This window comes from Achromobacter xylosoxidans A8, assembly GCF_000165835.1.
Classification (GTDB): Bacteria; Pseudomonadota; Gammaproteobacteria; order Burkholderiales; family Burkholderiaceae_B; genus Achromobacter; species Achromobacter xylosoxidans_B.
Map to the genome: position 1 here is coordinate 3,258,489 of NC_014640.1, position 56,896 is coordinate 3,315,384.

The following is a 56,896-nucleotide window of genomic DNA, read 5'->3' on the forward strand; positions in this document are numbered from 1 at the left end:
CTGATCGAGATGGCGCTGTAGGCGCCGCTATATATAAGGAGCTTCAAAGCATGGACTTGCAACTCAAGGGGAAAGTCGCCGTGGTCACGGGCGGCAGCCTGGGCATCGGGCGCGCGGTGACGGAAGCGCTGGCGGCCGAGGGCGTGCGCGTGGCCATCGTGGCGCGCCGCCAGGCGCAGCTGGACGAAGTGGCGGCTGAAATCACCAAGGCCACCGGCGTGGAGGTGCTGGGCGTGGCGGCCGACGTGTCGGACACGGCCCAGGTCAACGCCATGATGCAGCGCGTGGCCGAACACTTCGGCCGCATCGACATTCTGGTCAACGGCGCGGCCCACCCCGGCGGCCTGGTACGCAGCGAGATCGACGAGGCCGATCCCGAAGGCCTGCTGGAAGACATCAACATCAAGGTGGTGGGCTATATGCGTTGCGCCAAGGCTGCGGCGCCGCACATGCGCCAGGGCGGCTTCGGCCGCATCGTCAACATCGGCGGCTTGACGGGACGCGGCAGCAAGCAGCTGTCGGGCATGCGCAATGTGGCCATCTGCCACATGACCAAGACCCTGTCCGACCAGTTGGGGCCGCACGGCATCACGGTCAACGTGATCCATCCGGGCGTGGTCGAAACGCCCCACATCCATGAGCTGTACGAAAAGGAAGCCGCCAAGCAGGGGCTGACCGCCGCCCAGGTCGAGGCCAACTACGCCCGCGCTACGCCCATACGCCGGGTGCTGCAGCCGGCCGAGATCGCCGACGCGGTGCTGTTCCTGGCATCTCCGCGCGCGGGGGCCATTACCGGCGAATCGCTGGGGGTGGACGGCGGCATCACGCGCGGCATCTTTCTTTGAACCGCTGATTCTTGTTCGGGAGTCTGGATATGCAAGGCACGATACTGGTCGGCACGGCTGGCCAAGGAATACTGCGCAGCGTGGACGACGGCGCCACCTGGCATCGTCTGGGGCTGAAGGAAGCGATCGAGTTCGACGGCACCGTGCGCAGCCTGGCCGTGGACCCGGCCGACCCGCGCCGCGTGTTTGCCGGCGCGGACGTCGGTATGTGCGTCAGCACCGACGGCGGCGCGCATTTCACCCGGGTCGACAGCCCCATGGACGGCATGACCGTCTGGGCCATCGCCATCGACCCCAAGAATCCGCGGCGCATGTACGCGGGCACCGGCGCGCCGTCGCGCGCCGCCATGTTCCGTTCGGTGGACGGCGGCGCGAGTTGGCAGCGGCTGTCGCCGGAACTGCCCGAGTTCTGCCGTGGCGTGAACCGCCCGCGCATCCTGTCGGTCTGCGTCGATCCGGACGACGGCCGCGAAGTCTGGTTCGGGGTCGAGGAAGGGGGCCTTTGGCACAGCCGCGATGGCGGCGATAGCTGGTCGCGCCAGGACGAGGAGGGCAATGCGGATGCCATTGCCAACCCCGACATCCATTGCGTCGCGGTGCTGCCGGCCACGGCCAGCGCGCCCAAGACCGCCATGGTGCTGACCGTGAACTCCGTCTACCTCAGCGAGGACGGCCGGCGCTGGGACGGCGTGGCGTCGAAGTCGCGCTTCGATGGCATGTACTACACCCGTACCGTGCAGGCGCTGCCCGACGATCCCGACGCGCTGCTGTTGGCCATCGGCGACGGCACGCCCGGCACGCGCAGCAAGATCTACCGCTCGTCCGACCGGGGCCGCAACTGGCAGCCGGCATTGCTGCACACCGCGCCCAATTCCACCTTCTGGGCCTTCGGCGTGCACGCCGCCGATCCGCGGCTGGCCTTTGCCGGCACCAAGTACGGCCATCTGTTCCGCTCTACCGACGGCGGCCGCAGCTGGTTCAAGGAATGGCGCGATTTCAGCGAAATCACCGCCGTGGCCTGGACGCCGTACGCCGCGCCCGTGACCGCGCATCCCCAGTCCATCAACTGATATCCAAGCCCGAGACCGCCATGTCCACGAATACCACGCTTGCGCCGGCAGACCGCCGGCCGCGCATCGCGCGCACCCACCTGGCCCTGTTCGTGCGGGACCCCTTCGCTTCGGCGCCCTGGTACGAATCCGTGCTGGGCATGCAGGAGACGGCGCGCGGCGAGCAATGGGTGTTCCTGTCCTTCGGGCGCAAGCACCACGACATCGCCCTGATCCGCGCGGCCGAAGGCGAGCCCGCCCGCGGCCCGGTCAACATGCAGCACTACGGCCTGGAGATCGAGGGCGACGTGGACGAACTGCGCCGCCTGTACGGCATGTTGCTGGCCAAGGGCGTGGAGGTGGTGAAGATCACCGACCACAAGGTGGGCTACGGGCTGTATTTCACCGACCCCGACGGCCACCGCTTCGAATTCTTCTGCGAGACCGTGCACGGCGACGAAGAGGGCAAGCAGGTCCTGCACGACCACAACGCGCCCAGCGTCCCGATGACGCTGGAACCCCTTTGATCACCCGCGCGGCGCATCCATTCCCGACCCGACATTTTCTGGAGCATCCATGAGCAACACCAACTTCGGCCCTTACCACATCCGCAAATGGTATTTGCAGATCGAAGACACCCTGGCCACCGAGACCGGCGAACCGGCTGACGGCGAACCGCTGCGCAAGATTGTCATCGCGGCGGCGCTGCACAACCCCTATGCGGGCCGGTTCGAGCGCGACCTGTCGGCCTACGTCGAACCCTCGGGCATGCTGGGCGAGGAATTCGGCCGGCGCGTCATCGCAGCGGCCGGCGGCCAGCCGCTGGAAAGCTACGGCAAGGCTTGCGTGGTGGGCACGGACGGCGAGTACGAGCACGGCAATGCGCTGCTGACCACCATCTTCGCCGAACCCGTGCGTGCGGCGCTTGGTGGCGGCAAGGCCTGGGTCCCGTCCACCGGCAAGCGCGGCGGCCCTGGCACCGTCATCGACATTCCGCTGGCGCATAAGGACGCGCTTTATGTCCGTTCGCACTACGACAGCGTGACCGCGCTGTTCGGCGACGCGCCCAACCGCGACGAAGTGCTGATCGCCTTCGCCTTCGCCACCCGCGGCCGCCTGCATGCGCGCCTGGGCGGGATTCCCGCCAGCGAAATCCAGGGCAAAGACGGACTCTGCTGAAGGAACCCGACATGCAACGCCGCGACACCGACATCGCCGTCAACGGCATGACCCTGCATCTGACCGAGTGGGGCCCGCAGGACGGGCGTCCGCTATTCATGCTGCATGGCATCCGCGGCTACGCCGAGACCTTTGCCGGCATCGCGCAGGCCTTGCAGCCGGACTTCCGCGTGCTGGCCTATGACCAGCGCGGCCGCGGCGCCAGCAGCTGGGATCCGGGGCGCAACTACTACACCGACGCCTACGTGGACGACCTGGCGGGCGTGGCCGACGCCCTGGGCCTGGAAAGTTTCGACCTGTTGGGCCATTCGATGGGCGGCATTGCCGCCATCGTCTTCGCCGCCCGCTATCCGCAGCGCGTGCGGCGCCTGATCGTCGAGGACGCCGGACCCGCCGCGTTCGAAGGCAGCGCGGGGGCGGCGCGCATCCAGCGCGAACTGCGCGAGACGCCCGCGTCCTTTCCGGACATCGACGCGGCCCGCGAGTACCTGCGCGCCTTGCGGCCCAGCGTGACCGAAGCCGCCCGCGAGGAACGGCTGCGCCACATGCTGAAGGAGGATGGATCGGGCGGCTGGACCTGGCGTCATGACCACGCCGGCATCGCCGCCACCCGGCTGGATCCCGATCCGGCGCGCGTGGTGGACCTGTGGCCGCAGGTCCAGGCGCTGGCCTGTCCGACGCTGGTGGTGCGCGGCGGGCGCTCGGACTACCTGCAAGCCCAGACCGCCTGCGACATGGCGGCGCGCAACCCGAACCTGGAGTGGATCGAGATCGCCGGCGCCGGCCATTACATCCACGACGACCAGCCCGAGGTCTTCAATCAGGCCGTGGGCGGGTTCCTGCGGCGCGCCTGACCCGCCGCCCGCAAGGCCAACAACAAGAATCCAAGGGAGAGCCAATATGGCGCATATCGTAGAAGTGCCGGTGCTGGTGGTGGGCGCCGGGCCGGTCGGCGTGACGCTGGCCAACCTGCTGGGCAGCTATGGCGTGGAAACGCTGGTGCTGGAGCGCAACCAGGACGTGCTGGACTTTCCGCGCGCGGTGGGCCTGGACGACGAGGCCATGCGCACTTTCCAGAGTGCGGGCCTGGCCGACGAGATGCTGCGCGACATGATCCAGAACGTGCCCATGCGCATGTACACGCGCACCAAGCGCTGCTTCGCCGAGATCCTGCCGGCCACGCGCGAGTTCGGCTGGTATCGCCGAAACCTGTTTTCGCAGCCGCTGGGAGAACGCACCTTGCGCGCCGGGCTGCGGCGTTTTCCGCATGTGACGCTGGAGCTGGGCAGCGAGCTGCTGTCGCTGCAGCAGGACGAGCGCGGCGTCACGGTGCGGGTGCGCCAGGCCGACGGCGCCGAGCGCGAGATCCGCGCGCAGTACCTGCTGGCCGCCGACGGCGGGCGCAGCACGGTGCGCGAACGCCTCTTGCAGCTGCCGTTCGACGGCAACACGCATCCGCGCAAGTGGGTGGTCATCGAATGCGACCAGGATCCGCTGGACGCGCCTTACACCGCGCTGCATTGCGAGCCACGCCGCCCCTATGTCTGCCTGCGCCTGCCTTACGGCCTGCGGCGCTGGGAATTCATGCTGTTCCCGGGCGAGGACGGCGAGCAGATGCTGCAGCCGGAAAAAGTGCGGGAACTGCTGCGCCACCACGTGGCCGACCCCAGTAAGCTCAACGTCATCCGTGCCCGCGTCTATACCCACAATTCCCGCGTGGCGCGCAGCTTCGTCTCGGGCCGCGTCTGCCTAGCGGGCGACGCCGCGCACCTGACCCCTCCCTGGATCGGCCAGGGTCTGAACGCCGGCCTGCGCGACGCCTTCAACCTGGCCTGGAAGGTGGCCTGGATCGTGCAAGGCCGCCTGGATCCGGCCGCCTTGCAGAGCTACCACGACGAACGCCACAGCCACGCGCGCGCCATGATCTCGCTAGCTGACATGTTCGGCGCCATGCTGTCGCAGACCAACCCCGTGCTGGCGGCGTTGCGCGACACGTTCTTCATGTCGATCCGGAACATTCCGAAGATTCGGGACTATGTGCTGCAGATGAAATTCAAGCCCATGCCGCGCTATAGCCGTGGCGTGGTGGGCGACAGCGCCGACAAGACGCAGCGCGAGTGCATCGGCCGCATGTTCATCCAGCCGCTGGTCGAATGCGAGAACGGCGCCACGCAGCGCCTGGACGAAGCGCTGGGCGCGGGATTCGCCCTGATAGGCTGGCGCCGCGATCCGCGCGCCGGGCTGCCGCCGGCCCTGCGGGCGCAACTGGACAAGCTGGGCTGCCGTTACGTGGCGGCGCAGCGCGCGCGCAGCGGTTGCGATCCCGACGAGCTGCAGGCTGGAGCCTTGCCCGTGCTGCAGGACACGGAAAATGCGCTGCATTTCTGGTTCCAGCGCACACGCGCCGACTGGGTGCTGGTGCGTCCCGACCGCTACGTGGCGGCGCTGGGCCGTAGCGAGGACGCGGCCGACGCCCTGGGCCGCTTTGCGGCCCGCTTCGTGCCTGGGGCAACCCAGGCAGCCGCCCGGCTGGCGGACAGCGCCGTACACGCGCCCGGGGCCATCCTGAACGGAGCGCAGCCATGAACGCGTCCGCCCCGGCCGCGACCCCCAAGGTACGCAACGTGCTGTTCATTATGTGCGACCAGCTGCGCGCCGATCACCTGTCCTGTTACGGCGGCGCCGGCGCTTTGCGCACGCCCAATATCGACCGGCTGGCGCGCTTGGGGGTGCAGTACGACCGGGCTTACGTGACGTCCGCGGTCTGCGGCCCGTCGCGCGCGTCCTACTACACCGGCCGCTATCCGCTGTCGCACCGCGTCACCTGGAACCGCGTGCCGCATCCGGTGGATGAATGGTGCCTGGGCGAGTACCTGGCCCAGGCCGGCTTGCCGCTGCACTTGCTGGGCAAGACGCACTTCGTGCCGGACCGCGCCGGATTGCGCGCCAAGGGCTACGCCGCCGAAGACGAGCAACGCTTCCTGCAGGGCGGATTCGTGCCAATCGAACGCTACGACGGCCATTTCGAACTGGCCAAGGACAGCGCGTACCGCCGCTACCTGCGCGAACGCGGCTACGACAGCGAGCGGCCCTGGGAAGACTACGTGGTAGGCAGCCAGGCGGCCGACGGCAGCCTCGCCAGCGGCTGGCTGATGCGCAACGCGCCGCTGCCGGCCAGGGTGGACGCGGCCGATTCCGAGACGGCCTACCTTACCGACCGGGCCCTGGGTTTCATGCAGGAGCAGGGCGACCAGCCGTGGGCGCTGCATCTGTCATACATCAAACCGCACTGGCCCTACAAGGCGCCGGCGCCGTACCACGCCCTGTTTGGCGCGGAAGATTGCGAGCCGCCGGTGCGTTCGCAGGCGGAACGGGAACGTCCGCATCCGGTGCACGGCGCCTACCAGCGGCTGGAGGAGTCGGAGTCCTTCGCCCGCGACGAGGTCTGGCGCAGCATCCGGCCGGTCTACATGGGGCTGGTCAAGCAGATCGACGACCAGATCGGCCGCGTGCTGGACTTCCTGGAGCGCAGCGGCCGGCTGAAGGACACCTTGATCCTGTTCACCTCGGACCACGGCGACCACCTGGGCGACCACTGGCTGGGCGAAAAGGAATATTTCTACGACAGCGCCATGCGCGTGCCTTGCCTGGTCTATGACCCCGCGGCCGCGGCGGATGCGACCCGCGGCACTCGCAGCGACGCTTTTGTCGAGTGCATAGACATCGTCCCCACGGTGCTGGACGCGCTCGACCTGCCACCCCAGGCGCACCGCATCGAGGGCCGGTCGCTGCTGCCCGGGATTCGCGGGGAGTCCGGTTCGGCGCCGCCCGCGCGCGAGTACGTGATCGGCAGCCTGGACTACGCCTACCGCGAGGCCCGATTGTTCCTGGGGCGCGGCGAGCGGGAATGCACCGGCCTGATGGTGCGCGACGAGCGCTACAAGTACCTGCACTGGCAAGGCTATCGCAGCCAATTGTTCGATCTGCGCGACGACCCGGGCGAACTGCATGATCTGGGCGCCGATCCGGGCATGGCGCCGGTCGCGGCCCGGATGCGCTCGGCGCTGCTGGACTGGCACCAGGGTTTGAAGCGCCGCGCCAGCGAAACCGACGAGGAGGTGCGCGAGCGCACGCATGCGCACGAACGGATGATGGGCATTCTGATCGGCCGCTGGTGAAGCGCGCCGGTCCTGATCTGGGTTTCCAGCCGTCCAGGGCCGTTCTGGCCCCGGGCGGCAATTCAGTCGCCGGCTTCGACCGGAACGACGCATACAAGGGGAAGTACCATGGGATCGCCGTACCGTTGTTGTTTTCAACCTGTATTGTGGGCCGCGCTTGCGCTGCTGCCGGCCGGGCAGGCCGCGGCCCAGGTCTGGCCGTCGGACACCGTGAAGATTGTGGTGCCGTATCCGCCCGGCACCGAGCCCGACGTGCTGGCGCGCGACCTGGGTAACCGCCTCTTCAAGGAAAATGGCAAGACCGTGGTGGTGGAGAACCGGCCCGGCGCCAACGCCATCATCGGCAGCGACTACGTCGCCAAGGCGGCGGGCGACGGCAACACCCTGCTGATGGTGGACCGGCTGGCGCTGGAGACCAATCCCTTTCTGTACGCCAAGGTGCCATACCGTTGGCAAGAGGACTTCAAACCCGTCACCGACCTGGGCCAGGTGCAGTTGTACGTCGCGGTCAGCAATGCGTTTCCGGCCAAGACCTACAAGGAATTCATCGATTACGCCCGCGCCAATCCGCAGCGCATCAATGTCGGCACCGGCGGCCAGGGCCACGTGAACCACCTGGGCATGGCCATGCTGGCCAGCGCCGAAGGGGTGCAGTTCACCTATGTGCCGTTCAAGGGCGTGGCGCCGGCGATGACCGCGACCATGGCCGGCGACGTGGACAGTGTCATGGCCGGCGGTCTGGCCGTGTCGGAACAGTACAAGGCCGGCAAGATCCGGGTGCTGGTGGCCGGCGCCACCCAGCGCGCCGCCATGTTGCCTGACGTGCCGACCCTGCAGGAGGCCGGCGGCAAGGCCGGCAGCATTCCGTCCACGGTCTTCACGCTGTTGGCTCCGGGCAAGACGCCCGACGCCCTGGTGGCGCGGATCAACCAGGCGGTGACGGCGGTCACGGCGGATCCTTCCTTCCGCCAGACCTATGAGGCGCGCGGCCTGCTGGTGCGCGGTTCGACGCCCGAGGCCACCCTGGCCGCCATGAAGGAGGAGGCCGGCCGCTATGAAATTCTGATCAAGGCCGCGGGCATCAAGCAGGATTGAGGCGGGTTCCGGGCGGCGGCGGCCCGGGCTTTCCTGCGGTATCTGTCAGGGGGGACGGATCGCGCCCCCGCAAGAGGATAAAATACCGGCTCGCGGCTTTTTGACTGGCCATTCCGGCATTCTTCATTCTTGCGCCCGGCGCATCCATAACGATGAAAAAACTGACAGCTGTACTCCTCGCTTCCGCCACCGCGCTGCTGACCGCTTGCGGTCCCAGCGACAATGCGCCCGCCGCCGGCGCGCAGGCGCCTGCCGCCGCCAAGAAGGTCGTGGTTGGCCTGGATGACAACTTCCCGCCCATGGGTTTCCGCGACTCGAACAACCAGATCGTCGGTTTCGACATCGACATGGCCAAGGAAGCCAGCAAGCGCCTGGGCCTGGAAGTGGAATTCAAGCCCATCGACTGGAGCGCCAAGGAAGCCGAACTCAACGGCAAGCGCGTCGACGTGCTGTGGAACGGCCTGACCATCACCGAAGAGCGCAAGAAGAACATCAGCTTCACCGCGCCCTACATGGCCAACCACCAGATCATCATCGTCGGCAACGCGTCGCCCGTGAAGCTCAAGGCTGACCTGGCCGGCAAGGTCGTGGGCGCCCAGGATGGCAGCAGCGCCACCGACGCCATCGCCAAGGACCCGGTCGCCGCGCAAATCAAGGAAGTCAAGAAGTTCGGCGACAACGTCACCGCACTGATGGACCTGGCCGCCGGCCGCCTGGACGCCATCGTGGTGGACGAAGTGGTGGGCCGCTACCTGATCAGCAAGCGCGCCGGCGAGTACCGCGTGCTGGACGAGAACTTCGGCACCGAAGACTACGGCGTCGGCGTGCGCAAGGACGACACCGAACTGCTGGGCAAACTGGACAAGACCCTGGATTCGATGAAGCAGGACGGCACCGCCGGCCGCATCGCCACCCAGTGGTTCGGCGCCAACATCATCAAGTAAAGGGCCAGCGGCGCCCGCGGCCATCGCGCCCGGGCGTCCAGACCCAAGTTCCACAGCCCGCCGCGGCGCCGACGCGCCAGGCGGGCTGATTCATGAATCGATCCAACCTTGGCGTCCACGGACGCTGACGGCGCGAACCCACTGCATGGACTACGTACTCTCCCTATTGGGACCATTGGCGCAAGGCGCGAAAGTCACCTTGACGCTGTTTTTCATCACGCTGGCGCTGGCCGTCCCCCTGGGACTGGTGCTGGCGCTGGTGCGGATCTCGAAATGGCGGCTGGCCAGCAACCTGGTCAATGGCTATATCTGGCTCATGCGCGGCACGCCGCTGATGCTGCAGATGCTGTTCATCTACTTCGCGCTGCCGTTCGTGCCCGTGATCGGCATCCGCCTGCCGGACTTTCCCGCCGCCGTGGTGGCCTTCGCGCTGAACTACGCGGCCTATTTCGCCGAGATCTTCCGCGCCGGCATCCAGTCGGTGGACCGCGGCCAGTACGAGGGCAGCAAGGTCCTGGGCATGACCTATCTGCAGACCCTGCGCCGCATCGTGCTGCCGCAGATGGTGCAGCGGGTGCTGCCGCCCATGAGCAACGAGACCATCACCCTGGTCAAAGACACCTCGCTCATCTACGTGCTGGCGCTCAACGACATCCTGCGCACGGCGCGCGGCATCGTGCAGCGCGATTTCACGACCACGCCGTTCCTGGTCGCCGCCGCCTTCTATCTCATCATGACGCTGATCCTGACGTGGTTCTTCCAGCACATGGAAAAGCGCTATGCCAAATATGACCAGTAATTCTCCGTCCGCGCGTCCCGTCATGATCGAGGCCCGCGAGATCATCAAGTCGTTCGGCTCCAATCGCGTGTTGGATCGGGTTTCGCTCAGCCTGGGCCAGGGCGAGGTCGTCGCGGTGATCGGGCCGTCGGGCTCGGGCAAGAGCACCTTCCTGCGCTGCCTGAACCACCTTGAAACCATCGACGAGGGCAGCATCGAGGTCGAAGGCGAGGCCATGGCCCGCGCCGTGCCGGGTGGGCGCAGCCAGTACGCCAGCGACGCCGACGTGCGCCGCATCTGCCGCAAGATGGGCATGGTGTTCCAGTCGTTCAACCTGTTCCCGCACATGACCGTGCTGCAGAACATCATCGAGGCGCCCATCACCGTCAAGGGCATGACGCGCGCCCAGATCGTTCCCAAGGCGGAAGAGCTGCTGCGCAAGGTCGGCCTGCTGAACAAGCGCGACAATTATCCGACGCGCCTGTCCGGCGGCCAGAAGCAGCGCGTGGCGATCGCCCGGGCGCTGGCCATGGAGCCGGACATCATGCTGTTCGATGAACCCACCTCGGCGCTGGATCCGGAACTGACCGGCGAAGTCCTGCGCACCATGAAGCAGCTGGCCGACGAACGCATGACCATGCTGGTCGTGACCCATGAAATGGGCTTCGCGCGCGAAGTCGCGCACCGGGTCATCTTCATGGACGAAGGCCGCATCGTCGAGGAAGCGCCTTCGGCCGACTTCTTCCGCGCTCCGCGCGAGGCGCGCAGCCGCGAGTTCCTGGCGCATATGCTCTGAGGATGCGCCGCCGTCGCATGAACAAAGCCCGCTATGGCGGGCTTTGTTCATTTCTCGTAGGCTGCATTTGCCGTCAGGCGCTGGCGAAAAACACGTAGTCGGTAATGCGGCCGCCGATCCATAACTCGACATCGACGGTCCGCAAGCCGGCGATTGACAGGTCCGCCAATGCAGACTTGAGCTTCGGCCGGAGCAGGACGATGCCGGCCAGGTAGGCCACTCCCGCCTCGGGGCCGCCCATTCTTCCGCTCAGGGAAACCTCCATTGATACTCCTGAAAAGCTAGCGCGCGCGCCGGGGCACGACCATGGGGCTGCCGGTCTCGGGGTCGGGCATGACGCGGCAATCCAGATCGAAGACCTGGCGCATCATGTCCTCGGTCACGACCGGACGGACATCGCCGTGCGCCGCGATCCGCCCATCGCGCATCATCACGATCCTTTCAGCGTAGCGCAAGGCCAGGTTGAGATCGTGCAGCACCACCACCAAGGTGCGTCCGGCGCGGTGCAACCGGGCGCACAGCTCAAGCAAGTCGAGCTGGTGGCGGATGTCGAGGAAAGTGGTGGGTTCGTCGAGCAGCATGATGCCGGCTTCCTGAGCCAGCACCAGCGCCAGCCAGGCGCGCTGGCGTTGGCCGCCGGAGAGCGTGTGCACGGGTTCATCGGCGATTGCGTCCAGATCCGTGGCCGCCAGGGCGGCGTCGACGGCGCTGGCGTCCGCCGCCGACCATTGCCGCAACAGGGACTGATGCGGATAGCGGCCGCGGGCGACAAGGTCGCGGACGGTGATCATCTCGGGCGCAATCGGCTGCTGCGGCAGGTAGGCCAGGCGGCGCGCCAGCGTCTTTCGGCGCAGGCTGGCGAGGTCGGCGCCGTCGAGCAGGGCGCGGCCCCGGCTGGGAGTCAAGGCGCCGCCCAACACGCGCAGGAGCGTGGATTTGCCGCAGCCGTTGGGGCCCAGGATTACGGTGAACGAGGCCGGCGCGATCTCCAGCGTCAAACTGTCCAGTACGCGGCGGGCGCCGTAGGACAGGCTGACGTCCCGGAGTTGGAGGACGGGTGTGGGCGTTGTGGCAGTCACGTTGAAACCTTGCGCCATTCGAGCATGAGCAGAAATGCGAGATAGAGGCCGCCGATGCCTGCGGTAAGCACGCCCACCGGCAAGCCGTTGGCGCCAGCCGAACGCGACAGCAGGTCGGCGCCTGCCAGCAGCACGGCGCCGGTCAACGCGGCTAGCAGGGGCTGCGGGCCGTCGGCAGGGACGCAGCGCCGCGCAATCTGCGGGGCCGCAAGCGCAATGAAGGCGATGGGGCCGGCGACGCTGACGGCGGCGGCCGCGGCCAGCACGGCCAGCAGCGTCGCCGCCAATCGGTTGGACCCAGGGGCGACGCCCAAGGCGTGCGCGACGTCGTCGCCCATTTCCAGCAGCCGCAGGCGCGCGCTCAGCCCGAGTGCCAAGGGCAGCAGCAGCGCGCAGGCCGTGGCGATCAGCGCAACATCGTTCCAGGTCTTGCCGGCCAGATTGCCGTTGAGCCAGGTCGCGGCCAGATGCGCCTGTTCGCGGCGCAGATTGGAGAGACCGTACTGCACGAAGGCGAAGGCGATGGCGGCCACCGCGATGCCCGCGACCACCATGCGTTGGGGCGCGGAGAAACCCGCGCCGGATCCAAACCAGACCCCCGCCGTCGCCAGCAGCGCCCCGCCTGCGGCGCCCCACGCCAGCGGCATCGCTCCCGGCCAGACCATTGTCACCGCCACCGCGCCTGCCGACGCGCCTGCGGTGAGGCCGATGATGTCGGGGCTGCCCAGCGGGTTGCGGGTAATGCTCTGGAACAGCGCGCCGGACAGGGCCAGCGCGGCGCCGGCGCCCAACGCGGCCAGGGCGCGGGGCAGTCTGACCGTATAGATCAGCCAGTGCTCGATTGCGGTACCGCCGCCCGCCAGGATCCGTCCAAGACGGGGCCAGCCTGGTCCTTGCTCTCCCGTCAACAGGGCGCCCGCAATCGAGGCAAGGGCCAGCGCGGCCAGCAGCAAGGCGTAGGCCAGCGCGCGTGGCGTGTAGGGGAGCGACAGCCAGGCGCCGACGCGCAGCATGCGCCGCCGGCCGCTCAAGGAGGGCTCCCGGGCTGGCGGCGCAAGGCCGCCAGCAGGAACGGCGCGCCGAGGAACGCGGCTACCACGCCGGTCAGCAGTTCTGCCGGCGCCCGCAGCAGGCGCGCCAGGATGTCGGCCGCGAGCATCAGCAGAGGACCCAGCAGCAGGCAGTAGGCGAGTTGCCAGCGCAGGTCGGGACCGCCGATGCGGCGGGCGATATGCGGAACCGCCAGACCGACGAAGGCGATAGGGCCCGCGGCTGCGGTGGCGGCAGCGGCCAGGACAGCGACGCCGAGCAGGCCCAGCGCGCGGTACAGCCCGGCGCGCACCCCGAGCGCCTGGGCCAGCGCCTGTCCCAGCGCCAGGACGTTCAAGGGCCGGGCCAGTGCAAGCGCCAGCAGCAGGCCGGCACCGATATAGGGAGCGGCCCGGGCCACTTCGGTGAGGGATCGTCCTGCCAGCGAGCCGACGGCCCAGAATCGATAGGCGTCGAAGATGTCCTCATGCAGCAGGGCCACAGCCTGCACGTAAGCAAACAGCACCGCGTTGACCGCCGCGCCGGCCAGGATCAGGCGCACGGGCTGCAGGCCGCGGCCGCCGGCACCGATCATGTACACGGCCACGGCCGCGGCCAGCGCGCCGGGCAGGGCCGCCCAGAACGGATGGGCGGGCAGGCCGCCGAGCACGAGGGTGGTGGTCACGATGGAGGCAGCGGCGCCGGCGTTGACGCCCAACAGTCCGGGTTCCGCCAGCGGATTGCGGGTCAGGGCCTGGATCAGCGCGCCAGCGACGGCCAGCGCCGCGCCGGTCAGCAAGGCCAGCAAGGTGCGTGGCACACGCGAGGCAACCACCAGCGCGGCGTAACTGTCATCGGCTTGGAACAGGGCATGCCAGACCGAGGCGGGAGACAGATTACGTGAACCGAGCCAGAGGCTGCCCAGGGTGGCGGCGGCGAGCAACAGACAGGTTGCGCCCAGGCCGGCGGCACGGGCGGACTTATTCATTTCGCACGCCGGGCCCGGCTTCGGAGCGCTGGGCAGCAGCGGCCAACGCCGGCGCCAGCCTGCCTAGCATCCAGTCCACGGCCAGCGGCGTGCCCGAGGACGAGGCCATGATCAGCGCCGGGTCGCTCAGCGCCACATAGGCGCCGCGCTTCACGGCGGGGATGGCGGCGAACAGCGGCAGCGCCGCGGTCCGGTCGCGCTCCTGGGGGGTATAGAACCAGGACACCAGCACGTCGGCGTCGCCCAGTGCGTCCGCATGCTCGAAACCCAGATAATGGGCGAAATGGCCGGCGCTAGCGTGCAGGCCTTGCATGGACGGCGCCAGTTTCAGGCCCATGGCGGCAATCGTGTCCACGCGCGGATCTCCCGCCACATAGGCCGCGAAATTGCCCGAACCCAGGTCGGCGCGCACATAGGCAAAGGTCTTGCCGGCCAGCACGGGGTGGTCGCGCGAGGCCTGCGCCAGTGCGCCGCGGATTTGCGCCTTGAGCGCCGCGGCCTGTTCGCGCTGGCCCAGCGCGGCGGCGACCAGGTCGATCTGCGTATCCACCGGGGTCAGGAATGGCTGTTCCGGATAGGCCACCACCGGCACCAGTCGCGACAGTTGCGCATAGGCCTCGGCGCTGACGCCGGAAAAGGGCGCCAGCACCAGGTCCGGCCGCAGCGCGACGATGGCTTCGACGTCCAGTTCCGGAAACATGGCGATGGCCTGCGGCAGCGGCGCGCCGCGGGCCTCGATCGCGGCACGCACCCAGGGCCAGTAGTGGTCGGCGTCGCCGCCCCAGTCGGCCCGGCCCACCCCGACCGGGACCACCCCCAACGACAGCGCCAGATCGTCGGCGCCCAGGCCCAGCGTGACCACGCGTTTGGGCGGCGCCGCGATGACGGCCCGACCCAGAGCGCTGTCTATCGTGACGGGAAAGCCATCGGCCCGGGCCGCCTGTGGCGCTGGCGCGTCCGGCGCATCGGCAGCGCGATCGCAGGCCGCCAGGGCGAGCGAGGCCAGGCAGGCGGCGCCGGCCCGCAGGATCGCACGCTTGAAACTTGAGAAGCCAAGACGCATCGTGCAGGCAAATCCCCCGATCAATATTGAGCCCTGAGCGTCAGCATGACGTTGCGGGGCGCGCCCCACCAGCCCTGGCTGAAAAAGCCGATCTGGTCGTAATACTTCTTGTCGAACAGGTTGTTGACGTTGAGGGTGGCCGAGACTTGCTTGCTGAACTCGTAGCGCGCCATCAGGTTGACCAGCATGTAGCTGCCTTGCTCCACGTCCACGTTGCCGCGCGGGCTGGGGGCGGACTGGTACATGCGGCTTTGCCAGTCCATGCCGCCGCCCACCGTCAGCCGGTTCAGGTCGCCAGGCAGGCGATAGGTTGTGTAGAGCTTGAACAGGCTGCGCGGATGGCTGGTGTTGATGGGCTTGCCGTCGGCGTCCTTGGCGGTGAAGTGCGTGTAGCTGGCCGCGATGTTCCAGTTGGGCATGATCTGCCCGGTGGTTTCCAGCTCGAAGCCTTCGACCTTGGCGCCGGATACCGCGCGATAGGCCTGCGTGCCGGGCATGCCTATGACCGACTCGCCGGGAATGGCCTGCGCCAGGTTGTTCTGGCGGGTCTGGTACAGCGACACGGCCGCGTCCAGCAGGCCGTCCAGGTAAGACGCCTTCAGACCGATCTCGTAGCTCTTGCCGTCGATCGGCGGCAGGATGGAACCGCTGGGCGAGCGCGCGTTCTGCGGCTGGAAGATCTCGGTGTAGCTGGCGTAGGCGGTGTAGGTCTTGTCGATGTCGTAGATCAGGCCCGCGTAGGGCGTGAACTGGTCGTTGATCTTGTATTGGCGCTTGCTGCCGAAGTAGGTCTGGTTCGTCTCCCAATTGCTCCAGCGTCCGCCCACGATCAGGTGCAGCGGATCGGCCAGCGAAAACCGGCCCACGGCGTAGGTTCCGGTCTGCTTGACCCGCATGTCGTCGGCGGGCGTCTTGCGGCTGGACCATGTCGGTTCGGCGATATGGTCCTGGCGCCAGTCGAAGAAGCTGCCGATGGCGGGCTTGGCCCCCACCATCAGGTACTGGCCGATGTCGCTATGGTCGTCCACGCTCATCCAGCCCAGGGCCAGCTCATGCTTGCGGCCGAACAGCTGGAACGGACCCGACAGCGTCAGGTTGATGTCGTCGCGCGAGCGATCGCCATCGTAGTTGTTGAAGTTGCTGGTCATGCCCGTGCCGCTGGCGCGGTCCGGATAGCCGCCGCGATAGAGCTGCTTCATGCGGTATTCGCCCTCATTGTGGCTATAGGCGGCGCGCGCCTTCCAGTCGTTGGCGAAGCGGTGGCTCAGGTCCACGAAGGTGGTGGTCGATTCGGTGTCGATGCGCGCCCAGCGCGTGTTGTTGGCCACGGACCGGTTGAAATCGGTGCGCGAGCCGTCCGAATAGAACAGCGGGAAACCGCTGCCAAAGCCGTTGCTCTGGTTGCGCTGATATTCCACGCCGACGGTGAGCAGCGTATCGGGAGTGAGGTCGGCGCTGATGACGCCGTACAGCGTGCGATTGCGCGTATCCAGGAAGGTGACATAGTCGTCGCCTTGGCTGTAGGCGGCGACGAAGCGCGAGCGGATGCGTCCGTTCTCCGTCAACGGCACGGACAGGTCGGCGTCGCCGCGCACGTAATCCCAACTGCCAGCGCTGGCGCTGCCGGACAGCGCGAACTCGCGCAGCGGCTTCTTGCGGATGAAGTTCACTGCGGCGGAGGGATTGCCCGAGCCGGTCATCAGGCCGGTGGCGCCGCGCACGATCTCCACGCGGTCGTAGATGGCAGCGTCCATGTCGGTGGAGCCGTAGTTCCATTGGCTGAGGATGGGCGCATTCAGGCCGTCGAACTGGAAATTGTCGATCGCGAAGCCGCGCGCCGAGAACGACAGGCGGTTGCTGTCGCTGCGCGTGACGGAGATGCCTGGCGCGCTGGCCAGGATGGAACCGGTGTCCTGCAAACCCTGGTCCTCGATTTGCTGGCGCGTCACTACGCTGACCGATTGCGGCGTCTCCCGCGGCGACAGCGTCAGGCCGGTTGCGGTGCTCATGGCCTCGGTGTTGTAGGCATGGGTGCCTTCGGTGGTGCCGGCGACGCCGGCGCCCCTGACCGTGACGGCGGGGAGTTCGGCGGGATGGTCGGCGCCCGATGACGAGCTGGATTGCGCACTGGCTGCGTGATAGGGCAAGGCAGAGCACAGCAAGGCCGTCCGGACGGCCAGGGTAAGCAGATACGCCCGGCGCGTAGGCGCGTGCGGCGGGGACAGTGCGGGGGACATGAACACAAGCTCCAGCTGAAAGATTTGGTAATGAGAATTATTGTTTTTGCTGGAGACTTGAACGTATGCCGGAGGATGCGATGCGTATGCTGAACGCCGCCGGATCAACCCGATCGGGCGTTCGCCAAAGGCGTGGACTGCCGTTGCAGCCAGGCCCAGCCTGCCGCGCTCGCGGCGACGCAGGCCAACATCGCAAGCGCCAGGGCCAGGGGCCGGCCGTAGATCATGGGTACGCCCCAGCCGCTGGCTACCGAGAAAGCCAGCATCTGGGTGAAGCCGAGCATCGAGGCCGCGGTGCCGGACAGCCCTGGCGCACGGGCGAGAATCTGCAGGGTCATGCCCGGGACGCACATGGCCAGGCCGCAGGTATAAAGGCCGGGCAGGATCACCGCCCAGGGCAGGGCGGGCCGTCCGGCGCCCGCGGCGTATATGACGCTCGCGAGGCAACTGCCGCCCATCAAGGCATACGCGAGCCAGGTGATGCGGTGGTCGCTCCAGCGCCCGGCCTTGCGCGCCGCGAACAGCGCGCCTGCCATGGCCCCGATCACGAGCGGTACGAACAGATACGCGAAATCCGTTTCGGGCAGGCTGAGGACGTTGGCGATGAAGTCCGGCGCGGCGCCGATGAGGAAACCCTGGGCCGCGAAGATCAGGCTGAAAGCGATGGCAAGTGCAGCGAACCGCCGGTCCGCGAGAACCATGCCGTAGCCGGAAGCCAGTGAGCGCCACGACAGCGGCCTGCGCCGGCTGGCGGGCAGCGTCTCGGGAAGCTTCCAGGCGCACAACGCCCAGGCCGTCGCGGCCAGCGCGGCGAGCATCAGGAAGACGGCACGCCAGCCCAGCTGCGCGGCCAACTGACCGCCGACTATGGGCGCCAACGCCGGCGACAGATTGAACACCAGGATCAGATAGGACATGACGCGCTGCGCCGCCGGTCCTTCGTAGCAGTCGCGCACGATGGCCTGGCCCACCACGATGCCGGCGCCGGCCGAGAGGCCTTGCAGCGCCCGCGCCGCCAACAGCCAGGCGAAGCTCGGCGCTGCAACGGCCAGCGCGCTGCCGCCGATGTAGCAGACCAGCGCCGCGAGGATGACGCGGCGCCGGCCCAGCGAGTCGGACAGCGTGCCATGCAGCAGCAGCATCGCCGCGTAGCAGAACATGTAAACGCCCAGGGTCAGCTGCACTGTTTCCTGCGGCACGCCGAACTCCCGCTCCAGCGCGGCGAAGGCGGGCAGATAGGCGTCGACCGTGGCCGGGGCCACGCAGGCCAGCAGGCCCAGCATCAACACCATCATGGGAAAGGAAGTCGGGAGGTCGGGGCGAGGCACGTGGGCGTCCGGGGCAGGGGCTTTCCGGGACGGAAAGCATGGCCCCATGGTCGCGCGCCAGGCGCGGCAGGATGAATGGGCAACGCCGCAAGAGCAATGGGTGCTGCCGAAAGCCGCGGGCGAAGGCGCTCACGGCGGCCCGCTCAGTTCAGTTCGCTGGGGGCAACGCCATAGCGCTCGCGGAACGCCGTGGCAAAGTTGGTGGCGTGCCGGTAGCCCACGCAATGCGCTGCCTGCTGCACGCTGCAGCCCCGCGCCAGCTGCTCGCGGGCGACTTCCAGGCGGCGTTCGCGCAGCCAGGCGAAGACGGAACACTGGTAGGCGGCGCGGAACTTGGCGCGCAGGGTGCTGGGACTCATGCAGGCCAGCTTTGCCAGATCCTCAAGCGTGTGCTCCTCGCCGGGCGCGCTGTGCAGCCGTTCCCGTACCCGCTCCAGCAACTGCCGGTCACGTCGCGACACCGCGCCGACCTCGGGCTCCCGCTGGTCCAGCGACGCCAGCGCATGCGCCAGAAGTTGCGCGCCGACGCCCTCGCGCAGCATGGCGCGCAGCGGATCGTCCCAGCGGCATTCCAGCAGATGTTCGATGGCCTGCATCAGGTGCGCCTGCACTTGCCAGCGTCTCAGCCGGAAGGCGGGGGTGCGCAAGACTTTGCGGATCTGGTCGCTGAACGGGTCGTCGTCCGCGCCGTCCGGTTCGGACAGCGACAGATTGACGCTGCGCAGCCGTTGGCCTGCATGGTGGATGCCGGTCATGGCGACCGTATCGCCGTACGCGGCGCTGACGCCGCTTTGGGCAACGAGCTGCAGGTCGTCATGACCGCCCACGCGCGCCTGGGCCTGTCCTTGCAGCATGACGATGGCCGAAAAGCGGGGCGTCATGACGGAGGTCGATTCGTAATGGTGATGCACCAGCACGTCGGACATAACCAGGGTCAGGCCGGGCCGGATCGCATGCTCTTCGACGCGGCCCTCGGCGATGCAGACGGTATCCGGATCGGCGCCTGCGCTGTCGAACCCCGGCAACTGGTAGTGGAATCCGTTATGGCCGCCCAGGCGGTTGAAATCTGCGACGGTGAATCGGACAGTGGGGGAGGAAGGATTCAATGGCGTCACTCGCGCTGCGGGTTGAGTCCTCGGGCGTTGGCACGGGGAGGCGGCGGGGTTCAAATGAGAATAGCATATATTCGCATTGATTCGACGGCATTGCGGAGCCTCTCAGGGCGCGGCGCAATCTCCCAGCTGGTCGCCCATGATGTCGCGGTACCACTCGTGGAAATGCAGCATTCCGTCTTCCATGGGCGATTGGTATGGACCGCTTTCGCTTACCCCGCGTCGCAGGAGCGCCAGCCTGCCGGCGTCCATGCGTTCGCCGATTTCGTCGTCTTCGATCGCGGTTTCCATGTAGGCCGCGCGCTGCGCCTCGACGAACTCGCGTTCGAACAGGGCGATTTCCTCGGGATAGTAGAACTCGGCGACGTTGACGGTTTCCTGCGGGCTTTTGGGGTAGAGCGTGGACAGCACCAGGACGTGCGGGTAGAGCTCGATCATGTGGGTGGGAAAGTACGTCACCCAGATCGCGCCGAAGTCCGGCGGCGCGCCGTCCCGGTAGCGCATCAATGTGCCGTGCCAGTCGCGGTATACGTCGGAACCAGGCTTTTCCAGGGAATCGTGCACGCCCACGCGTTGCAGGCTGTGGCGCTCGCCAAACTCCCAGCTCAGGTCATCGCAGGTAACGAAGCGTCCAAGGCCGGGGTGGAATGGCCCGACGTGATAGTCCTCCAGATAGACCTCGATGAAGGTTTTCCAGTTGTAGTTGCACTGGTGCACCTCGACGTGGTCCAAAACATAGTCCGAAAAATCGAATTCCGGCCGGGCGAACAGTCCGTCGAGATCCGCCTGCGGGTCGCCAGGGCCTTCGAACAGCAGGCCGTGGCAGCGCTTCAGGGGAAAACGCGGCAGGTTCAGGCATGGCGTGCTGGGAAATTGCGGTGCGCCCAGAATCTGGCCGCGATTGTCGTAGGTCCAACGGTGCAGCGGGCAGACGATGTTGCCGCCGCTGGCGGACAGGTTGCCTGCCGGTTTGCCCGGCCCGGCGACAGCGCCGGTCTCGCCGCCCAGGATGAGCGCCTGGCGGTGGCGGCATACGTTGGATATCAGCTCTACCCCGGCGGCGCCGCGCACCAGGACGCGCCCGCCGTCTTCATGCGGCAGCCTGCGCCAGTCGCCGGGTTCGGGTACGGTTTTCTCATGTCCGACATACAGCGGCGTGCGCTTGAATATCACTTCCTGTTCGCGGGCGAACAGGGCTTCGTCGAAATATGCCCGCACGTGCAGCGGGCTGAACGCCTGCTTTACGTGCGCAAGGCGGCCTACATCCGTCATGTCCGACTCCTTATGCCTTCCGCAAGGCCGCGGCCTGTCAGGCGGCTTCGGCGCTCTCGGCGTCGAGCCGGGCGATGCGTTCGGCGATGTCCAGTTTGGGGCAGGTGCTGCAATAGTCGCCGTCGCTTCTGCGGAAGTGGTGACAGCAGACCTGCCGGTCGATTGCGATGGCCGGCAGCGACCGCCGCTGATAGGTCAGATAGCCGCTGCCGCCGGCGATGCCCAAGCGCGCAAGCCAATCGGCCGCGGCTGCGGTTGCCCAGGCGTTGTCCGCTGCGCTCACGCCTGCGCGGGCTGCCAACAGGGCGGACAGGATGCAGTCGGCCTGCATGCAGGCGGTCGCTCGGGGATTGAGGCGCAGCGTCGCGCCCAGTTCGCGGTAGAACATGGCGCCGATCTCGCGCAGTTGCGTGGCGGCCGCATCCAGCCTTTTTTCCAGGCAGCCGTGCACGGGTTCATGGCGTTCCATGGTGTAGCCGGCGATGAAGCCGTTGGCGACCGGCTGGCTGAGCCGGGTCAGGTCCGGGACGATGCCGCTGCGGTGCGCGGCGATCACGCTGAGGTAGACGGGCTGCCAGATCAGCAGGCCCCAGCAGCGCAGCGCCAGGTAATGCGGGCCGGCTTCCGGATGGCGCTCCCGCCACCAGTCGCGCAGCCGTGCAATGGCATCGGCATTGCACGCGCCGGGACGGATGCCGGGCGCGTCCGGTGGACCCACGCGGCCATCCAGGCCGGGCGCCAGGCGGCCCGCCAGCGCGAGCAGATCGTCAAGTTCGCGGGTCACGCAAGAGCCTGCGCGGCGTCGGCGGTCCGATCCAGCCAGTGCGGCCGGTAAGGCGCTACGGGATTGGGCAGCCTGGGCGCCATCTGGAAACTGCCGATGGGATCGGCCAGATTGACCATCTGCAGGTTGTTGGCGAGTTGCAGACGGTTCAGGCACGAGTGGATCATGTCCGGCGCGTACAGGTCGTAGCGCCGGTATTTTTCCAGCCGTTGCGGATGCGCCTGCTGGTACGCGGCGATGCGGCCTGCGACCAGTTCCCAGAAATCGTCCTCCTGCATGAGGCCGGTGTCCGCCAGGATCTGGGAAAGATGGCGGAAGTAGCCCTCGAACACGTCCACGAAGATCGTCAGCAGCTTGTATTCCTCGGGCACGTCCGCCGCCAGCCGGCGCGCGTTCTCGGGCAGCTCGGCTTCGGGGTCGAGAATGGAGGATTCCTCGGCAATGTCCTTCATGAAGGCGCGCACGGGCACATGGTCCCGGATCACCAGGATGACGTTCTCGCCATGCGGCATGAACACCAGGTCGTGGGCGTAGAAGCAATGCACCAGCGGCGTCAGGTAGGCGTCCACATAGCGTTCCAGCCATGTCCCGGCGCTCAGCCCCGAGGCGCGGATCAGCGCGGGCAGCAGGGCCTGGCCTTGCGGGTCCACGTGCAGCAGCGCGGCCATGGTCATCAGCCGTTCGTCGGGACCGATCAGCGCCTGCGGATTCTCGCGCCATAGCGCGGAGAACATCTTCTTGTAGGGCGTGTCGGCGGCAATCGCCGCTTCGTAGTAGTAGTTGCGAAAGCCCAGGCTGGCAGCCTCGCGCAGGATGGTGAAGCCGTTGGCGCTCAGCCAGGGGTCGGACGCGATCAGGCCGTGGATGTATTCGTTGATGGCGGGCGTGCCCGACATGTAGTAGGGCGAAAGCCCCCGCATGAAACCCATGTTCAGGATGGACAGCGAGGTCTTCACGTAGTGCTTGCCCGGCCGGCTGATGTTGAAGAAGGTGCGTATCGATTGCTGCGCCAGGTAGTCGTCTGCGCCGTAGCCCAGGCATACGATCTTGCGTTGGGCCACATAGGGCGCGAATGCCAATGACAGCTTGTTGAACCACTGCCACGGGTGTGCCGGCATCAGGTAGTAGTCGGCGGGGTCCAGACCCTGGTCACGCAAGGTGGCCCTGTGGCGCGCCACGGTGTCCTCGCCCAGTTCGCCGCGCAACAAGCTGGCGTAGTCCATCGTGGACAAGCAGGCGAAATGCGCGTTGTCTTTGTGCACCGCCAGCCACATTACGCGGATGGGAGACGCGGCCTCTGGCGCATAGAGATGGTAGTCCTCGGCGTCGAAGCCCAGGCGGCCGTTGTTGGCGACGAAGCTGGGGTGGCCCTCGATCATCGAGGTTTCTATGGTTTGGTAGTCAGCCAGCGCGAGTTCGGCGGCGGGCAGGCAAGGGCGCGTGTGCTTATAGGCGGCGCCGTGCAGCGTGCTGGCGATTTCATCCAGATAGATGGGTAGCCGGTCTTCCGGAATGCGCAGCTTGTCGCGGATCTCGATCACGAACTGCAGGGCGTCCAGGGGCACGGGCGCGCCGGCCGTGGTCTTGGCGATCGATTCCGTGCGGATGCGCCAGTGGCGCATGGCCATCAGTTGCGCGTCGTAGCGGTATTCGACCCGGCCGTCCGCGAGCGCGAGGCGATAGCGGTCGAAACCCGGCGTATCCGCAGGGCCCAGGCGTTCGGGCTGCAGCAGTCCCTCATGGGTGTATTCGGAGATGGCCTTGCGCACGAGCAGGCGGTTGACCTTGGCCCAGGCTTGCGGCTCCAGATGACTGGCGACCTGCGCAGGGTGGGGGGCGGCATGTGGGTTCATTGGGGCGGCTCCTGGTATCGGGTCTGTTCGAACTGTGCGCGTGTGCAGAACGCCAGGCTGGCGGTCTTTTCGCGGAAAGGGACCTGGCCGGCATAGGTAAATCCCATGGCCAGATTGAGCGCGTGGATCTTCGCGTTGTTCGCGTCGGGCTCGACCACGATGCGCCTGGCGTTCAGGCGGTCGAACATGAAGCGCATGACGAAGGCGAACACCTGCCGGCTGAAGTTGGGGATCCGCACACGAGGCGGACCGATGAAAAGATGCATGCCGAGGTCGCCGGGCCGGACCGTGTAGTGTTCGCCGACTTCGTCGCGGGCCGGGTCGTAGCATTCCACCAGAAAGGCCGGCTGTCCGTCATGGCTGCCTAGCCAGGCGCTGGCGTGCCCGCTGCCGCAAAGGGCCTCATAGAAGTCGCGCACCTGATCCTCGTTGTGCTGCTGCATGGACCAGAAGCGCGCGTAATCCATGGAAAACCATCGCCGCAGCAGCGCGGCGTCCGCGTCCGGAACCAGGGGGCGCAAGGCGAGCCCCGGGCCTTCGTCGTAGTGGTCGCGCGACTGGCGCACGACCTCGCCCAGAAAGGTGGCTGTCATCGTGAGCATGCTGACTCCCCTCGAGATCAGATGGTGGCGGCGCGATGGCCGTCCATCATGGGCATCGGTTCCGGCGCGCAGAGGCGATGCGCCAGTACGCCGTTTTCCGGCGGGCGGAAATCCTGCAGTGCGGTGCGGGGCTCGATGGCGTAGTGCTCCACGCCGGTCAGGTCGCGCAGTATCTGCGAGTTGCGGTAGCAGCAGAATCCCAGGTCGGGATTGGTGACGCCATGGCTGAGCAATCCCGTGTTCTGCACAAAGATTTCCGCGCCGGCATGGTCCACCGAGTAATTGCGGGCGATGCGGTAGCCGCCGTCTTCGTCCCAGGCGATGCGGTCGCTGATGGGGTTGACGCAGGCCGGGATGCGGGGGGCATAGCCGGTGGCCAGCACCAGGCCGTCCGTGACGTGCGTGAACGGCTGGCCGGTATCGACATGCATGAAGTCCAGGTGATAGCGGCCCGTGGCGCGCTCATGGCGGCTGGCGCGCAACTCCGCGCTCGTCAGAAGGGTGTAGCGGCGGTCGCCTGCGCGGATCTTTTCGTCCAGCAGGTCATATATCTGATTGATCAGGGACGCGTTGATGCCTTTGTATAGGCTGCTTTGCTGGCGCAGCATCTCGCGCCGCCGGGCTTCGGGCAGGTCGTGGAAATAGTCCGTGTAGTCGGGAGAGATCAGTTCCAGCGTGAGCTTGGTGTTCTCCATCTGGAAGAAGCGCGGAGAGCGGGTGATCCAAGCCAGGCTGTAAGCGTGCTTGTCGCTGTCTCGCAGCAGGTCATGGAACACCTCCGCGGCGCTCTGCCCGCTGCCGACAATGGTGATGCCGCGCTTGCGCTGCAACTGCGTCTTGTGGCGGAGGTAGTCGGCGCTGTGGATGTAGGGCGCGGCGCGCCGGTCGCAGCAGTCCGGCAATTGGGGCTGTGTGCCCAGGCCCAGCACCAGCTTGCGGCAGCGGATCATGAAGCGCTCGCCGTTGACGCCATGCTGGCCGGTCACGAGGTAGCTGCGGCTGTCCGGGTCGTGGAGCACGCTCTGGACGTCGTGATTGAAACGCAGGTTCGGCAGGCGGGCCGCTACCCATTTGCAATAGCGGTTGTACTCGGCGCGATTCAAGTAGTGGTTCTCGCGCATGTAGTAGGAATAGATGCGGCCGCTTTGCTTGCAGTAGTTCAGGTAGCTGTACTCGCTGCGCGGATCGGCCAGGCTCACAAGATCGGCCAGGAAGGGGTTCTGCAAAGTCGAGTCCTCGATCAGCATACCGGGGTGCCAATCGAACCCTGGCCTCTGGTCGAGAAACACGGCGCGTACACCGGATAGCGGCGCCGCCAGGCAGGCAAGACTCAGGTTGAACGGGCCTAGGCCTATGGCGGCGAAGTCATGGATTTCACGGTTCATGTGGATCTGCCTTTTGCCGGGGCGGCATTGCGTGAACATGATTCTCGTCTGGGGATGATTATCATTTTCAATATGGGCACTCTAGCAAATCGCGATTTGTTGCGGTGTCTTGCAAGTGAGTTGCAGGCGGCGCTCATATGCAGCGTGGCGTATCGCATAGGCGCAATCACCAGATTGGGATTTTTGGAATAAGTGCAGCTATTTTCAAATGTAGGCAGGATCAGATGGAAAAGCTGTTCTATGATTGATATCTACCCGCGGATAGTCGCGATATAGAAGTGAGTTTTTCTAAATTAAGGATGTTTATGGGCGCCGTGCTGCCACTGCTTGCGCTGCGAGCATTCACCGAAACCGGCCGCCTCGGCAGCCTGAAAGCTGCCGCCGAGGTGCTGGGTGTGACCCCGGGGGCGGTCAGCCAGCAGATACGCCTGCTGGAAGACCGGTTGGGGCTGGCGCTGTTCGTGCGCGAGCGTCACGGCGTGCGGCTGACGGAAGCGGGCGCACGCGCGTATCCGGGGCTGATGCGCGCCTTCGACCAGATCGAAAAATCGCTGGCGCTGCTCGAATCCCAGGCCGCCCAGCGGACCCTGACCGTCAGCACGGTGCCTTCGTTCGCCTCGTCCTGGCTGGTGCCGCGCATAGGCCGGTTTTCGGTTTTGCATCCGGACATCGAGGTGCGGGTGGAAGCCTCCTCGCAATTGGTCGATTTCAAGCGCGACCGCATCGACGTGGCGTTGCGGCACGGGCTGGGGCAGTACCCGGGGCTGTCGGCCTTCCGCTTGATGGCGCCGGTGCTGCTGCCCGTGGCCAGTCCGGCCTTGCTGGCGCAAGGCCCCGGCATCGAGCGGCCCGAGGACTGCTTGAAGTACCCGCTGCTGCAGGATTCCGACCGCGCGGACTGGCCTTTGTGGCTGCAGGCGCACGGCGTGGACGCGGGGCAGGAAGCGCAGCGCGGCCCCAGCTTCGAGGACGATCTGTTGCTGCTGCGGGCGGCTGCCACGGGGCAGGGCATCGCGCTGGTTCAGGACACGCATGCGCGCGAAGATATCGAATCGGGCCGGCTGGCCATTGCCCTGGACCAGCCCTGGCCCGCGCGCTTCGCGTATTACGTAGTCAGCCGGCCGGATGCGCTGCTGCGGCCGGAAGTGCAGGCGTTCATCGACTGGGTGAAGGCGGAAGCGGCAGCGATGCAGCAGGCGCCGCAGACGCTTGCGGCGAGCTGAGTGAGTTGCCGGGCAGCGGCGTGTCCCAACCGCCGCCTAAGGCGCGGATCAGCCTTACGGTGGTCCGCGCCTGATCTCCATCCAACCTGGCCGAGGCCAACTGCTGCTGCAGCAGGCTGCGGTCCGCATCGATGACGTCAAGCTGGGTGTGCGTGCCGGTTTCGTATTGCAGCCGGGACAGCTCGGCCGAACGTTGCGCAGCCAGCCGCGCGCGGTCCTGCGCGGTCTGTTGGGCCGCCATGATGCGCAGATGCATCAGATTGTCCTCGACCTCCCTGAACGCGTTGAGCAGCGTTTCCCGGTAGCGCGCCGTTTCTTCGTCATGCGCGGCCCGGGCGGCATCGAGATCCGCCTGGCGGGCGCCGCCGTCCAGGATGGGCAGCGATAGCGCGGTACCCAGGAAGGGGCCCAGCAGAAAGGTCCGGCTGGACCATTGGAACAGCTGGCTCAGGCTGGATGATTCGAAGCCGGCCGCACCGGTCAGTTCCAGCCTCGGGAAGAAGGCGGCGCGGGCCGCGCCGATGCGGGCGTTGGCGGCGGCCATGGCGCGTTCGGCCGCGGCAATGTCCGGACGGCGCTCAAGCAGTTCCGAAGGCAAGCCCGGTGGAACGGCCAACTCGATGCGGCGCAGCGGCTCAGGCGGCAGGGAGAAATCGGCCGGGGCCTTGCCCAGCAGGATTGCCAGCGCGTGTTCGGCGCTGGCGCGCTGGCGTTGCGCGCCCAAGGCATCGGCGCGCGCCGCTTCAAGTTCGCCGCGGGCGCGCTCGAGTTCCAGCTCACCGCCGTCGCCCGCCTCGAGGCGCATCTGGCTCAACGCAAAGCCGCGTTCGCGCAAGGCCAGCGTTTGCTGATAGATCTGGTGCTGGGTATCCAGCTCCCGGATCAGGAAGTAGGTGTCGGCGACGTCGGCCTGCAAGGCCAGCAGTGTCAGCCGGTACAGCGCGCCGCTGCGAGCCTGTTCCGCTGATGCCGCGCCTATGGTCGAGGAAACGCGGCCGAACAGATCGGCCTCATACGCCACCGCGGCGTCGGCCCGCCACAGCGTCGTGGTGGAAGCCGGCCCGTTGTCGCGTCCGCTGTACGAAGCTGGAGACTCCCGCTGGCGGGTCGGCCCGAAGCCCGCGTCCAGCCGGGGAAACAGCGCCGAGCGAGCCTGCCGATGCTGGGCGCGCGACTGCTGCAAGCGCGCGTAGGCGGCGTGCAGCGTCGGATTGGCGTCCTGCGCGGCGGTCTGCAATGCGTTCAGGGCCGGATCCTGGAACAGGGTCCACCAGGCGCCGCGCAGCGCGTCGTCGGCCGGCCGGGCGGTGGACCAGGCTCCCGTCGGTTCTGCCTGCGCCTGCTTGTAGGCGGGCGGGATGGGCCCGGAGTCGGGCGCGTGCGCCGGACGTAGCGCGCATCCGGCCAGCGCCAGCGTCAGCAGCGTCAGCCCGAAGCGCAGGGCGCGATGATTCAATGCGTAGGTCATGTTATGGGTTTCCTTGCAAGGCGGAAGCTTGAACCGCGTCGCGGGCCGGTCCGGCTGGCGCGCGGGCTGCGACCAGATTGCGTCCGAAGCGCGCGTAGACGGCAGGCAGCACGAATAGCGTGAACAGGGTGCCCACCAGCAAGCCGGCCACCAGCACCGTGGCGATCGCGCGCTGGCTGCCCGCGCCGGCGCCGCTGGCGAACAGCAGCGGCATCAGGCCGCCGACCATGGCGGCCGTGGTCATCAGGATGGGGCGGATGCGGGTGGCGGCGGCCGCGCGCACGGCCTGGACGCGGTCCAGCCCCCTGAGCCGCTGCTCAACATTGGCGAACTCCACGATCAGGATGCCGTGCTTGGTGATCAGGCCGATCAGCGTCACCAGCCCGATCTGGGTGTAGATGTTGAGCGTGGCGTAGCCGAAGAACATGGCGGCCAGCGCGCCGCAGGCGGCAAGCGGCACCGTGGTGAGGATCAGCAGCGGATCGCGGGCGCTCTCGAACTGGGCCGCCAGCACCAGAAATATGAAGGCCAGCGCAAAGGCGAAGGTCAGGGCAAAGCCGCCTTGTTCCTGCAGATACTGCCGGGATTCGCCCAGGAAGCTGGTCTGGAATCCCGCCGGCAGACTGGCGGCTTCGGCCTGCAGGAAGGCGACCGCCTGGCCCAGTGGCACACCGGGCGCGGGGATCGCGACCAGCGTGGCGCTGTTCAGCTGATTGAACTGCGTGAGGGCATTGGCCTCGACGCCTTTCTCCAGCGAGACCACGGTGGACAGCGGCACCTGTCCGCCGGTAGCGGTCCTGACATGGAACAGGTCCAGGGACTCGGCGTTCAGGCGCAGGTTGCGCGGCGCCTGGGGGATCACGTCGTAGGAGCGGCCCTGGGCGCCGAAGCGATTGACATAGGACTCGCCGACCAGACGCGCCAGGGTGTCGCCGATCTCTTTCATGCTCAGGCCCAGGTCGTGCGCCTTGGCGCGGTCGATCCGCACCAGCGTGGTCGGGTTGCTGAAGGTCAGGTCGGAATCCACGAAGGCGAATTGGCCGCTGGCGCGCGCCGCGGTTTTCAACTTGTCCATCGCGTCGTGGACCGCCCGATGGCCGGCCGGGGACGACAGCACGAACTGCACGGGAAAGCCGCCGACGGAGCCGGGCAGGGGCGGCGGCAGGAAGGCGGAGCCCGCAATGCCTTCGATGCCCGGCAAGGCCGCCTGCAGATCAGCCATGATGGCTTCGGCGCTGCGGTCCCGCGTTTCCCACGGGCTCAGCATGACGCCAGCCCAGCCTTTGTTGAGCGCGCCGCCCGCGCCGGACACCATATAGACGGTAGCGGCTTCCGGCAGGGCGAGCAGCGCGGCCTCGACCCGTTTGGCCTCGGCCTCCAGGAATTCCAGGCTGCTGGCTTGGGGGCCTTTCATGTCGACGATGATTTCCCCCTGGTCTTCCGCGGGGGCGAGTTCCGACTGCAAGCCGTTGAACAGGACGGGCAGGCTGAGCAGTACGCCAGCGCCGGCCAGCAGCACCGGCCGCGTGTCGCGCAGCATGCGCGCCAGCGCGCGCTCATAGACGCCCACCAGCTTGGCGGTCGCATGTTCCACCGCCCGCGCGTAGCGGCTGGGCGCCTGCTGGCGCATCAGCCTGGAGGCCACCATGGGAGACACGGTCAGCGCCACCATGGCGGACACCATCACAGCCGCGGCCAGCGTGAAGGCGAATTCGCTGAACAGCGCGCCCGTCAGGCCGCCGATCAGGCCCAGCGGGGCGTAGACCGCAACCAGCACCGCGGCCATCGTCAGCACGGGCCCAACGATTTCGCGCGCGCCGTTCAGTGCGGCATCCAGCGGCGATTCGCCTTCTTCCATGCGGCGATGGACGTTTTCCACCACGACGATCGCGTCGTCCACCACCAGGCCGATGGCCAGGACCATGGCCAGCAGGGTCAGCAGGTTCAGACTGAAGCCGAGCGCCAGCATGGCCGCCGCCGCGCCCAGCAGCGACAGCGGAATGCTCAGCACCGGCACGGCCACCGCGCGCAGCGAGCCGAGGAAGATGAAGATCACGAGCACCACTTCCAGGCTGGCAATGCCGAACTTGCCCAGCACATTGCCGATCGCGGCGTCGATGAAGACGGTGACGTCATACGGAATCGCCATTTTTGCGCCGTCGGGCAGGTCCAATCCGGCCAGAATCCGGCGGACCTCGCGGGAAATATCTAGCGGATTGCCGCCGGGCGTTGCCATCACTTCCAGGTACGCGGCGGGTTCGCCGTTCATGCCCGCGACCTGGTTGCGGCTTTGCGCGCCGATCTCGACGGTGGCGATGTCTTCCATCCGCACCAGGCTGGGGCCGCGCTTGACGACCAGTTCGCGAAAGCCCTGGGCGCTATCCAGGCTGGTGTCGGCGCGCACGTTCGTCACCACGAGCGCGTCGCGCAGTTGGCCGGGCGCGGCCTGGTAGTTGTTGTCCCGGATCGCGGATTCGACATCAGCGGCCGTGATGCCGTGGGCGCCCATGCGCAGCGGGTCGAGCCAGATGCGCATCGACAGCGCCTGTCCGCCCAGCACGTTCACGGCGGCCACGCCGTCGACCGTGCTCAGCATGGGCTTGGCCACGCGCATCAGGTAGTCCGTGATGCCCGTCAGGGGCTGGCCGGCGGGCGCGGTGAATCCGGCATAGACCACCCCGATGGCGCCGGGAGACTGCCGCACGACCACCGGGTCGTAGGCGCCCTCTGGCAGCAGATAGCGCACTTCGTTGACCTTGGTCAGGACCTCGGTCAGCGCGGTGTCGGAGTTCGCGTTCAGGCGCAGGTAGGCGTTGATGGTGCTGCGCCCTTGTTCGGACGATGAGGTCAGGTATTCCACGCCTTGCGTGGTGGCGACGGCCTGCGCCAGCGTGGCGGTGACAAAGCCCTGCATCAGGTCCGCGGACGCGCCCGGATATTCGGTGGTGACGGTGACCACGGCGCTTTCGATGCGCGGATACTGGCGCAGCGGCAGGTCCAGCAGCGCGCGCAGGCCGACCAGGGCGATCAGCAGGGCGAACGCGGTGGTGAGGACAGGGCGGCGGATGAAGAAGTCGGTGAATGACATGGCGTCTTACTCTCCCGCCAGGCGCGGACGGACGGCGGCGCCGTCGTGCAGGTTGATCTGGCCAGCGATGACCACCAGATCGCCGTCGCGCAGATCCGTATCCGACAGCGCGACCTGGCCGTCCCGGGTTGCGCCGGTCTGCACGGACACGAGCCGGACGCGCGCTGGGTCGTCATTGCGCATGGCGTAGACCGTCTCGCCAGACAGGGTGCTTTGAACGGCTTCGGCCGGCACGGTGAGCGTGGCGGTGTCGGCCGGCAGCGATACGCTGACCCGGGCATACGCGCCGGGCCATAGGCGGCCAGCCGCGTCCGGCGCCAGCGTGGCACGGACCCTCAGCGCGCGGCTGCCGGCGTCGATCTGTGGATCGATCGCGGAGACTTTGCCCGCCAGCGGAGCCTGTCCGCCGCCGTCGCTGGCGACAGACACGTCCAGTCCCAGCCGCAATGCGGCGGCGTGCCGGTCCGGCAGGGTGAAATCCACATGCAGCAGGCGGGTGTCGGTCAGGGTGGCGATGGGCGTGCCCGCCTCGACGTACTGGCCCAGATTGATCAGCCGCAGCCCCAGCGTGCCCGCGAACGGCGCGCGCACCAGGCGCTGGGCCAGGTCTTCTTCTCCCTGTGCGACCTGGGCCCTGGTTTCGGCGTGCAGCGCCGCGTGCTGTTCGTACTCGGCGCGCGACAGGGTTTGTCCGAGCAGGCGCTTGGCGCGGTCCAGGTTGGCCTGGGCCAGCGCGGCCGATGCGCGATGCCGCTCGAGCTCGCGGCGCACCGGGCCATCGTTGATCTGCACCAGCGGCAATCCTGCCGCGACCTGCTGGCCGCTGGCGAAATGGATGGCGGTGACGCGCCCCGCGACCTCGGGCGCCACCAGCACTTGCTGGTCCGCCACGACGGTGCCGATCGCCTGCAAGGCGGCGGACAGCGTTCCGACCCGGGCGGGTGCCACCAGTACAGGAACGGGTGCGGCGTCATCTGCCGACGCGGCTTGGGCGGCGGCTGCGGCCTTGCGTTGCGTGTCGTAGAGGTAGAGGCCGCCAATGGCGGCAAGAACGAGCGTGGCGGTCAGGGCCAGTTTGCGGCGGGCAGTGCGCGGCGGCGCTGGGTTCGGGATCTGAGACATGAGGCCCATACGTAGAGTCAATGTAGCTGCGCTAAATGCGCAGATGGCAAGACTCGCAATGGTAGGGAGGCAGTCTCCCTTGGGGAAACGATAAGTTCTCCGTTATGGATTTAGTTTTTCTCATCTCTTTGCGGAATGGCGGGCGCGCCTGCATGCCGGCGTTTGCGCAGTTGCGGTCTAAGATCCGTACCCATGCCGATCCGTAACTCCGAACCGCGCCCGCTGCTCACGCTGCGCGGCCTGTATAGCGAACGCCTTTCCCCCGTAAGCCTGGACCTGGCCCCGGGCGAATGCGCGGCAATCATGGGCCCTTCGGGCTCAGGCAAATCCCTGCTGCTGCGACAGGTGGCCGATCTCGATCCCGGACATGGCGTAGCCTTGCTCGACGGCAGGCCGCGCTCGGGCATGCGGGGCCACGAATGGCGCCGCCAGGTCATCTATTGCCAGGCCGAGGCCGGCTGGTGGGACGACCGGGTCGCGCCGCATTTCACGGACCGCGCGCGGGCCTTGGCCATCATGGAGCGCCTGGGACTGTCGGCGGACAAGCTGGACGCGCTGGTGCACGAGCTGTCCACTGGCGAACGCCAGCGCCTGGGCCTGGTCCGCGCCTTGGCGCAGGAGCCGCGCGTGCTGTTGCTGGACGAGCCCACGGCGGCGTTGGACCAGACGGCTACGGACCGGGTCGAAGAGGAATTGCGGCGCTACCTGGGCAGTGGGGCCGCGGTATTGATGGTGACCCACAGTCCGGCCCAGGCCGAGCGCATGGCGCGCCGTTCCTGGCGCATGGAGCAAGGCAGGATGGAGCCGCTATGGACGTGATCAAGCTGCAGGCCACGGATCTGGCCATCGCTTCCTTGCTGGTGCTGCTGAGCGCCGGCATTTCCTTCGCCCTGCGGCTGAACCTGCAACGCCAGGTGCTGTGGGCGGCGCTGCGCACGGTGGTGCAGCTGCTGCTGGTCGGCCATATCCTGCGCATCGTGTTCGCGCACGCGGCGCCCTGGCTGACGGCGCTGGTGGTGGCGGTGATGATGGCGCTGGCGGCCAGGGAGGTTGCTGCGCGACCCAAGGCCCGGCTGACGCAGCGCGGCAACGGCTGGGTGGGCGCGATGGCGGTGGCGGGGACCACGGTTATCACGGTGCTGTTCATCCTGAATACGGCGCTGCGCCCGGAGCCCTGGTACGACCCGCGCTACACCATCGCCCTGATCGGCATCGTGCTGGGCAGCGTACTCAACGCCGCCAGCCTGGCGTTGGACGGCGTGTTGTCGGGCGCACGGCGGGAGAAGCTGGCGATCGAGGCGCGGCTGGCCCTGGGGGCGACCGCGCACGAGGCGTTTTCGTCCCTGCTGCGCGAGTCCGTGCGGCGCGGCATCGTGCCCAGCATCAACCAGATGTCGGCGGCCGGCATCATCACGCTGCCGGGCATCATGACCGGCCAGATCATTGCCGGCATGGATCCGATAGAGGCCGCGAAGTACCAGATCCTGCTGATGTTCCTGCTGTGCGGCGCCAGCGCCATGGCGGCGATGGCGGCGGCTTACGGCGCGATGCGCCGGCTGACGGATGAGCGCGGGAGGCTCAGGCTGGACCGGCTGCATCCGGGATAGCCATTCCAGGCGCTTTTTTCCGGAAATTTCATGAAAGCTTGACGCGCGCTTGGCGATACTGCGCGCAATCTTGCATTTTCCTGAACTCTTTCCGGACTTCCATGCCGCCTGTGCCCAGTGCCGCAGTACCCCCGCAGCGCCTTGCTTCCTTTCCGCGCCGCCTCCCGACGCCTGCCATGCGGGAGCGCCGGGCATGAGCGCGTCCATGGCAACTTCCATGAGCCTGCCGGCGCGGCGCACGGCCTGGCCTGGGTGGCTGGTGCTGGCGTGTCTGGCCTTGTGGCTGGGCGCGCTGGCCTGGGCGCGCTGGCTGACCTTGCCCGACGAGGGCCGCTATGCCGGCGTCGCCTGGGAAATGCTGCGCAGCGGCTCACCCATGGTGCCGCTGCTTGACGGCATGCCGTACTTCCACAAGCCGCCGCTGTACTACTGGCTGGCCCAGATCAGCTACGTGCTGTTCGGTGTGAATGAATTCAGTGCGCGGCTGCCGTCGCTGCTGGGCGCCTGGAGCGCGGGCGCGGGACTTTATGCCTTCGTGTCGCGCTACCGCAATGCCGCGCAGGCGCGCTGGGCGGTAGTTATCCTGGGCTTGATGCCGTTGTTCTTCGGCGCGGCCCAGTTCGCCAACATGGATATGCTGGTGGCCAGCATGATCACGCTGTGCGTGCTGGCCGCGGCCGATACCGCCTTGCGGCGTGCCGCCGGACGGCCGTTCCGCGCCATGTCGGTGGCCACGGGCGTGCTGGCGGCGCTGGCGGTGCTGGCCAAGGGGCTGATCGGGCTGGCCTTGCCGGGCGCCATCGTGCTGGCGTGGCTGCTGTTGCGCCGCGATTGGCCGGGCGTGCGCGCCTTGCTGTGGGCGCCGGCCTTGCTGGCCTTCGCGGCGGTTGCGGTGCCGTGGTTCTGGCTGATGGAACTGCGCTATCCGGGCTTCTATCAGTACTTCTTCGTCTACCAGCAGTTCGAACGCTTTTCGCAGGGCGGCTTCAACAACGCGCAGCCGGTCTGGTTCTACCTGCCTATCGTGGCGGGGCTGGCGCTGCCGTGGTCGATCTGGGCGGTATCGGTCTTCAAGCCGGCGTACTGGCGCGAGTCCGACCCGCAAGGCCTGCGGCGCCTGGCGGCGATCTGGATCGCGGTCGTGATCGTGTTCTTTTCGATTCCGCATTCCAAGCTCATCGGCTATGTGTTGCCAGTGTTCCCGCCGTTGGCTTTTTTGATCAGCGAACGGCTGGCGCCCGCATGGGTAGCCGGCAAGCGGCGTGGCGCCTGGATCGCCGCCGGGGCGGCTGTCGTCATCTGCCTGGCCGCGATCATCGTCGCCGCGTCGAATCCGCGCGGCAGCGCGGGGCCGCTGGCGGCGGATCTGCGTAAGGAAATGCAGCCGCAGGACATCCACATGGCGCTGCATACCTTGCCCTTCGACCTGGGTTTCTATACCCAGGCCCGGGAGCCCGCCTGGATGGTCGACGACTGGAACAATCCCGAGATTCCCACGCGGGACAACTGGCGCAAGGAGTTGTACGACGCGGCGAAGTTCGATCCCGTCATGGGCAAGCGCGTGCTGATCGGCGCCGACGACATGCCTGTGCGCATGTGCGCTGCGGCGGACGGGGCGCGCTTCTGGATCTGGGGCCGGGACGACGATGCCGCCAGATACCCCGTGCTCAATGGCGTGACGCCACGGCTTTCCAGCGATAGGCGGACGATATGGCGCATCGATATCGACGCGGCGTTCCGCCAGCGCATGTGCGGCGGCCTGCCGGCCGCGGGCCAGGCCGCTCCGCTGGCGCCCAAACCCTGACCAAGCGCGGGGCCGCGACGTGCCGCCCCACCTCCGAATGGCTGCAAACCATCAAGCATCGTGGATCCGATCATGAGCATTCTCGAACTATTTTCCTGGCTGACCAGCGAGCATGGCCTGATGGCCTTGCTGGCGCAGAACTGGGTCCTGGGCACCGCAATCATCGCCGCCGTCATCTTCGTGGAGACGGGTTTAGTGGTGATGCCGTTCCTGCCTGGCGACTCGCTGCTGTTCGCCGCGGGGGCGTTCCTCGGGCTGGCCGGCATCGATCCCGCCATATCGCTGGCGGCGATCACCGCCGCAGCCATTGCCGGCGATGCGTTGAACTACACGATAGGGTCGTCTTCGTGGGGGCAGCGGCTTGCCCGCAGCCGCTGGGTCAAGCCTGAACATATGGTGCGCGCCCGGGCGTACTTCGTCCGCTACGGCGCCATGACGATCACCGTGGCGCGCTTCGTGCCCATCGTGCGTACCCTGGCGCCGTTTGTCGCCGGCCTGTCGCAGATGCCGCGCCGCACGTTCTATGCCTACAACCTCATCGGCGGCGTCCTGTGGTGCTCGTCGATGCTGCTGGCCGGCTATTGGCTGGGCTCGATCTCCTGGGTGCGGTCGAATCTGCACTGGGTGTCGCTCATCATCATCGGCCTGTCGCTGATTCCGGTCGCGCTGCAGTTCCTGCAGGTGCGTCAACTGCGCCATGGGGAATCGCAGCAGTAGGAGCCCGCCCAACGAAAAAGGCCGGCAGCCCCTTGGGGGTGCCGGCCTTTTTCGTTGCCGCCGTGTTGCGCGGCAGGCGTTTAGCCGATCGAGGCCAGGGCCTGGTTCAGCGTGGCGCTGGGGCGCATGGCCTGGCTGGCCAGGGCTTCGTTGGGCTGGTAGTAGCCGCCGATGTCGACGGGCTTACCCTGGGCAGCCTTCAGTTCGGCCAGGATCTTGTCCTCGCCGTCGGCCAGCGCGCGGGCCGGGGCCGCGAACAGGGTGGCCAGTGCGCGGTCGTCGGTCTGCGCGGCCACGGCCTGGGCCCAGTACAGGGCCAGGTAGTAGTGGCTGCCGCGGTTGTCCAGGCCGCCGACCTTGCGTTCGGGCGACTTGTTCTCGTCCAGGAACTTGGCGGTGGCCAGGTCCAGGGTCTTGGCCAGCACTTGGGCGCGGGCATTGTCGTAGCTGCGGCCCAGGTGTTCCAGCGACGCGGCCAGGGCCATGAACTCGCCCAGCGAGTCCCAGCGCAGGAAGCCTTCTTCCACGAACTGCTGCACGTGCTTGGGCGCGGAGCCACCGGCGCCGGTTTCAAACAGGCCGCCGCCAGCGACCAGCGGCACGATCGACAGCATCTTGGCGCTGGTGCCCAGTTCCATGATGGGGAACAGGTCGGTCAGGTAGTCGCGCAGCACGTTGCCGGTCACCGAGATGGTGTCCAGGCCTTCGCGGATGCGCTTGAGCGAAAACTTGGTGGCCTCGACCGGGCTCAGGATGCGCAGATCCAGGCCGCTGGTGTCGTGGTCCTTCAGGTAGTGCTTGACCTTGGCGATGATCTGCGCGTCGTGGGCGCGGTTCTCGTCCAGCCAGAACACGGCGGGCGTCTTGGTGGCGCGGGCGCGGGCCACGGCCAGCTTGACCCAGTCCTGCACCGCGGCGTCCTTGGTCTGGCACATGCGCCAGAGGTCGCCGGCTTCGACGGCCTGCTCCAGCAGCACCTTGCCCGAGGCGTCGGTGACGCGCACGGTGCCGGCGGCGGGAATGACGAAGGTCTTGTTGTGCGAGCCGTATTCCTCGGCGGCCTGGGCCATCAGGCCGACGTTGGGCACGCTGCCCATCGTGACCGGATTGAAGGCGCCGTTGCGCTTGCAGTCTTCGATCACGGCCTGGTAGACGCCGGCGTAGCTGCGGTCGGGGATCACGGCCTTGGTGTCTTGCAGATTGCCTTCGGCGTTCCACATCTTGCCCGAGTCGCGGATCATGGCGGGCATGGAGGCGTCGACGATGACGTCGCTGGGCACGTGCAGGTTGGTGATGCCGCGGTCGGAATTGACCATGGCCAGCTGCGGCAGGACCTTGTAGGCGGCGTCGATGTCGGCGCTGATCTCGGCCTGCTTGTCGGCGGGCAAGGATTGGATCTTGGCGTACAGGTCGCCGATGCCGTTGTTGGGATCGAAGCCGGCTTGCGCGAGCGCGTCGGCGTGCTTGGCCAGCACGTCCTTGTAGAACACGGACACAACGTGGCCGAAGATGACTGGGTCGGAGACCTTCATCATCGTGGCCTTCAGGTGCACCGAGAACAGCACGCCGTTGGCGCGGGCATCGTCGATCTGCGCCTGCAGGAAGGACTTGAGCTTGGCGGTCGACAGCACGGCGGCGTCGATGATCTCGCCGGCCTTGACCGGGGTCTTTTCCTTCAGGACGGTCTTGGCGCCGTCGGCGGCGGTCAGTTCGATCTTGACGTCGCCGGCCTCGGCGATCAGGGCCGACTTTTCGGTGCCGTAGAAGTCGCCTTCGCTCATGTGGGCCACGTGCGACTTGGAATCAGCCGACCAGGCGCCCATCTTGTGCGGGTGCTTGCGGGCGTAGTTCTTGACCGACAGGGGGGCGCGGCGGTCGGAGTTGCCTTCGCGCAGGACCGGGTTCACGGCGCTGCCCTTGACCTTGTCGTAGCGCGCCTTGACGTCGCGTTCGGTGTCGTTGGCGGGGGCGTCCGGGTAGTCGGGCAGCTTGTAGCCCTGGTCCTGGAGTTCCTTGATGGCGGCCTTCAGCTGCGGCATGGACGCGCTGATGTTGGGCAGCTTGATGATGTTGGCTTCGGGCTGGACGGCCAGCGCGCCGAGTTCCGACAAGGCATCGCCCAGCTTCTGGCTGTCTTCGAGGTAGTCGGGGAAGACCGAGATGATGCGGCCGGCCAGCGAGATGTCGCGGGTCTCGACCGTGATGCCTGCGGGCTTGGCGAAAGCCTGGACGATGGGCAGCAGCGAACGGGTTGCAAGCGCCGGAGCTTCATCGGTGAGGGTATAGATAATCTTCGGAGTAAGAGACATGATCCTTGAATCTGTTCGGCAGGCGCTAGGCGCAAACCCGAACATGCTATGCGGCCGGAAGCCGGTAGATGTTGTCGGAGAGTGGGTTCGTTTGGGCACGCGTATGCCCAACATGGCTGACGCCTGCCCCTTTTTTGATCTGGGGAAGTGCGATCGCCACTAACCTTCCATTGTAATACCGCGCTACGCCTGCTGCGCAGCAAAATCCCGCGGATTCGATCGGGATATGGCCATAATGGCGCCAAATTAAACGGGGACACATTAAATCGGACGCGCCGCGTTTGACAAAGCGCCGCGCAAGGAGGAAGCTACGTCCCCATGAATTTCCGCGCCGTCCGCATTTCGCTGATTATTACCATCATTCCTGGAATGGTGGGTTAGCGCGCGACCGCAACAGTCACAGCCACCCGCCCCAAGAGGCGGGTTTTTTGTGGCCGCCTCTGCCGGGCAAGACACCGAAGCAGAGAGCCAGATGCACCACGCCCCGCAAGCCAGCCAGCAAACCGCCACGCCGACCGCATTCCAGGACGGCCGTGCCTCGCCGATGGAATACCTGAGGCAGATCCTGACCGCGCGGATCTATGACATTGCCCGCGAGACCGAGCTGGATCGCGCCCGCGGCCTGTCGGCGCGGCTGGGCAACCCGGTCTACTTCAAGCGCGAAGACAACCAGCCGGTCTTTTCCTTCAAGGTGCGCGGCGCCTACAACAAGATGCGCAACACGCCGCAGGCGGCGCTGGAGCGGGGCGTGATCACGGCGTCCGCCGGCAACCACGCGCAAGGCGTCGCGATCTCGGCCGCCAGGATGGGCGTGCGCGCCATCATCGTGGTGCCGCAGACGACCCCGCAGGTGAAGGTGGATGCGGTGAAAGCGCACGGCGGTCCCACGGTGACGGTGGTGCAGGCGGGCGATTCCTATAGCGACGCCTTTGGCCATGCCCAGAAACTGGCGAGCGCGCAGGACCTGACCTTCATCCCGGCATTCGACGATCCCTATGTGATCGCCGGCCAGGGCACGGTGGGCATGGAGATCCTGCGCCAGCATGCCGGCCCCTTGCACGCCGTCTTCGTGCCGATCGGCGGCGGCGGGCTGGCGGCGGGGGTGGCGACCTACATCAAGGCGGTGGACCCGGGCGTCAAGGTCATCGGCGTGCAGACCGAGGATTCCTGCGCCATGTCCCTGTCCATGCAGGTGGGGGAGCGGGTCAATCTGCCCGAGGTGGGCCTGTTTTCGGACGGCACGGCGGTCAAGCTGGTGGGCGAGGAAACCTTCCGCCTGTGCCGGGAGTACCTGGACGAGATCATCCTGGTGGATACGGACGCAGTCTGCGCGGCGATCAAGGACGTATTCCTGGACACCCGCAGCGTGTTGGAGCCGGCGGGCGCGCTGGCGGTGGCGGGGCTGAAAAAGTACGTGGAACGCGAAGGCGTGCAAGGCCAGCCCATGGTGGCAGTGACCTCGGGCGCCAATATGAACTTCGACCGTCTGCGCTTCGTCGCGGACCGTGCCGAAGTGGGCGAGGCGCGCGAGGCGGTCTTCGCCGTGACGGTGCCCGAGGAGCGCGGCAGCTTCCGCCGCTTCTGCAGCGTGATCGGCCAGCGCAGCGTGACGGAATTCAACTACCGCATCGCGGATGCGCACACTGCCCACATCTTTGTCAGCATGCAGATTTCCCGGCGCGGCGATGCGGCGGACATCATGGCGGCGTTGCAGCAGCAGGGTTTCTCCGTCGGTGATCTGAGCAACAACGAGGTGTCCAAGCAGCACATCCGCTACATGGTGGGCGGACGCTCGCCGCTGGCGGCCGGCGAGCGCCTGTTCCGCTTCGAGTTTCCGGAGCGTCCCGGCGCGCTGATGAAGTTCCTGTCCGAGATGGCGCCCAACTGGAACATCAGCCTGTTCCACTACCGCAATCAGGGCACGGAGTTCAGTTCGGCGCTGGTCGGCATCCAGGCGCCGCTGGCGGACAGCGCGGCGCTGGACGCGTTCCTGCGGCAACTGGGCTACGCCCATACCGAGGAAACCGGCAACGAGGCCTACCGCCAGTTCCTGATCTGAGCGCGCCTGGATTCAGCCCGGCGCGCAGCCGGGTTTGCGCGGCAAGGTCACGCCTGGTTGCAGGCGCAAGGTGGCGCGTCCTTGCGCCGGCTGTGTCAGCTGCAAGGTGCTGGCGCGCCAGGCCGGCACGTCGTCGAAGGCCACGTCGGGCGCAGCCGTGGACTTGGACTGCGCGTCCGGCCGGTCGAACTGGATGGCCGGCAGGCGCAGGCAGACGTCCTTGAAATCCAGCCGCGCAAGTTCGCGGCCGTCGCTCATGCGCACCGCGCGGAATGCCATTGGCGTGTCCACGAACTTGGTGATGGCGGGGACGATCTGCAGGTAGCCGTCGGCGTCCTTGACCCGTTTGGTAGGCTCGATCTCGACCGCGTCCCTGCCCGGAGGCAGGGCCAGATAGGCTACGCCATCGGCCACGTCCAGCAGCTTGCCCGGGCCCAGGTTCAAGGCGGCAAGCGGCGCGTGGCGGATCATCACGGTTTCGTTCCAGGACGTCTGGACGCGCGTCCAGCCCGGCAGGCGGGCGTCCTCGAAGCGGGTGGTGGAGATGCGGTCGCGGTCCGGCTTGGCCGACAAGACCAGGCGCTGGACCCGCAGCGCGTTGTTGACCACGCGCAGTTGAGCCAGCACGGTATTGGCGCTGGAGCTGGTGAAGTAGGCCAGCACGGCGTCCGTTTCCAGCGCCTTGGCGGTGGATGCGCAGAAGAAGGCTCGGGCCTCGATGCTCTGGCCATCGGGATAGAGCAGGGCGCCGACGTCCTTGCCGCACAGCGGCTTGCCCTGGTACGTGATGGTGGTGGCGCGGGTGGTTTGCCGCTGCCCGGTGTTCCAGTCGCTGCGGCTGCCGGTGGCGGCTTCGACCACCAAGCCATGGTTGTCGTAGACCACGACCGCGCCCGCGGGCACGGCAAGCATGCTGAGCAGAAACGCGAGACTGCGTCGACGCGCCATCGGCGGACTCCCTGGGGTGGCTGGAGGGGTCTATATATACCACCGCCAGGGAGAGCCCCCTTACTGCGGGCCGAGCTTGCGGATCAGGGCGTCCAGCATGTCCAGTTCATCGGGCCGCAGGTCCGTCAGGGGCGCGCGCACCGGGCCGGCGTCGTGGCCAACCAATCTGGCGCCGGCCTTGACGATGCTGACCGCATAGCCGGGTACGCGGTTGCGGATGTCGAGGTAAGGCAGGAAGAAATCGTCCAGCAGGCGGTTGGTGGTGTCGTCGTCGCCGGCGGCGACGGCGCGGTAGAACGCCATGGCCGTCCTGGGCACGAAGTTGAACACCGCCGACGAATAGACCGGCACGCCCAGCGCGCGGTAGGCGGCGGCATAGACCTCGGCCGTGGGCAGGCCGCCCAGGTAGGAAAAGCGGTCGCCCAGCTTGCGGCGGATGCGCACCATGGCTTCGATGTCACCCACGCCGTCCTTGAAGCCCACCAGGTTGGGGCAGCGTTCGGCCAATTGCGCCAGGCTGTCGGCCGACAGGCGCGATTGCGCGCGGTTGTAGACGATGACGCCGATCTTGACGGATTTGCAGACCTGTTCGACGTGCGCGGCGATGCCTTGCTGCGAGGCCTCGGTCAGGTAATGGGGCAGCAGCAATATGCCCTTGGCGCCCAGGCGTTCGGCCTCCTGCGCATAGGCGATGGCCGTGCGGGTCGGGCCGCCGGCTCCGGCCAGGATGGGGACCTTGCCCGCGCAGGTCTGCACCGCGGTGCGGATGACGTCGGCGTATTCTTCCGCCGCCAGCGAGAAGAACTCTCCGGTACCGCCAGCGGCGAACAACGCGGTTGCGCCATAGGGCGCCAGCCATTCCAGGCGTTGCGCGTAGGACCTGGCGTTGAAGTCGCCGTTCTGGTCGAAGTCGGTGACGGGGAAAGACAGCAAGCCTTCCGAAACGATCTGCTTGAGTTCCTGCGGGGTGGTCATGTCGCGTTGATCCGTGTGGGGCGCCATCGAGGGTAGGAGTCGGCCGGCTGCCTGGTGAAAGAGGTAAGTCATCGTACAACATCAAATATGTCGATTCAAGGTGGAATTTCCTATGAGATTGACATTTTATAGGTGCATACCCGATGGAAAGAGATTCCGCTTTTCAAAAATATTCTCTTGGTTGTACGATGACTGACGCAGAGTTGGACGCAGTTCGAAGGGGGCGTGTCGGGTCAATTCGAAGAATTGGCGCGGACGCCGGCGCTCGCAGCCGTCCACCAGACCATCCAGAGGAGACTCCATGAACCCGAGCAAGAGACAGTTCCTGGGCGGCGCCGCGGCGCTTTGCCTGTCGCCGTGGCTCCCGGCCTGGGCCCAGTCCGGCGACTGGCCGACGCGCGCGGTGCGCATCATCGTGCCTTACCCGCCTGGCGGCTCATCCGACATCATTGCCCGCATCCTGGCGCCGCGCCTGGCCGATGCCCTGAAGCAGACCGTGGTGGTCGAGAACAAGCCCGGGGCCAACGGCAACCTGGGCGCCGGCCTGGTGGTGCAGGCCGCGCAGGAAGGCCATACCGTGCTGTTGTGCGACGTGGGGGCGCTGGCGATCAGCCCGTCCGTGTACACCAAGTTGTCCTTCGACCCGTCCAAGGACCTGCGCGCGGTCGGCATGCTGGCCTATTCGCCCCACGTGCTGGCCGTGCATCCTGACGTGCCCGCAAAGACGGTGCAGGAGCTGGTGGCCTTGTCGAAGCAGCAGCGCCTGAACTTCGCCGTGACCGCCATCGGCAGCGCGCCGCACCTGGCCGCCGTGGCCGTGCAGCAGGCCACCGGCGCGAAATGGGAATACGTGCCGTACAAGGGCGGCTCGCAGGCGGTGACGGACACGATAGGCGGGCAGACCCAGGTCATCATGAACGGCCTGCTGGCCACGCTGCCCCACATCAAGGCCGGCAAGCTGCGGCCGATCGCGATCTCCAAGCGCGAACGCATGCAGCTGGTGCCCGACATTCCGACCATCTCCGAGCAGGGCGTGGCCGGTTTCGAGTCCGGCACCTGGCAGGGCGTGATGGCGCCCGTGACCACGACCGATCCGGTCGCCATCCGCTTATCGGAACTGATGGCGCAGATCGTCAACCAGCCGGACGTGAAGGCGCAGTTGAACGAGCAAGGCGCCGAAATCGTTACCCGCAATCCCGCCGAATTGGCGCAGTTCTTCAATAGCGAACGGGCGCGTTGGGCCTCGGTGGTGAAAAGCGCGGACATTCGGCTGGATTGAGGTCGGGGCCGCCTGGACAGCTTGCAAGGCGCGGGAGCACACTGGAACCGTCCCGCGCCCGCTCAGGCCCCGGTGCGACGCGGGGCCAGGCCGCGTGCGGTCGCGGCTCAGGGGCAGGGCATGCAGCCATGAAAATCCTTTGGGCAGCCGCGCTGCTGGCAGTCTTCTGGGGATCCGTCGCCGCGCAAGGCGGCGGCCCCTCCGTTCCCCAGCCCCCGCCTTCAGCCCGCGTCATCCCCGATGCCTGCGTCGGTACATCATGCCCCCGGCTCGTCAATCCCGGAGCCAGTCAGGAACCCTGCCTGGGCACTGGCTGCGCCACCGCCGGCCGGCCGCCCGGCCCGCCCGCGCCGCCCTCCAGCGGCCCCAGCCGCCAGCCGGGCTGGATGAGCCCGGCGCCATCCCGTTTGCCGCCGATGCCGGCGCAGCGCGGCGTGCCGGCCGGGCCGCTGACACCGGCGCCGCCGTTGCCGGTGCCCAGGTAGGTTGATGTCGCATCGGATGCGGCAAGAAAACCGGAAAATAAACCGGAAATTTTTATCAACGGAAGCTACCTAGCATCTAGATTTATCTATTTATTATCAATAAGATAGAGGTTTGATCTATCGGAATAAAAACCGGAAAATAGTGATGTATAGCTCTCCAGAGCAGTTTTTGCCCATGATGCCGGGCGAGCATCTCCTCGAGCCCTACCTCGAGCGCGCGTCGCACGTCGTAAACCAAGCTTCGGAGCTTGGCGGATTGGCGCATTCCGCCACGCTTGCCTCGCTGCATGAATTGCTTCGAAGCATGAACTCTTACTACAGCAACCGCATTGAGGGGCAAAGCACGACTCCGCGGAATATTGATGCGGCGCTACGTCACAAATTTTCCGACAAACCCGAGATAGCGCAGTTGCAGCGCATCGCAGTTGCCCACATCGAGGCGGAAAAAGACGTCGAAGCACAGGCCGCCCACGCCTCTGCGCTGAATGCCGATTTCATCAAGATTGCACATCGGGCGTTGTATGGCCGTTTGGCGCCAGAGGACCGCAGGACCAAGGATGGACTGGTCGTGGAGCCGGAAAAGCTGCGGGAGGTCGACGTGTCCGTGGGTCGCCACAATCCGCCTGTGTGGCAGTCGTTGCCGCGTTTCATGGAGGCATTTACCAAGCATTACGATCGGCCGCGTCCGGCAGACGCTCGCCTGATCGCCATCGCGTGCGCGCATCACCGCATGGCTTGGATGCATCCGTTCGCGGACGGCAATGGCCGCGCGACGCGGCTACAGACACATGCGGCCATGTTGCCCATCACCAAGGGTGTATGGTCGGTCAATCGCGGCTTGGCCCGCGGCGTGCGGGACTATTACGGTTACCTGGCCGCGGCGGACGCGCCGCGCCAGGGCGATCTGGATGGACGTGGCAACCTGACCCAAAAGGGATTGCTCCAATGGGTCGATTACTTCCTGCGTGTGTGCGAAGACCAAGTCGCTTACATGTCCGATATGTTGGCGCTGGACTCAATGAAGGCAAAGATCAATGCGTCGGTTCTGGTCGAGACAGCAAAAGGACGGCTACGGGTGGAAGCCGCCTTGCCCATCTATCATTTGTTTGCGGCGGGGCCAACTACGCGAGGTGAATTCATTCAAATGACGGGTCTGGGTGAACGCACAGGCAGATCCCTGTTGTCCGCTGCCTTGAAATGCGGGTTGGTGGCATCCGATACCTCCCACGCGCCCGTAAGGTTCGCCTTCCCGCTGGACTCGCTGCCGATTCTGCTGCCGGCGCTCTACGGGGCGGAAGAGTAGCCGCCGCCAGGTTCAGCGGACACGCAACGCACTCCCGCCATCCGCATATACGACCGATAAGGCTCCGCCTGAACCATCCCCTCCAGCAACTCCCGCAGGACGTCCTGCACGATCTTCACCGCCTGCGTCAGCGGCCGGTTGGATGCGGTGGCCAGCATCAGGCGCGTGGACAGGGCGGGATTGACGATCCTGCGGGCGACCAGCTGGCCGCTGTGCAACTCGCCCACCACCGCAGGCAGGGCCAGGACCGTGTGGGCCAGTCCGTTCAGGACGATTTCCTTCATCAGTTCCAGCGCGTCCATTTCGAACACGACATTCAGGGGCGCATCGGCCTGCGCTGCCGCCTGTTCCAGCGTGCGGCGCAGGCCGTGGCTGCGCGTGGGCAGCGCCAACGGCAGATCAGCCAGCTGCGAGAAGTCGATGGAGGACAAGGCCCGCGCGGCGGGCGACAGGTTCTGCGCCGGCGACACCAGCGCCAGGTCCAGCTCGGCCAGGGGATCGACCACCACGTGCTGCGAGCGCCGCGCGTCGTGCAGCACGGCGATGTCGACGCGGGCGTTGGCCAGCCATTCGTGCACATAGCCGCTATAGCCCGTGATGACGTTGAGCTGGATGCGCGGATGGCGTTTCCATACTTCCGCCACCAGCGGCATGCCGACCATGTGCGACAAGGTGGGCGTCAGTCCCAGCGTGACCTGGCCGGAGGGCGATTTCTGCTCGTCGTGGAATTCGGTCACGACCCGAGCCATTTGCGCCAGCAAGGGGCGCAAGCTATCCAGCAGCTTCTCGCCTTCGGGCGTCAGGGACACGCCGCGGCCATTGCGGTAGAGCAGGGCGCAGCCGCATTCGTCTTCCAGCTTCCTGACCTGCCGGCCCAGCGCCGATTGCGCGATGCCGAGCACCGAGGCGGCCTTGGAGAAGCTGCCCGAATCGGCCACGTGGATCAGGTTCTCGATCTTGCGTAAGTCCATCGCGATGTCTCGCCGCCTGCTTGCGGGCAGGCGCTCCTAGTGTGCGTTTTTTGTATATCTGATAGGCACAGTATGCCTACATGACATCCCGCCAGCCATCCTAGAATTCCTGCGTATTCGCCCCGCGCCTGAGCGCTTGTCCTTGGTTTCCGGCCCTCCATGACACCTGTTTCCGAACTGAACACGTCTTCCCACGCCTTGCTCGACATCTTCGCCCGCAACGGCATCGACCGCGTTTTCCTCGTGCCCGGGGAAAGCTATCTGGGGGTGCTCGACGCCTTGCATGATTTCCCGGGCATCGACGTGGTGACCTGCCGGCATGAAGGCGGCGCGAGCTTCATGGCCTGCGCCGACGGCCGGTTGACGGGCCGGCCGGGCGTGGTCATGGTGTCTCGGGGGCCAGGCGCGGCGAACGCGGCCATCGGCGTGCATGCCGCGCAGCAGGATGGCGTGCCCATGATCCTGCTGATCGGACAGGTGCCGCGCAAGGACCTGCGCAAGGAGGCGTTCCAGGAGATCGACTATCAGCAGATGTTCGGTTCCATCGCCAAGTGGGTGCATGAGGTGGCGGCGCCGGAGGACCTGGCCTGGGCCGCCTTCAAGGCGCTGCGGGTGGCGACTGCCGGCACGCCCGGGCCGGTGGTGCTGGTGGTGCCGGAAGACGTGCAACAGGCGCTGGTGCCGCAACCGGATTGGGTGGCCGAGCCTGTCAGCCCGGTGCAGCCGGCGCCCGCCACACTGGCGCGGCTGCAGGCCTTGCTGGATGCCGCAAGCAAGCCGCTGATCATCGCCGGCGGCGCCTTCAACGCGCCGGGCGGGCGCGAGGCGCTGTTGGGGCTGGCGGAACGGCACGGCATCCCGGTGGCGGTATCGTTCCGCCAGCACGACCTGTTTCCGAACACGCACCCGCTGTACGCGGGCGACCTGGACCTGGCGACGCAAGCGGCCCAGGTCGCGGCCTTCGACGCCAGCGACCTGATCCTGGCGCTGGGCACGCGCCTGGGCGATATCACCACGCAGGGCTATGCATTCCCCGGCTATCCCAAACCCTCGCAGACGCTGGTGCACTGCCATGCCGACGCGCATTTCGTGAACCAGCATTTCGCGGCCGACGTCGGCATCGTGGCCGATCCGGTGGCCACTGCGCAGGCCTTGGCGGCCTTGCCCGCGACGGGCTGCGCGGCGCGCGGCGACTGGGCGGCCTCCTTGCGCGCCATCCGGGAACGCGTATCCGCCTGGCCCGATCCCAAGGCGGACGACGGCGTGCCGTTCGTGTCCGTGGTCCGCGCCCTGGCCGAGCAGGCGCCGCGCGACCTGATGGTCTGCCTGGACGCGGGCACCTTCGCCGCGCCGGTGTACCGCCATTTCCCCTTTGCCTACCCGCAGAGGCTGATGGCCTCGCAGTCCGGCGCCATGGGCTATGGCACGCCGGCCGCCATTGCCTCTCAGCTGCGCAACCCGCAAAGCAAGGTGGTATGCCTGGTCGGCGACGGCGGCTTCATGATGACGGGCAACGAGATGATGGCCGCGGCCGAGCGCGGACTGCCGGTGTTCTTCATTGTCTCCAACAACAATTGCTATGGCTCCATCCGCCTGCATCAGGCGCGCACCTATCCCGGGCGTTACGCAGGCACCAATCTCGCCAGCCCCGATTTCACGATGATGGCGCGCGCCTTCGGCATGCAGACCGAGCACGTCACCCGCGCGGACCAGGTGGCCGGGGCCATCGCGCGCGGGCTGGCCTCTACCGTCCCATACTTCCTGGAGGTCAAGACCAGCCTCGCCGCGATTCTGCCGGAAGGCGCGGACAGCGGGGCAGGCATCGACCTGCTGGGGCGCGGCCAGCCGGCGGCTCATTCGCGGTAGCCGGGATCCTTCCTGTCCATCAGGCGCAGCATGGCAGGCCATTCCAGTTCGCCGAAGGGCCGGCGGGTGGTCGGTTGGTACAGGTGCCAGGTCTTTTCGATCACTTCCGGAGGTGGCAGGCAAAGTTCGCGGTTGGCGGCCAGGGCGTCGACCTGCGCCTTGCACGCCATCTCCAGCCAGTACAGCGTGTTGAACGCCTGCGCGATGCTGGGGCCTGCCGCCAGCAGGCCGTGGTTGCGCAGGATCATCGCCTCGCTCTGGCCCAGGTCCGCCACCAGCCGCGCGCGCTCGTCCAGGTCGATGGCCACGCTTTCGTAGTCGTGGTACGGGATCTTGGCGAAGCGCATGGCGGTCTGGGTCAGCGGCAGCAAGCCGCATTGCAGCGCCGACACCGCCATGCCGGCCCGCGTGTGCGTGTGGATGACGCAGTGCACGTCGTGGCGGGCGCCGTGCACCGCGCTGTGGATGACGTAGCCGGCGGCGTTGATGCCGTACTCGCCCGGATTGTCCAGCACGTTCCCGTCCAGGTCGATCTTGACCAGGCTGGACGCGGTGATTTCGTCATACATCATGCCGTAGGGGTTGATCAGCAGATGGCCCTCGGGTCCGGGTATGCGCGCGGTGATGTGGTTGTAGATGAGATCGCTCATGCCAAAGTGGGACACCAGCCGGTAGCAGGCGGCCAGTTGGATGCGGGTGTCGCGTTCCGCGGGACTCATGGGGCTATGCATGGTTCGGGTCTCCGGTTCAGTCGCTGGCTTTGACGTTGAAATCGCGCACCACCTTGCCCCACGACTCGTACTCGGACTTCATCAGCGCGCCGAATTCCGCGGGCGTGGCGGTGGTGCGGACCTGGGCGCCCAGGTCCGCCAGCTTGTCGCGCACGGCGGGGTCCGCCAGCACGGTATTGACCTCGGCGGCCAGCTTTTGCTGGATCTCGGGGGGGATGCCGGCGGGCGCGATCAGGCCCAGCCAGGCGCCCATGTCGAAGCCGGGGTAGCCCTGTTCGGCGACGGTGGGCACGTCGGGCAGACTGGCGACCCGCTGCGGCGTGCTGACGGCGATCGCTTTCAGGCGGCCGGCCTTCACCAGAGCCAGCGAAGACACCATGGTGTCGAAGGTGGCGTAGGTCCGTCCGCCGACGATGTCCGTCTGCGCCTGGCTGCTGCCCTTGTAAGGCACGTGGATCATGCTGGCGCCAGCCTTGGCCAGCAGCACCGAGGTCACCAGATGGCTGGTGGTGCCCACGCCGGTGGTGGCGTAGGTGTACTGGTTCGGCTTGGCCTTCACGGCCGCGAGGAAGTCCTTCAGATTGTTGGCCGGGTTGTCGGGACTGACCACGAACAGGTAGGGCAGCCAGGTCAGCAGGCCGATCGGCGCGAAGTCCTTGCGCGCGTCGTAGTTCAGGTTGGGATAGACGTGCGGGTTGATGGCCTGCGGCGCGGACGCGCCTATCATCAAGGTATAGCCGTCGGGCTTGGCGCGCGCGCCCAGGCCGGCGGCGATGGAGCCGCCCGCGCCGGGCTTGTTTTCGACGATGAACTGCTGGCCCAGGCGCTGGGCCAGGCGGTCGCCGACCATGCGGGCGACGGTGTCGGTGGCCGTGCCGGGCGGGAATCCGACCAGGATGGTGACGGGTTTGGAGGGATAGGGGGCTTGCGCCCAAGCCGGCCCGGCCGCGGCCCAGGCCGTGGCGGCCAGCATGGCGGCCAGCGCGGCTCGCCTTGTCGCATTGCGCATCGTCGTCTCCAGTCATTGTTCTGATGGCGGGAGAGCGCCTGCGCCTGCCCGCAACGGAACCGCGGTGGGCAGCCCGTCGCCGTTCAAGGTCGCACAAGGACCCACCGCCTTCAATGACTCCAGCGGCCAAGCAGATAACGCGAAATGGCATGGATGGCGGACGCCGCGCAGGCGTCCGCCGGGGGATCAAGCCGTCAGGCTGATCCAGGTCGTCTTCAGGTCGCTGTACTTGTCCAGCGCATGCAGCGACTTGTCGCGGCCGAAGCCGGACTGCTTGACGCCGCCGAACGGCACGGTAATGTCGCCGTCGGCGTAGCAGTTGACCCACACCAGGCCCGCGCGCAGGCGGCGCGAGAGGCGGTGGGCGCGCGACAGGTTGGCGGTCCAAAGGCCTGCGCCCAGGCCGTAGATCGAGTCGTTGGCCAGCCGCAGCGCGTCGTCCTCGGTGGCGAAGCGCTGCGCGGCCAGCACCGGGCCGAAGATCTCCTCGCGGACCAGGCTGCTGTCCTGGCTGGGGCAATCGAAAATCGTCGGTTCGATGTAGTAGCCGCCAGTGGCGCCAAGGGCCTGGCGGCCGCCCATGCGCAGTTGCGCGCCTTCGGCGGAGCCCGCTTCGATGCGGGCCAGCACGCCGCGCATCTGGCGCTCGTCGACCATGGCGCCCATGGCGGTGGCGGGGTCCAGCGGATCGCCCGGCTGCAGCGTGGCAGCGTAGTCCGCAACTTTGGCCATGAAGGCGTCGTAGATGCCGTCCTGCACGTACAGGCGGGAACCGGCGATGCAGACTTCGCCCTGGTTGGAGAAGATGGCCAGCGCCGCGGCCTGCGCGGCGCGGTCCAGGTCGGGGCAGTCCTCGAACACGATGTGCGGCGACTTGCCGCCGCATTCCAGCCAGACGCGCTTCAGGTTCGATTGGCCCGAATACTCCATGAAGCGCTTGCCGGTGGCGGTGGAGCCGGTGAAGGCGATGCAGTCCACGTCGGGATGCAGGCCCAGCGCCTGGCCGGCCTGCGCGCCCAGGCCGGGCACCACGCTGAAGACCCCGGCGGGAATGCCGGCTTCCTCGGCCAGCGCCGCCAGCCGGATGGCCGACAGCGAAGCCTGTTCGGCCGGCTTGAGGATGACGCTGTTGCCGGCCGCCAATGCGGGCGCGACCTTCCAGGCGGCCATCATCAAGGGGTAGTTCCAAGGCACCACCGCTGCCACCACGCCCAGGGCTTCGCGCGTGATGGTCGCCAGCGCGTCCGGGCCGGTGGGGGCGATCTCGTCGTAGATCTTGTCGATGGCTTCGGCGTACCAGGCGTAGCAGCGCGCGGTCTCCGGCACGTCGAAGGCCAGCGCATCCCGGATCGGCTTGCCCATGTCCAGGGTTTCCAGCAGCGCCAGTTCCTCGCGGTGCGTGTCGATCAGGGCGGCCAGGCGCAGCAGATGCTGCTTGCGCTGGCGCGGCGCCAGGCCGCTCCAGACGCCGGCCTCGAAGGCGCGGCGGGCGGCCTGCACGGCGCGGTCCACGTCGGCCGCGCCGCAAGACGCCACGTCGGCCAGCTTGCGCCCGTCTATCGGGCTGGTGGCGGGGAAGGTGGCTCCATCGGCCGCGCCGCAGTAGGCGCCATCGATATAGGCCTGGCCGTTGAAGGCGAGCGCGGCGGCGCAGGCGCGCCAGTAGGCGGCATCCTGGCTCATGACCGGGCCTCCTGGGCGTTGGCGCGCGCCACCATGGCGTCCAGCAGCACGTTGCAGCCGGCTTCCAGGTCGGCGGGCTTGGCGTCCTCGATCTCGTTATGGCTGACGCCATCCTTGCAAGGCACGAAGATCATGGCGGTAGGCGTGACGGCAGCCATGTAGACCGCGTCGTGGCCGGCGCCGGTGACGATGTCCATGGCGGCCAGGCCGCGGCGGGCGGCGCCGTCGCGCACCTTGCCCACCAGGTCCAGGTCGAACGGCGTGGGCGGGAAATACTGCACATGCTTCACGTCCACGGCCACGTTGTGGCGCTGCGCGATCTCCGCGCAGATCTCGTGCCAGCGCTGGTCCATGCGGGTGAGCGTGGCTTCGTCTTCGTGGCGCAGGTCCACCGTGAAGCGCACCTGGCCCGGGATGACGTTGCGCGAACCGGGGTGCGCATGGATCTCGCCCACGGTGCCGCGGCCATGCGGCTGATTGCCGTTGGCGATGTCCACGACCGCCTGCAGCAGGTAGCTGGCGGCATAAAGCGCGTCGCGCCGGATCGGCATCGGGGTGGGGCCGGCATGCATTTCCATGCCGGTCACGGTCACGTCGTACCAGCGCAGGCCGAGCGATCCGGTCACCACGCCGACCACTTTTTCCTCGTGCTCCAGGATCGGACCCTGCTCGATGTGGGCCTCGAAGTAGGCCCCCACCGGGCGGCCGCCCACGGGGTCCGTCCCGGCATAGCCGATGGCGGCCAGCTCGTCGGCCACCGACTTGCCGTCGCGGTCGGTGGCCGACAGCGCCACTTCCAGCGGGAACTTGCCGGCGAACACGCCCGAACCCATCATCACGGGCACGAAGCGCGAGCCTTCCTCGTTGGTCCAGATGGCCACTTCCAGCGGCGCTTCCGTAACCACGCCATGGTCGTTCAGGCTGCGCATGACTTCCAGGCCCGCCAGCACGCCGTAGCAGCCGTCGAACTTGCCGCCGGTGGGCTGGGTGTCGATGTGGCTGCCCGTCATGACCGGCGGCAGATCGTTGTTGCGGCCGGCGCGGCGGGCGAAGATGTTGCCCACCTGGTCCACGCGCAGCGTCAGGCCGGCATCGCGCATCCAGCCGGTGACCAGGTCGCGGCCCTGGCCGTCCAGCGCGGTCAGCGCCAGGCGGCAGTTGCCGCCCTTGGCCGTGGCGCCGATCTGCGCCAGGTCCATCAGCGACTGCCACAGCCGCTGTCCGTTGATCGAGATAGTCGTCGTCATATTGGAATCCCTCTGTGTCAGTGGCTGGCGGCGGCATTGCGGGCCAGCGCGGCCTCGCGGATGCCCATCAGGGTTTCGCCCGGCGAAATGCCGTTGGCGTCGTAACGAATTTCCAGCAGGGCCGGCAGGTTCTCGCGCTCGGCAAAGGCCAGCGCGCGCTCGAAGGCGGGGCCGAAGCTGGCGGTGTCTTCGACAGCTTCGCCATAGCCGCCGTAGCCGCGGATGATCTGGGTGAAGTCCGGATTTTCGAAGGACAGGGCGATGGTGCGGGCCGGGAACTCGCGTTCCTGGTGCGCGCGGATGGTGCCCCAGATGCCGTTGTTGAATACCAGCACCACCACGCCCAGCCGGTACTGCAGCGCGACGCCCAGCTCCTGCATGTTCATCTGGAAGCAGCCGTCGCCGGCGTAGCACACCACCGTGCGCTTGCGGTCTTCCAGCTTGGCCGAGATAGCCGCCGGCAGGCCGTAGCCCATGGAGCCCACGGTGGGCGTGAGGCTGGTGCCCGGCCCGGCATAGCGGCGGTAGCGATGCGGATACAGCGCATAGTTGCCCGCACCCACGGTGATGCAGGCGTCGGCCGGCACATGCGCGTCGACGTAGGCGGCGGCCTGGTCCAGGCTCATCGGGCCGGGCGAGGCCAGCGGTTCCAGGCTGTCGACCAGTTCCTGGTGGGCTGCGCGCACGGCGGCGCCGCGTGCCGTCTTGTGGCCGGGGACCAGTTGGGCCACGCTGGCGGCGAAGCTGGCCACATCCGCCACGATGGCCTGGGTCGGCGAGAACACGCGGCCCAGCTCGGCGGCGTCGGGATACACATGGATCAGTTGCTGGCGCGGCAGCGGGCTCTCGATGACGGTATAGCCTTCGGTAGTGGCCTCGCCCATGCGCGTGCCCACCGCCAGCACCAGATCGGCGTCGCGCAGGCGCTGGCGCAGTTCCGGCGTCATGGCCCAGCCGACGTGGCCGGCGGCGTTGGGGTGGCGCTGGTCGAAGCACTCCAGGCGGCGCCAGGCGGTGCCCACCGGCAGCTCGAAACGCTCGGCAAAGCCGGCGATCTGGTCGATGGCGGTCTGGTGCCAGCCGTTGCCGCCCAGCAGCAGGAAGGGCCGTTGGGCGGCATCCAGCAATTGCGTCATGCGGTCCAGGTCGGCGGCGCCAGGGTGGCTGTGCACGCGCGGGTAGCGCGGCAGGTCGGCCACGCGGGCGCGGCCCCACAGCGTGTCTTCGGGCAAGGCCAGCACCACGGGACCCGGCCGGCCGCTGGTGGCGACGGCGAAGGCACGCGAGATGTACTCGGGAATGCGGTCGGTGCGGTCGATCTGCGCCACCCACTTGGCCATCTGGCCGAACATGCGGCGGTAGTCGATCTCCTGGAACGCTTCGCGCTCCATGAAATCATTGCCGACCTGGCCCACGAACAGGATCATCGGGGTGGAATCCTGGAAGGCGGTATGCACGCCGATGCTGGCGTTGGTGGCGCCCGGGCCGCGCGTGACGAAGCAGATGCCGGGCTCGCCGGTCAGCTTGCCATAGGCCTCGGCCATGTAGGCCGCGCCGCTTTCCTGGCGGCAGACGACGGCTTCGATGGCATCGGTGTGGTCGTTCAGCGCGTCGATGCAGGGCAGATAGCTTTCGCCGGGGATCATGAACACGCGGCGCGCGCCATGGATGCGCAGCTGCTGCATCAGGATCTGACCGCCATTGCGTTCGGGAATTGCGGCTGACGTCATGCGGAGTCTCCTTGTTGCGGGACGGCCTGCGCGCGGCGCTCGGCGGCCCATCGTTCGAATTGGTGATGGCGCGCCAAGAGGCGGCGCGCGGTGTTGTAGACAGGCGGATCGATGCGCTCGGCGTCGTGGCGGCCGGCGCGCTGGGCTTCGTAGCGGACGACGCAATCTTGCGCTGCCGCGACTTCATCCGGGGCGGGCGTGAACACGGCGTGGATCAGCTTGACCTGATCGGCCACCGTCGCGCACTTGGACTTCAGCCCCAGGCGGCGGGCCCAGCGCACATCGGCTTCCAGCGCCGGCATGTCGCGGTAGTTGAACGGGCAGTCGATCGGCAGGCAGCCGGCGGCGGTGCAATCCAGCAGGAAGCGGGCGCGCACGTGGTGCAGCTCGATGCCGTCCTTGCCGCGTTCGGCGCCCAGGCTGGCGCTCAGGTCCTCGGCGGCAAGCAGGCAGGCGGACACGCGCGCGCTGGCGGTCAGGATGTCGTAGGCGCGGTGCACGCCCAGCGCCGACTCCAGCGTGGGCACGATCTCGGTGCTGCCGGCGGGCAGGCCGAGTTCGGCTTCCAGCGCGGTGATCGCCTGGTCCAGCGCGGCGATCTGCGCCGCGCTTTCGGCGTGCGGCAGGAACACGGCGTCCGGCGCGCCCGGCATCACGCCGCGCAGGTCCGCCAGGCCGTCGTCTTCAAGCTTGTTGATGCGCACCGCGGCCACCACGCCCAGGGCGCGGCAGCGGCCGAACAGCTCTGCAATCAATGGGCGCGCGGCTGGCCGATCCGCCGGGGCGGTGAACTCTTCCAGATCCGCGACCAGCGCATCGGCGCCGCTGGCCAGGCCGTCGGCCTGGGCGTTGGCGTCGAATCCGGGCACGAACATCCAGCTGCGGCGCAGGAACGGTGGACGGCGGGAGGGAGTGATAGGGGTCATTGCACGTGCCTCGGCAGGAACAGCACCAGTTCAGGTACGAAAGTCAGCAGCAGCATGACCGCGGTCATGGCCAGCATCATCCAGGACAGCGGGCGCAGCGTCTGCATCATGTTGATGCCGCCGATCTTGCACGCGGCCATCAGGTCGACGCCGACCGGCGGCGTGTTGGCGCCGATGGCCATGTTGATCGACAGCAGGATGCCGAAGTGCACCGGGTCGATGTTGTAATGCGCCAGCACCGGCATCACCACGGGAGCGACGATGATGATGACCGGAATGGCTTCCATGAAAGTGCCCAGGAGCAGCAGCACCACCGTCAGCACCAGCAGCACGGCAGTCTTGCTGTCGGTCCATTCGACCAGCAGCGTGGACAGCGCCTGCGGCACCTGTTCGGCCACCAGCACCCAGGCGAACAGGCCCGACGCGCCGATGATGAGCAGGATGGAGGCGCTGCTTTCGCCGGTGGACTTCAGGTTGTCCCACAGCGACTTCAGGCTCAGCGTGCGGTACCAGAAAAAGCCGATCAGCAAGGCGTAGATGATGGCGCTGGAGGCGGCCTCGGTGGCGGTGAAGATGCCGAAGCGGATGCCGCCGATGATCAGCACCGGCACCATCAGCGCGGGCAGCGCGTCGATGGCCGCGGCGCGCAGCTCGGGCCAGCTGAAGGGCTGGCCGCCGGCCCAGTTGTGCTTGCGCGATTGCCAGATGGCCACGCCGATCAGCGACAGCCCCAGCAGAATGCCCGGAATG

50 protein-coding genes (2 of these 50 only partly in view) are annotated in these 56,896 nt (G+C 67.3%); 22 read left to right on the top strand and 28 right to left on the bottom strand.

Annotation, left to right across the window (positions count from 1 at the left end; translation table 11 throughout):
• The 12 genes from AXYL_RS15135 to AXYL_RS15190 all read left to right on the top strand — a co-directional run.
• On the top strand, positions 1 to 21 hold the 3' portion of the coding sequence (locus AXYL_RS15135; RefSeq protein ID WP_013393681.1) for an acetolactate synthase large subunit. It extends 1,527 nt beyond the left edge of the window; the window shows 21 of its 1,548 coding nt (coding positions 1,528-1,548); the start codon falls outside the window, past its left edge; its stop codon occupies positions 19 to 21.
• Between the two features lie 29 nt (positions 22 to 50).
• The gene (locus AXYL_RS15140) at positions 51 to 845 is read left to right on the top strand and encodes an SDR family NAD(P)-dependent oxidoreductase (RefSeq protein WP_013393682.1); all 795 of its coding nucleotides are present in this window, start codon (positions 51 to 53) and stop codon (positions 843 to 845) included.
• A 29-nt stretch (positions 846 to 874) separates the two neighbouring features.
• The gene (locus tag AXYL_RS15145; RefSeq protein WP_013393683.1) at positions 875 to 1,915 is read left to right on the top strand and encodes a WD40/YVTN/BNR-like repeat-containing protein; all 1,041 of its coding nucleotides are present in this window, start codon (positions 875 to 877) and stop codon (positions 1,913 to 1,915) included.
• A 20-nt stretch (positions 1,916 to 1,935) separates the two neighbouring features.
• On the top strand, positions 1,936 to 2,421 hold the full coding sequence (locus AXYL_RS15150; protein ID WP_013393684.1) for a VOC family protein: 486 nt from the start codon (positions 1,936 to 1,938) through the stop codon (positions 2,419 to 2,421).
• Between the two features lie 49 nt (positions 2,422 to 2,470).
• Positions 2,471 to 3,073 carry an amino acid synthesis family protein gene (locus AXYL_RS15155; protein ID WP_013393685.1) on the top strand — a complete coding sequence of 201 codons (603 nt, stop codon included), beginning with the start codon at positions 2,471 to 2,473 and terminating at the stop codon, positions 3,071 to 3,073.
• 11 nt (positions 3,074 to 3,084) lie between these two features.
• Positions 3,085 to 3,927, top strand: a complete 843-nt coding sequence (locus tag AXYL_RS15160; RefSeq protein WP_013393686.1) for an alpha/beta fold hydrolase — start codon at positions 3,085 to 3,087, stop codon at positions 3,925 to 3,927.
• Positions 3,928 to 3,973: 46 nt separating this feature from the next.
• On the top strand, positions 3,974 to 5,659 hold the full coding sequence (locus tag AXYL_RS15165; protein ID WP_013393687.1) for a bifunctional 3-(3-hydroxy-phenyl)propionate/3-hydroxycinnamic acid hydroxylase: 1,686 nt from the start codon (positions 3,974 to 3,976) through the stop codon (positions 5,657 to 5,659).
• On the top strand, positions 5,656 to 7,251 hold the full coding sequence (locus AXYL_RS15170; protein ID WP_013393688.1) for a sulfatase-like hydrolase/transferase: 1,596 nt from the start codon (positions 5,656 to 5,658) through the stop codon (positions 7,249 to 7,251). Before AXYL_RS15165 ends, AXYL_RS15170 begins: the two co-directional genes overlap by 4 nt.
• 144 nt (positions 7,252 to 7,395) lie before the next feature.
• The gene (locus AXYL_RS15175) at positions 7,396 to 8,346 is read left to right on the top strand and encodes a Bug family tripartite tricarboxylate transporter substrate binding protein (protein WP_041653517.1); all 951 of its coding nucleotides are present in this window, start codon (positions 7,396 to 7,398) and stop codon (positions 8,344 to 8,346) included.
• A gap of 152 nt (positions 8,347 to 8,498) precedes the next feature.
• Entirely contained in the window at positions 8,499 to 9,290 is a 792-nt protein-coding gene (locus AXYL_RS15180; protein WP_013393690.1) for an amino acid ABC transporter substrate-binding protein, read from the top strand.
• A 145-nt stretch (positions 9,291 to 9,435) separates the two neighbouring features.
• Positions 9,436 to 10,089, top strand: coding sequence for an amino acid ABC transporter permease (locus AXYL_RS15185; protein WP_013393691.1), 654 nt, complete (start codon positions 9,436 to 9,438; stop codon positions 10,087 to 10,089).
• Between the two features lie 22 nt (positions 10,090 to 10,111).
• Complete coding sequence (locus AXYL_RS15190) at positions 10,112 to 10,864, top strand: amino acid ABC transporter ATP-binding protein (RefSeq protein ID WP_013393692.1); 753 nt, start codon at positions 10,112 to 10,114, stop codon at positions 10,862 to 10,864.
• A 73-nt stretch (positions 10,865 to 10,937) separates the two neighbouring features.
• Here AXYL_RS15190 and AXYL_RS15195 read toward each other — a convergent pair whose 3' ends face one another.
• From AXYL_RS15195 to AXYL_RS15255, 13 genes are all read right to left on the bottom strand, one after another.
• Positions 10,938 to 11,129, bottom strand: a complete 192-nt coding sequence (locus AXYL_RS15195; protein WP_013393693.1) for a hypothetical protein — start codon at positions 11,127 to 11,129, stop codon at positions 10,938 to 10,940.
• Positions 11,130 to 11,145: 16 nt separating this feature from the next.
• Positions 11,146 to 11,961, bottom strand: coding sequence for an ABC transporter ATP-binding protein (locus tag AXYL_RS15200; RefSeq protein WP_080551068.1), 816 nt, complete (start codon positions 11,959 to 11,961; stop codon positions 11,146 to 11,148).
• Positions 11,940 to 12,974 (bottom strand): FecCD family ABC transporter permease, encoded by a 1,035-nt coding sequence (locus AXYL_RS15205; RefSeq protein WP_013393695.1) that lies wholly within the window; start codon positions 12,972 to 12,974, stop codon positions 11,940 to 11,942. Before AXYL_RS15205 ends, AXYL_RS15200 begins: the two co-directional genes overlap by 22 nt.
• Positions 12,971 to 13,960 (bottom strand): FecCD family ABC transporter permease, encoded by a 990-nt coding sequence (locus AXYL_RS15210; RefSeq protein WP_013393696.1) that lies wholly within the window; start codon positions 13,958 to 13,960, stop codon positions 12,971 to 12,973. The genes AXYL_RS15205 and AXYL_RS15210 overlap by 4 nt, the downstream gene beginning before the upstream one ends.
• Entirely contained in the window at positions 13,953 to 15,023 is a 1,071-nt protein-coding gene (locus AXYL_RS15215; protein WP_013393697.1) for an ABC transporter substrate-binding protein, read from the bottom strand. Before AXYL_RS15215 ends, AXYL_RS15210 begins: the two co-directional genes overlap by 8 nt.
• A gap of 20 nt (positions 15,024 to 15,043) precedes the next feature.
• Positions 15,044 to 17,260 (bottom strand): TonB-dependent siderophore receptor, encoded by a 2,217-nt coding sequence (locus AXYL_RS15220; protein ID WP_013393698.1) that lies wholly within the window; start codon positions 17,258 to 17,260, stop codon positions 15,044 to 15,046.
• A gap of 104 nt (positions 17,261 to 17,364) precedes the next feature.
• Positions 17,365 to 18,555, bottom strand: coding sequence for a multidrug effflux MFS transporter (locus AXYL_RS15225; RefSeq protein ID WP_013393699.1), 1,191 nt, complete (start codon positions 18,553 to 18,555; stop codon positions 17,365 to 17,367).
• 176 nt (positions 18,556 to 18,731) lie between these two features.
• Positions 18,732 to 19,703, bottom strand: a complete 972-nt coding sequence (locus tag AXYL_RS15230; RefSeq protein ID WP_049797795.1) for a helix-turn-helix transcriptional regulator — start codon at positions 19,701 to 19,703, stop codon at positions 18,732 to 18,734.
• A gap of 102 nt (positions 19,704 to 19,805) precedes the next feature.
• Entirely contained in the window at positions 19,806 to 20,972 is a 1,167-nt protein-coding gene (locus AXYL_RS15235) for an aromatic ring-hydroxylating oxygenase subunit alpha (RefSeq protein ID WP_013393701.1), read from the bottom strand.
• Positions 20,973 to 21,009: 37 nt separating this feature from the next.
• A complete protein-coding gene (locus AXYL_RS15240) occupies positions 21,010 to 21,756 on the bottom strand; it encodes a siderophore ferric iron reductase (protein WP_013393702.1) in 747 nt (248 codons plus the stop codon).
• Entirely contained in the window at positions 21,753 to 23,609 is a 1,857-nt protein-coding gene (locus tag AXYL_RS15245) for an IucA/IucC family protein (RefSeq protein ID WP_013393703.1), read from the bottom strand. Before AXYL_RS15245 ends, AXYL_RS15240 begins: the two co-directional genes overlap by 4 nt.
• Positions 23,606 to 24,211: a GNAT family N-acetyltransferase gene (locus AXYL_RS15250; protein WP_013393704.1), complete on the bottom strand. Its 606-nt coding sequence runs from the start codon at positions 24,209 to 24,211 to the stop codon at positions 23,606 to 23,608. Before AXYL_RS15250 ends, AXYL_RS15245 begins: the two co-directional genes overlap by 4 nt.
• Positions 24,212 to 24,228: 17 nt before the next feature.
• The gene (locus AXYL_RS15255; RefSeq protein WP_041655573.1) at positions 24,229 to 25,596 is read right to left on the bottom strand and encodes a lysine N(6)-hydroxylase/L-ornithine N(5)-oxygenase family protein; all 1,368 of its coding nucleotides are present in this window, start codon (positions 25,594 to 25,596) and stop codon (positions 24,229 to 24,231) included.
• Here AXYL_RS15255 and AXYL_RS34870 point away from each other — a divergent pair.
• The gene (locus AXYL_RS34870; protein ID WP_148260606.1) at positions 25,579 to 25,788 is read left to right on the top strand and encodes a hypothetical protein; all 210 of its coding nucleotides are present in this window, start codon (positions 25,579 to 25,581) and stop codon (positions 25,786 to 25,788) included. The genes AXYL_RS15255 and AXYL_RS34870 overlap by 18 nt on opposite strands.
• 113 nt (positions 25,789 to 25,901) lie before the next feature.
• Positions 25,902 to 26,819, top strand: a complete 918-nt coding sequence (gene gcvA, locus AXYL_RS15260; RefSeq protein WP_013393706.1) for a transcriptional regulator GcvA — start codon at positions 25,902 to 25,904, stop codon at positions 26,817 to 26,819.
• Here the strand turns inward: gcvA and AXYL_RS15265 are convergent.
• Genes AXYL_RS15265 through AXYL_RS15275 form a run of 3 tightly spaced genes read right to left on the bottom strand, consistent with a single transcriptional unit; the run spans position 26,752 to position 32,497 of the window.
• Positions 26,752 to 28,287 carry an efflux transporter outer membrane subunit gene (locus AXYL_RS15265; protein WP_013393707.1) on the bottom strand — a complete coding sequence of 512 codons (1,536 nt, stop codon included), beginning with the start codon at positions 28,285 to 28,287 and terminating at the stop codon, positions 26,752 to 26,754. The two genes, gcvA and AXYL_RS15265, sit on opposite strands and share 68 nt — an antisense overlap.
• Position 28,288: 1 nt before the next feature.
• Positions 28,289 to 31,375 (bottom strand): efflux RND transporter permease subunit, encoded by a 3,087-nt coding sequence (locus AXYL_RS15270; RefSeq protein WP_013393708.1) that lies wholly within the window; start codon positions 31,373 to 31,375, stop codon positions 28,289 to 28,291.
• Positions 31,376 to 31,381: 6 nt separating this feature from the next.
• Positions 31,382 to 32,497 (bottom strand): efflux RND transporter periplasmic adaptor subunit, encoded by a 1,116-nt coding sequence (locus tag AXYL_RS15275; RefSeq protein WP_063827951.1) that lies wholly within the window; start codon positions 32,495 to 32,497, stop codon positions 31,382 to 31,384.
• A gap of 192 nt (positions 32,498 to 32,689) precedes the next feature.
• On the opposite strand from AXYL_RS15275, the gene AXYL_RS15280 reads away from it, so the two are divergent.
• The 4 genes from AXYL_RS15280 (at position 32,690) to AXYL_RS15295 (ending at position 36,625) form a co-directional block, all read left to right on the top strand.
• Positions 32,690 to 33,316, top strand: coding sequence for an ATP-binding cassette domain-containing protein (locus AXYL_RS15280; protein WP_013393710.1), 627 nt, complete (start codon positions 32,690 to 32,692; stop codon positions 33,314 to 33,316).
• Entirely contained in the window at positions 33,307 to 34,104 is a 798-nt protein-coding gene (locus AXYL_RS15285; protein WP_013393711.1) for an ABC transporter permease, read from the top strand. Before AXYL_RS15280 ends, AXYL_RS15285 begins: the two co-directional genes overlap by 10 nt.
• A gap of 205 nt (positions 34,105 to 34,309) precedes the next feature.
• Positions 34,310 to 35,908, top strand: a complete 1,599-nt coding sequence (locus tag AXYL_RS15290; RefSeq protein ID WP_148260607.1) for an ArnT family glycosyltransferase — start codon at positions 34,310 to 34,312, stop codon at positions 35,906 to 35,908.
• A 72-nt stretch (positions 35,909 to 35,980) separates the two neighbouring features.
• On the top strand, positions 35,981 to 36,625 hold the full coding sequence (locus tag AXYL_RS15295) for a VTT domain-containing protein (RefSeq protein ID WP_013393713.1): 645 nt from the start codon (positions 35,981 to 35,983) through the stop codon (positions 36,623 to 36,625).
• Positions 36,626 to 36,705: 80 nt separating this feature from the next.
• On the opposite strand, the gene AXYL_RS15300 is transcribed toward AXYL_RS15295, so the two are convergent.
• Positions 36,706 to 38,934, bottom strand: coding sequence for an NADP-dependent isocitrate dehydrogenase (locus AXYL_RS15300; RefSeq protein ID WP_013393714.1), 2,229 nt, complete (start codon positions 38,932 to 38,934; stop codon positions 36,706 to 36,708).
• Between the two features lie 472 nt (positions 38,935 to 39,406).
• Between AXYL_RS15300 and ilvA the strand changes: the two genes are divergently transcribed.
• A complete protein-coding gene (ilvA, locus tag AXYL_RS15305) occupies positions 39,407 to 40,993 on the top strand; it encodes a threonine ammonia-lyase, biosynthetic (protein ID WP_080551069.1) in 1,587 nt (528 codons plus the stop codon).
• A gap of 12 nt (positions 40,994 to 41,005) precedes the next feature.
• Here the strand turns inward: ilvA and AXYL_RS15310 are convergent, their stop codons facing one another.
• Together AXYL_RS15310 and kdgD are read right to left on the bottom strand one after the other, a co-directional pair.
• On the bottom strand, positions 41,006 to 41,941 hold the full coding sequence (locus tag AXYL_RS15310) for a hypothetical protein (RefSeq protein ID WP_013393716.1): 936 nt from the start codon (positions 41,939 to 41,941) through the stop codon (positions 41,006 to 41,008).
• Between the two features lie 60 nt (positions 41,942 to 42,001).
• Positions 42,002 to 42,916 carry a 5-dehydro-4-deoxyglucarate dehydratase gene (gene kdgD / locus AXYL_RS15315; protein WP_013393717.1) on the bottom strand — a complete coding sequence of 305 codons (915 nt, stop codon included), beginning with the start codon at positions 42,914 to 42,916 and terminating at the stop codon, positions 42,002 to 42,004.
• A gap of 301 nt (positions 42,917 to 43,217) precedes the next feature.
• Here kdgD and AXYL_RS15320 point away from each other — a divergent pair, with 301 nt between their 5' ends.
• A complete protein-coding gene (locus AXYL_RS15320) occupies positions 43,218 to 44,195 on the top strand; it encodes a Bug family tripartite tricarboxylate transporter substrate binding protein (RefSeq protein WP_013393718.1) in 978 nt (325 codons plus the stop codon).
• 289 nt (positions 44,196 to 44,484) lie between these two features.
• On the opposite strand, the gene AXYL_RS35075 is transcribed toward AXYL_RS15320, so the two are convergent.
• Positions 44,485 to 44,739: a hypothetical protein gene (locus AXYL_RS35075; RefSeq protein WP_013393719.1), complete on the bottom strand. Its 255-nt coding sequence runs from the start codon at positions 44,737 to 44,739 to the stop codon at positions 44,485 to 44,487.
• 86 nt (positions 44,740 to 44,825) lie between these two features.
• On the opposite strand from AXYL_RS35075, the gene AXYL_RS15330 reads away from it, so the two are divergent.
• Positions 44,826 to 45,983, top strand: coding sequence for a Fic family protein (locus tag AXYL_RS15330; RefSeq protein WP_013393720.1), 1,158 nt, complete (start codon positions 44,826 to 44,828; stop codon positions 45,981 to 45,983).
• Here AXYL_RS15330 and AXYL_RS15335 read toward each other — a convergent pair.
• Entirely contained in the window at positions 45,965 to 46,954 is a 990-nt protein-coding gene (locus AXYL_RS15335; protein WP_013393721.1) for a LysR family transcriptional regulator, read from the bottom strand. The two genes, AXYL_RS15330 and AXYL_RS15335, sit on opposite strands and share 19 nt — an antisense overlap.
• A gap of 159 nt (positions 46,955 to 47,113) precedes the next feature.
• On the opposite strand from AXYL_RS15335, the gene AXYL_RS15340 reads away from it, so the two are divergent.
• On the top strand, positions 47,114 to 48,820 hold the full coding sequence (locus AXYL_RS15340; protein ID WP_013393722.1) for a thiamine pyrophosphate-binding protein: 1,707 nt from the start codon (positions 47,114 to 47,116) through the stop codon (positions 48,818 to 48,820).
• Here the strand turns inward: AXYL_RS15340 and AXYL_RS15345 are convergent.
• The 7 genes from AXYL_RS15345 to AXYL_RS15375 all read right to left on the bottom strand — a co-directional run.
• Complete coding sequence (locus AXYL_RS15345) at positions 48,808 to 49,551, bottom strand: class II aldolase/adducin family protein (protein WP_013393723.1); 744 nt, start codon at positions 49,549 to 49,551, stop codon at positions 48,808 to 48,810. The genes AXYL_RS15340 and AXYL_RS15345 overlap by 13 nt on opposite strands.
• 16 nt (positions 49,552 to 49,567) lie before the next feature.
• Positions 49,568 to 50,560: a Bug family tripartite tricarboxylate transporter substrate binding protein gene (locus AXYL_RS15350; RefSeq protein ID WP_013393724.1), complete on the bottom strand. Its 993-nt coding sequence runs from the start codon at positions 50,558 to 50,560 to the stop codon at positions 49,568 to 49,570.
• 186 nt (positions 50,561 to 50,746) lie between these two features.
• A complete protein-coding gene (locus AXYL_RS15355; RefSeq protein WP_013393725.1) occupies positions 50,747 to 52,243 on the bottom strand; it encodes an aldehyde dehydrogenase in 1,497 nt (498 codons plus the stop codon).
• Positions 52,240 to 53,490, bottom strand: coding sequence for a Zn-dependent hydrolase (locus AXYL_RS15360; protein WP_013393726.1), 1,251 nt, complete (start codon positions 53,488 to 53,490; stop codon positions 52,240 to 52,242). Before AXYL_RS15360 ends, AXYL_RS15355 begins: the two co-directional genes overlap by 4 nt.
• A 17-nt stretch (positions 53,491 to 53,507) precedes the next feature.
• Entirely contained in the window at positions 53,508 to 55,220 is a 1,713-nt protein-coding gene (locus AXYL_RS15365; RefSeq protein ID WP_013393727.1) for a thiamine pyrophosphate-binding protein, read from the bottom strand.
• Complete coding sequence (locus AXYL_RS15370; protein ID WP_013393728.1) at positions 55,217 to 56,146, bottom strand: HpcH/HpaI aldolase/citrate lyase family protein; 930 nt, start codon at positions 56,144 to 56,146, stop codon at positions 55,217 to 55,219. The genes AXYL_RS15365 and AXYL_RS15370 overlap by 4 nt, the downstream gene beginning before the upstream one ends.
• Positions 56,143 to 56,896: the 3' portion of a TRAP transporter large permease gene (locus AXYL_RS15375; RefSeq protein ID WP_013393729.1), read on the bottom strand. Its footprint extends 530 nt past the window's final position; only the last 754 of its 1,284 coding nucleotides appear in the window; the start codon falls outside the window, past its right edge — the gene reads right to left on this strand; the stop codon is at positions 56,143 to 56,145. Before AXYL_RS15375 ends, AXYL_RS15370 begins: the two co-directional genes overlap by 4 nt.

Coding starts and splice junctions, on each gene's coding strand:
- AXYL_RS15140 (WP_013393682.1), top strand. CDS start 51: ATGGACTTGCAACTCAAGGGGAAAGTCGCCGTGGTCACGGGCGGCAGC.
- AXYL_RS15145 (WP_013393683.1), top strand. CDS start 875: ATGCAAGGCACGATACTGGTCGGCACGGCTGGCCAAGGAATACTGCGC.
- AXYL_RS15150 (WP_013393684.1), top strand. CDS start 1,936: ATGTCCACGAATACCACGCTTGCGCCGGCAGACCGCCGGCCGCGCATC.
- AXYL_RS15155 (WP_013393685.1), top strand. CDS start 2,471: ATGAGCAACACCAACTTCGGCCCTTACCACATCCGCAAATGGTATTTG.
- AXYL_RS15160 (WP_013393686.1), top strand. CDS start 3,085: ATGCAACGCCGCGACACCGACATCGCCGTCAACGGCATGACCCTGCAT.
- AXYL_RS15165 (WP_013393687.1), top strand. CDS start 3,974: ATGGCGCATATCGTAGAAGTGCCGGTGCTGGTGGTGGGCGCCGGGCCG.
- AXYL_RS15170 (WP_013393688.1), top strand. CDS start 5,656: ATGAACGCGTCCGCCCCGGCCGCGACCCCCAAGGTACGCAACGTGCTG.
- AXYL_RS15180 (WP_013393690.1), top strand. CDS start 8,499: ATGAAAAAACTGACAGCTGTACTCCTCGCTTCCGCCACCGCGCTGCTG.
- AXYL_RS15185 (WP_013393691.1), top strand. CDS start 9,436: ATGGACTACGTACTCTCCCTATTGGGACCATTGGCGCAAGGCGCGAAA.
- AXYL_RS15190 (WP_013393692.1), top strand. CDS start 10,112: ATGATCGAGGCCCGCGAGATCATCAAGTCGTTCGGCTCCAATCGCGTG.
- AXYL_RS15195 (WP_013393693.1), bottom strand. CDS start 11,129: ATGGAGGTTTCCCTGAGCGGAAGAATGGGCGGCCCCGAGGCGGGAGTG.
- AXYL_RS15200 (WP_080551068.1), bottom strand. CDS start 11,961: ATGGCGCAAGGTTTCAACGTGACTGCCACAACGCCCACACCCGTCCTC.
- AXYL_RS15210 (WP_013393696.1), bottom strand. CDS start 13,960: ATGAATAAGTCCGCCCGTGCCGCCGGCCTGGGCGCAACCTGTCTGTTG.
- AXYL_RS15215 (WP_013393697.1), bottom strand. CDS start 15,023: ATGCGTCTTGGCTTCTCAAGTTTCAAGCGTGCGATCCTGCGGGCCGGC.
- AXYL_RS15220 (WP_013393698.1), bottom strand. CDS start 17,260: ATGTCCCCCGCACTGTCCCCGCCGCACGCGCCTACGCGCCGGGCGTAT.
- AXYL_RS15225 (WP_013393699.1), bottom strand. CDS start 18,555: ATGATGGTGTTGATGCTGGGCCTGCTGGCCTGCGTGGCCCCGGCCACG.
- AXYL_RS15235 (WP_013393701.1), bottom strand. CDS start 20,972: ATGACGGATGTAGGCCGCCTTGCGCACGTAAAGCAGGCGTTCAGCCCG.
- AXYL_RS15245 (WP_013393703.1), bottom strand. CDS start 23,609: ATGAACCCACATGCCGCCCCCCACCCTGCGCAGGTCGCCAGTCATCTG.
- AXYL_RS15250 (WP_013393704.1), bottom strand. CDS start 24,211: ATGCTCACGATGACAGCCACCTTTCTGGGCGAGGTCGTGCGCCAGTCG.
- AXYL_RS34870 (WP_148260606.1), top strand. CDS start 25,579: ATGGATTTCACGGTTCATGTGGATCTGCCTTTTGCCGGGGCGGCATTG.
- AXYL_RS15255 (WP_041655573.1), bottom strand. CDS start 25,596: ATGAACCGTGAAATCCATGACTTCGCCGCCATAGGCCTAGGCCCGTTC.
- gcvA (WP_013393706.1), top strand. CDS start 25,902: ATGGGCGCCGTGCTGCCACTGCTTGCGCTGCGAGCATTCACCGAAACC.
- AXYL_RS15265 (WP_013393707.1), bottom strand. CDS start 28,287: ATGACCTACGCATTGAATCATCGCGCCCTGCGCTTCGGGCTGACGCTG.
- AXYL_RS15270 (WP_013393708.1), bottom strand. CDS start 31,375: ATGTCATTCACCGACTTCTTCATCCGCCGCCCTGTCCTCACCACCGCG.
- AXYL_RS15275 (WP_063827951.1), bottom strand. CDS start 32,497: ATGTCTCAGATCCCGAACCCAGCGCCGCCGCGCACTGCCCGCCGCAAA.
- AXYL_RS15280 (WP_013393710.1), top strand. CDS start 32,690: ATGCCGATCCGTAACTCCGAACCGCGCCCGCTGCTCACGCTGCGCGGC.
- AXYL_RS15285 (WP_013393711.1), top strand. CDS start 33,307: ATGGACGTGATCAAGCTGCAGGCCACGGATCTGGCCATCGCTTCCTTG.
- AXYL_RS15290 (WP_148260607.1), top strand. CDS start 34,310: ATGGCAACTTCCATGAGCCTGCCGGCGCGGCGCACGGCCTGGCCTGGG.
- AXYL_RS15295 (WP_013393713.1), top strand. CDS start 35,981: ATGAGCATTCTCGAACTATTTTCCTGGCTGACCAGCGAGCATGGCCTG.
- AXYL_RS15300 (WP_013393714.1), bottom strand. CDS start 38,934: ATGTCTCTTACTCCGAAGATTATCTATACCCTCACCGATGAAGCTCCG.
- ilvA (WP_080551069.1), top strand. CDS start 39,407: ATGCACCACGCCCCGCAAGCCAGCCAGCAAACCGCCACGCCGACCGCA.
- AXYL_RS15310 (WP_013393716.1), bottom strand. CDS start 41,941: ATGGCGCGTCGACGCAGTCTCGCGTTTCTGCTCAGCATGCTTGCCGTG.
- kdgD (WP_013393717.1), bottom strand. CDS start 42,916: ATGACCACCCCGCAGGAACTCAAGCAGATCGTTTCGGAAGGCTTGCTG.
- AXYL_RS15320 (WP_013393718.1), top strand. CDS start 43,218: ATGAACCCGAGCAAGAGACAGTTCCTGGGCGGCGCCGCGGCGCTTTGC.
- AXYL_RS15330 (WP_013393720.1), top strand. CDS start 44,826: ATGTATAGCTCTCCAGAGCAGTTTTTGCCCATGATGCCGGGCGAGCAT.
- AXYL_RS15335 (WP_013393721.1), bottom strand. CDS start 46,954: ATGGACTTACGCAAGATCGAGAACCTGATCCACGTGGCCGATTCGGGC.
- AXYL_RS15340 (WP_013393722.1), top strand. CDS start 47,114: ATGACACCTGTTTCCGAACTGAACACGTCTTCCCACGCCTTGCTCGAC.
- AXYL_RS15345 (WP_013393723.1), bottom strand. CDS start 49,551: ATGCATAGCCCCATGAGTCCCGCGGAACGCGACACCCGCATCCAACTG.
- AXYL_RS15350 (WP_013393724.1), bottom strand. CDS start 50,560: ATGCGCAATGCGACAAGGCGAGCCGCGCTGGCCGCCATGCTGGCCGCC.
- AXYL_RS15355 (WP_013393725.1), bottom strand. CDS start 52,243: ATGAGCCAGGATGCCGCCTACTGGCGCGCCTGCGCCGCCGCGCTCGCC.
- AXYL_RS15360 (WP_013393726.1), bottom strand. CDS start 53,490: ATGACGACGACTATCTCGATCAACGGACAGCGGCTGTGGCAGTCGCTG.
- AXYL_RS15365 (WP_013393727.1), bottom strand. CDS start 55,220: ATGACGTCAGCCGCAATTCCCGAACGCAATGGCGGTCAGATCCTGATG.
- AXYL_RS15370 (WP_013393728.1), bottom strand. CDS start 56,146: ATGACCCCTATCACTCCCTCCCGCCGTCCACCGTTCCTGCGCCGCAGC.